The organism is Paracoccus sp. SSJ (genome assembly GCF_030234105.1).
Classification (GTDB): domain Bacteria; phylum Pseudomonadota; class Alphaproteobacteria; order Rhodobacterales; family Rhodobacteraceae; genus Paracoccus; species Paracoccus denitrificans.
Genome location: NZ_JASSPE010000022.1, coordinates 1 through 56000, shown reverse-complemented (window position 1 = coordinate 56000; position 56000 = coordinate 1). Strand labels below are relative to the sequence as shown.

The window sequence follows — 56000 nt, the reverse complement described above, 5'->3', positions numbered from 1 at the left end:
CCTGCCGCGCCACCGCCAGAACGGGATCTGTCATGAAAGGGGTCAGGTCGCGTCCAGGCAAATCGCCCATGTCGCCGATCAAATCCCGATGCAGTCGCTTGCGATCATAGCGTTTGATCGGGACGAAGCGCTCAATCATCGGGAAGGAACGGCGGAACAGAGTTTCCAGCCGCGCATCAACCGAAACGACCGGATGGCGCAACCGAGCTGCCAGTTCAGGATAAAGTGCGGAATATCGGATCTCGTCACCGACCCCGCCCTCAGAAAGCAGCAGGACATCGCCGGCACGGGGGGCCTCATCCAGCGACAGGATCAACTGGAAATCCTGCTGGTAGCGGCGCAGCACCTGCGTGCGAGCCAACAGCCGCATCGCCGCATAGACGTCCCGGTAATCCCCCAGCGCCAGGCCGGCATTGTAACGCGGCACCGCCATGCGTTCGGGTGCGCCCTCGCACATGGCATGCCGATACCGTCGGACCAAACGCTGCAGGCTGGTCACGTCTCCGGTCTGGGCGAAGCTGCGCATCGCATCCAACAGCGCGAAAGTATTATCATCGGCTTCGCGCACGAGAACGCATTCGTATTCCGCGGCAATAGCGGCAATCTCCTGCGCAGTCTTTTCACCGGGAGTCCAGGCCCTGGCATGGGCCAGCCACAGCCGCACAGGCACATAATCGGGCTTAGAGGCCAGAATGGCTTCGCAATCCTTTCGGAAACCGGCAAAATCGTTGTTCTGCAGCCGGATATGCGCGCGCGCCAGCCGGGTTTCAGCCGTCATCGGATCCAGGTCGTCCAGGAATGCCTCGAAGGCCGAGCTCCAGCGTCCTGCATCAGGCACGCCTGCTTCAGCCATCTCGGCCTCTAGATCGCACAAAGCGAGATACGCCCCGCGGTTCCCGGGAGACAGGCGCAGCACCCGCGCCAAACAATCGCAAGCCATCGGCAGATCATTCTCGAAGGAATGGGCATCAGCCAGCATCCGCCAAGCCACCGCATCGGAGGGCGTCAACTGCAGTTGCGCCTCCAGCAACCCACGAGCCCGCGAAGTCTCCATCCGGTCGAGGTAGAGCTGTGCCAGCATCCGAAGCGCTGCCACGGATACCACTGCCGTGCGGATCAGCGGTAACAGGATCTGCTCGGCCTCGGACCGCCGGCCGCAGGCGATCAACTGCTCGGCCATGGCCAGCCTACTGTCGTAATCCTGCGGCGCCTCGGCGACACGGGCCTCAAGCAGGCGCAGACTCTCTTCCGACTTGCCGCCAAGTGCGGCCGCCAGCCGGCGCACCACGGCAACCTTCTGGCGGTGGACGGGTTGGCTGTCCAACTGGGCCAGCAGCCCCTCCGCTTCAGCCTGCTGACCCAGCCGGATATGACATTCGGCCTCCAACAGGTGACGTTCGGCCGTGGGTAAACAACTGCCCAGAAAGGTCAGCGCCGCCCGGAAACGTCGTGCCTGTACGAAGCTCTGGCCCAGTTCCAGCAGGTTCTGCGATGGCAGCCCCCTGAACACAGCCAGAACAAAGGTCGGGAAGCGATTGGCCTCGTCCCAGTTGGACAAGCCCTTGCGAAGGTTCAGCAACAGAGTGAAAACCTTCGGCAACGCCTCTGCGCCATGCCGCTTCCAAATCCAGTGCGCCCGCGTCACCGCCGCCTGCCACCCCTCGGCCCGGGCCAGCAGCATCGCCACGAAACAGTCCAGCCCGACATGCTGCCCTGCAAGATCGGCCTGCTGCAACGGACCGGCCAGCGGCAGCAGGGCCTTTTCCTGCCCGGCGGCGGATAGCAGCGACAACAAGCCGTATCGCACCGCAGGAAGGTTGGACGGATCAAGCGCCCGACTGGTCAGCCCTGTCACGACCGGCCCGGAGAGATCCCCGCCCGATGGCAACCAGGTTTCAGCATAGTCCCGCACGGACGTTCCCTGTTCCGTCAGCGGGTCGAAGGCTAGCAGGCAGGTTGTGCAAAACCAGCCAATCCAGATATCCCGATGCAGTGTATCACCGAACGACTCGGTCTCTCCGTCCCAAACAGCAGGACCATGCTGATACAGGGGCAGGTCGAACAGCGGCGCCCAGATCCCCAGCGGATGTCCCAGCACATGAATCTCGTCGACCACCAGCGCCAGTTCGCCCAGATGCAATGGCTCGCGCAGCACCCGGACCCGGGCGCCGAAGGGTTTAAGCCAGTCGGTCTTTTCCCCCTCGGCCGGCAGATAAAGTATCTCGTCCGCCTGTTTCAGCAGACCCACCATCAGGGCGGTATCGTCCTGTAGAGCCTCCGGCGGTCGGCCCAGCACCAGTAGACGACGCGGTCCAGGCGTGCCGAAACGACGTGCCATCTCGACCCGGCTGAAACGGTTGGAGCGTTTCACCATTGGCAGACGGCGCAGGGCCGGGCGCAGAGCTTCCCCCTCGATCGCAAGCTTGCGGCGCTCGTGCGCAGTCAGGGCTGCAAAGCTTCTGGCCAATGCAAGTTGCACCTTTCCCTCGTCATCCAATACGATGGGCATCAGAGCGAGCAACGGCTGGAAGGTCTTGTTGAGACAGGCGCCAAAGGGGTTGTGTGCCGGAACGTCCCGCAGTTCGATTCCCTGGCCATCGCCGCACCAAGCCAGCCACTCCGCCACCTCGGAGGCAGGAATTTGCCCGCCCACATTGACGATCAGCGGCACAACCCCGCTCCAATCCGCACGCAAGGCCGACAAATCCTCGCGGGTCAGATCTGCAGGCTTGACCCAGAGCGCAGGTCCGAAACGCTGCGACAATGCTTCCAGAAGATGCGGCGCAGGTGCCCCGATCACCAGATGGCTGATTTCCCTCGGCAGCGACGATAGCGACAGACTCTGGAAGGCGGTCTCCTCGGAGATTGCCCGCTTCCAGGCTGCGACAAAAGTTGCCGTCGAAACGCTTTCGCGGCGCGGGCGACCTAGCGCGAAGCCGTAGACTCCTTGTGGATCGAACACCCCGTCCACCTCGGGCAGCGCCAGCGCCGCCGACGCAGCCTCGCCCGCCGCAGTGACCGCAAGCCCGGCCTGCCGTGCCGCCAAGGCTATATCGAACCTGTCCGTCACGATTTCGGCGGCATTGCGTAAGACCGCGCCCAGAACGATGCTCGGCGGGATGGTGACACCAGCGCCAACCAAAGCCCACTGTTCCTCATGGTTCGGCGCTTCGGCCGGGACAAGATAAATCGGCAGGTCCCCGCAGCGGTCCCGCGTGGCCAAGGCCAAGGCAGTGCTTCCCACCACCAGGACGAAAGGCGCCTGCGCCGGGTCGATCTGTGCCCCTTGCATCAAGACAGGGCAGCCCGGGGTCATATCAGCCCCCTCTGGCAAGATCCCATCCAGTGGCCGCAGCACCATCGACAGGCAACCATTCACCCGGCCCGGTTTCTGGACCGGGAATTTGGCGAAGGGGCCCAGTTCCAGCAACAGCCGAGGCCCGGAGTCGGCCGGCAGCAGGTCGGGGTCCGCTTCGTGCCAAAGCACATGCCAAGAGATATCAGAAATCGCCGTCTGGCGTGTCGCCGGAACAGAGGTGGGCGGCGGCGAAGGTTCGGACCGGCGCGAAAACAGGCCGAACAAACCGGCTCTCGACGCCCGACGGGCCGCTGCATCCATGGGCGGAGCGGGAACTTCCGCCACCATTTGCGATGGCTCCAGCCAGCGAAACTGGGGAAAACACCGCCGCACTCGCTGTATTACAGAGGGATCGGCACCATACAGGCAGGCATTAGGCCGTCCAACTGAAGATTTTTCAGAATCTGTTACCTGCTGCTCCACATTATCCGTCATCTGTTCATCCCATATTGCGATCCGGCATCCTACCCACGCCGATAAAATCCTTACCCAAAACAAACTTGTTGAAATAAAAGACCGTTGAGACATTGGCAGCGCAGCCCCACCACAGGGCTGCGCCACAATCGGTTTATAGAAGATCCCAATCCATCGGGGTGCCGCGCTTGACGTCTTTCTTGACGCGAGTACCCAGCAGGACCTTGCGGTATTTCACCGGCAAACCCAAACCGGGCCGGATCGAACGCAAATTGTCCTCATCCAGCATGTCGCCGGTCTTGAGATCCTTCACCACGTAAAGTGAACGACGGTGCGACCGCGAGGTCTTTTCGGACGAGCCTCCGCCGAAAGTGGGCTTGCCGATGGCTAACTGCGCATCGCGGGTCTCGCTGACCAGGCGCGCCAGTTCGTCGGGTTCCAGCGAGAAGGCGGAATCCACGCCGCCATCGGCCCGGGCCAAGGTGAAATGCTTCTCGAAGACTACCGCCCCCAAGGGAACCGCAGCGACCGACACCGCCGTGCCCATGGTGTGGTCCGATAGACCGACCTCGCAGCCGAACATTTGCCGCAGCGCCGGGATCGAGGCCAGGTTGGCATCGGCCGCCGTCGCCGGATAGGCCGAGGTGCATTTCAGCAGCACCAGATCCTTGCAGCCGTTGTCCCGCGCGCAATCGACGGTTTCGGCAATCTCTGCCACATTGGCCATGCCGGTCGAGATTATGACCGGCTTTCCGGTGCGAGCAACCTTGGCCACCAACTCCAAATCGGTCATCTCGAAAGAGGCGATCTTGTAGACCGGCACATCCAGCGTTTCGAGAAAATCGACCGAAGTCGGATCGAAGGCCGAACTGAAGCCCACCATCCCCAGTTCGCGGCAGCGGTCGAAGATTGGCTTGTGCCATTCCCAGGGGGTATAGGCTTCCTGATAGAGCTTGTGCAGGCTCTTGCCGGCCCAGAGGCTCGTCTCGTCCGAAATGTGGAACTCGCCTTCGGTGACATCGATTGTCATGGTGTCGGCGGTATAGGTTTGCAGCTTTAGGGCATGGACCCCCGTCTTGGCGGCAGCCTCGACGATGGCCAGCGCACGGTCAAGGCTCTGGTTATGATTGCCCGACATCTCGGCGATGATGAAGGGCTGGTGGCCAAGGCCGATCGGGTGGCCGGCGATGTTGAAGGGTCGGGTCATCTCGTATCTCCTGTAACGGCGTGCGGCCGGATGGTCCCGGTCAAGCCAGTATTTTTTCGACATGGGCAGCGAAGGCCGCAAAGCTGGTGAGATTCCCCATCTCGCGCGTGGGAATGCGGATGCCGAGACGACGCTCGACCTCCATCACCAGCTGCAGATGGGCCAGCGAATCCCAGCCGGGCGCATCGCCGAACCGTGCTTCGGTCACTTCCTCGGTGGACAGTTTGCGCAGGACGGTGCGGAAGGCCGCTACCAGTTCGGGCTGTGCCTCGGCCGACGATGGCGCCGCAGGCGCAGTCGGTACCGGGGACGCCTTGGCAGGGGCTGCGGCGGGCGCAGCCATGGTTGGCCAGGCTGCAACCAACTCGACCAGGCCATGTGCCGGATGAATCAGAAAGGCGACCGGCCGGCCGTCATGTGCCGGATCGGGCTTCGGTGGCACCACCACGCGCGCGCCCGCCGCTTGCGCCCGCTCCAGCGAGGCGTCGATATCGGCCACGGCATAGCACAGGTGATAGGCCCCGCCACCGCGCTCCACATGAGCCATGATCGGGCTGTCGCCTGTTTCGGGCAGGCCGAGGATCTCCACCCGGAAACCATCGGCCAGTTGCACGAAGGCAAAGCGCACCTTCTGCTGATCGTTGAAGCCCGGGCCACGGCTTATACGCGCACCCGGCATCGCCAGATAATCGCGCAGACAGGGCTCGAACTCGGCGGTGGTGACCGCGAGGTGATCAACATAGAGCGGGCTGATCCCGCTCACGAAATCGGACATGGGCTTCCCCTCGTTATTCATTGGTCTCGACCGTAAGCCAAGCCGGGCGCGGCAGCGGGCTTGCCCCCAGCGGATGTTCAAACCAGCCATCCTCCAGCGGGACAAAACCGTTGTCGCTGTAAAGCTTGCGGCAGGGTTCGTTACGCTCAGTCGGGATGATCTGGCCGCGCAGCGCCGTGCAGCCGCGCCGCAGCGCGCGCTCCGACAGCACGGCCAGTCCGCCCGCCTCAACGCCCCGGTTCAGCACCCGGCAGGACATGATAAAGTTATCGACCACGGTCGTCCCCTCCTCAGGCCGGTAGTCCGCGACAACGACTCCGATCAACTCGTCCGATCCGTATTTGTCCTTCAAACGCAGGGTCAGCAATTCACCGCCCCGCGCAGCCAGATCGGCCAGATCGGATTGGGAATATCGCCGCGCAGTGGTATTGAACTGGTTGGTCTTGGCGATCAGTTGGCTGACACGCTGCTGCGTCGCCTCGGTAACGGGCAGCACCTCCAGCGTCATTCCCAACTCAGCCAGGAAAGCCTCGCGCGAGATGGCATTCTGTTCGGCGTTGATAATCTGGCGACGGATCTCGTAAGATTTCACTCGCCCCAGATCCTCGGCCGACAATGAGATCGCAGCCAGCGCCGGATGATCCAAGATGAACTCGGGCCAGAGTGAGACATCCTCGGGCATTTCCGGAACGATCACACCGGGGGCATTGCGGCGCACCTCGGCACGCTCCACCGGATTGTCGTCGATGAACATGAACGATCCCAGCCCCAGCGACAGTTCTGCCGCCATTTCACGGATATTCTGGGACTTGACGTTCCAGTTGATGCGATGAGTGACAAAGTCGCCCTCACGCAGCACCATCTCGGGATGATTGCGAATCGCGTCCAACGCGACATGTTCGGTATTCTTGCTGGAGATGGTCAGCGGCAGGCCCCGCGCCTTGAGCGCCGCGCCCACACCTTGCACCGCCTTGAAGTCATTGCCCGGGTAATCCGAACTGAGCTGGATGCCGGAAATCCCGTCATCGCCGATCACCCCGCCCCAGAGCGTATTGTCTAGATCGAAGACTACCGCGCGAGCGGTCTGGCCGCGCAGTGCCAACAGGAAGCCGGCAACCATCCGGCTCCAGGCCTCGTAGAAAGCCCCACCATAGGCGATGCGGCCCAGAAGCCAGTATTTGCCCGGATCGGCATTGCGCCGTCCTACCTCATCAATCACCGAGGACACCGGCAGCAGATGGCAATCGGGCAGATCGCGGCACAGCGCCGCGAGTTCGGCATTCATTGCTGCACAGCTGTGACCGACTGGGCCAGAGCCGTCGACTCGTTCAGTCAAGCTTTGCGGCCAAGCCTTCGTCGGGGCGATGTCATGGATAAGAAAGACCCCCTTCAACTCGGTCCGCATCTGGCGGATCAAGCTCAGATAGCGAGAAAAACGCGCCTGGACTATCTCATTGGCGGTCATGCCGGGCACGGCGAAGGGATCGCAAAAATCTTCGTAGCGGTCGGCGAATATCCACAGATCCTGCTGCGATCGACGGAGATCAGACCCGGAATCGAGCAGTTGCAGCATGGCCTGACCAAAGGGCGGAGTATGAACGTGCACGCTCTGACCCGTCCATATCTTGAACCTGTCAGCCAGGGTGCGCGCGCCCAGATCCCAGTTGGCGCTGCCCAGCACCGCAATGCGATTCTGTGGCTCGGGCGGCAGGTCGAAGACATGCGGTTCGACCTTCAGCATCGAGGCATCGGGCAGATCGCCCGCCTTGCGCAGGGCAGAAAATTGCACCCTGTCCATCTCCTTGACGATCAGCTTATGCGCCAGCGCATTGGGAAAATCGTCGGGCGCCAGCGTACGGAATCCCACCCGGTCGTGCAGACTCAGTACACCCGCATTGTCATGCCGAGTCTCACACAGCAGGCGGTCGAGCTTCAGGACATCGAAGGCGTAGACCAGCGCCGCCTGTTCCATCGCCAGCCAACTGGCCAGATCGGCCCGGGTGCGGCCTTCGGCATCTGTCGAAGGGTAAAAGCCCCACCAGGCACTACCTCCCTCGATACCAAAGAAGGTGATGACACCCAGAACGCTGGCCTCATCCGCCAGCATCAGCAACCGCTTGCTGCGATCCTCGGCCACCCGGTCCCACCAGGTGAAATGGTTTTCCTCACTGATTGGGTCCTGAGTGATCATGCTGCAGCGCACTGCCTCGGCATTGCGCCAGGCAAGAACCTCGCGTTTCAGATCAGCCGGAATCTGGCTGAGAACAAACATCTTCCAAATCCTTCCAGTTCGGTCGGACCAGGCACCCCCGGTCACATCCGCTCATCGGTATTGATCGCCCAGAGATCGGGTCGATCAGCGATAAAGCGAAACAGATCTTCCCAGCCCGCGGTCTCGAAACAGCCGGGGAAATCCTCGGCCAGCCTAGCGAAGAAGTCGCGATCCTCCGGCGTATCGAGCGTCATCCGCCAGTGCGCCACCCCCTCCATCGGACAGGGGAAGCTGAACAGCCGATAACGCGCCGGGCGGCGGCGGATAAAGGTCGTCACATGTTCGCGCTCGGATTTGGCGGTGGCCTCGCGGCCCGCCTCCTCCAGCGCCGCCATGGTGACGACCTCGGCATCCATGCCGTTGGGCCAACTCGGCGGGATATTGGTGGTCACGAGGTCATGCGCGCCCTCGCGGAACTTTGCCACCACCATCGAGGCCACGGCTGGGTCGATCAGCGGGCAATCGGAGGTGATGCGCATCACCGCATCAGCCCCCACCTCGCACGCAGCCCCCAGATAACGTGACAACACATCCTCTTGCGAGCCGCGAAACACCCTGTAGCCACGGGCCTGGGCCAGGTCGGCGATCCCGTCGCAATCCGGCCGGTCCGTGGTGGCGACGATCACCTCGCTGATGCCTTCGATCCGCGTGCAGCGGTCTATGCAATGCTCAAGGAAGGTTTTGCCTCGCAAGGTCTGCATGACCTTGCCTGGCAGACGAGTCGAACTCATCCGCGCTTGGACAATCACCGGGATAACAGTCATATCCCCTCCTCAACAGAGCAGCCGGTGCAGCGTGGCGATGACCTGCGCCTGGTCGGCCTCGCTCAGCGTGGCATAGAGCGGGATCGAGAGCGCGCGGGCATAGTAGTCCTCGGCCACCGGGCACTCGTCCTGCGGGAAGCCGTGCTCGACGTACCAGGGCTGACGGTAGACCGGCAGGTAGTGCATGTTCACCCCGATCCCGGCTGCGCGCAGCGCGTCGAACAACGCGCGGCGGTCGAGCGGTGCGTCCTGCGTCACCAGCACGGGATAGAGATGCAGCGCCGAGCGCTGGCCCTCCGCCTGATGCGGCAGTTGCAGCGGCAGGCCACGCAGCTGCTCGTCATAGACCGCGCGGCGGGCGTGGCGGGCCTCGATGAAGCCCGCAAGCCGGGCCATCTGGCTGGCGCCGAGCGCAGCCTGCAGGTCGGTCATCCGGTAGTTGTAGCCAAGCGCCACCTGCTCGTAATACCAGCCGCCATGCGGCTCGTTGCGCATCAGGGCAGGGTCGCGCGTCACGCCATGGCTGCGCAGCAGTTCCATCTTCTGCGCCAGTTCGGGATCGCGGGTGGTCGCGGCCCCGCCCTCGGCGGTGGTGATGATCTTCACCGGATGGAAGGAAAAGACGCAGATGTCGGAAAAGCGGCAGTCGCCGACCGGAGCATTGCCGAAGAAGGCGCCGATCGAATGGCTGGCATCCTCGACCACGCGAAAGCCGTAGCGGCGGGCAAGCTCCGCCAGCCGCGCCATGTCGCAGGACTGTCCCGCCAGATGCACCGGCGCCACGATCTTCGGCAGCCGTCCCTCGGCCTCCGCCACGACCAGCATCGCCTCCAGCCGGTCGAGATCGAGCGTGTAGGTCACCGGGTCGATGTCGACGAAGCGCACCTCCGCCCCGCAATAAAGCGCGGCATTGGCAGTGGCGACGAAGGTGACCGGCGCCGTCCAGAACTCGTCGCCGGGTCCGAGGCCGAGCGCCAGGTAGGCGACATGCAGCGCCGAGGTGGCGCTGTTCATCGCCACCGCATGCGGCACGCCGCACCAGTCGCTCAGCGCCGCCTCGAAACGCGGCACCGCCGGGCCCTGGGTGATGAAATCACTTTTCAGGACTTCGACCACCGCCGTGATATCGGCGTCGTCGATGTCCTGGCGGCCATAAGGGATCATGCCATGGCCTTCGCGTTGAACTCCACGATCTCGTCCACGCTCAGGAAGTGGGTGTTGGTGCCCGAATTGTATTCGAAGCCACGCCCCACGGCCTTGCCGGACTCGCCGATGCCGTTCGAGAAATAGTCCACGTCGTGATCGTAGAAGCGGATCGAGGGCGAGAGCACGAAATGGTCATCGTATTCGACGGCCAGGTGGCTGTCATCGGCCGGGCACATGATTTCGTGCAGCTTTTCGCCGGGGCGGATGCCGATCACATGCTGTTCAAGCCCCGGCGCCATGGCGCGGGCCAGGTCGACGATGCGCACCGAGGGGATCTTCGGCACGAAGATCTCGCCGCCATGCATGCGGGTGAAGTTCTTCAGCACGAAATCCACCCCTTGCTGGAGCGAGATCCAGAAGCGGGTCATGTCGGTATCGGTGATCGGCAGGCTTTTCGCGCCCTGGTCGATCAGCCCCTGGAAGAACGGCACGACCGAACCGCGCGAGCCCACGACATTGCCGTAGCGCACCACGGCGAAACGGGTCCGGCGTTCGCCCACCATGTTGTTCGCGGCGACGAAGAGCTTGTCCGAGGCAAGCTTGGTCGCGCCATAGAGGTTGATCGGGTTCGCCGCCTTGTCGGTCGAAAGCGCGATCACCTTCTCGACATTGTTGGTGATGGCGCCATGGATGACGTTTTGCGCCCCGTCGATATTGGTCTTGATGCATTCGACGGGGTTGTATTCCGCCGCCGGCACCTGTTTCAATGCAGCGGCATGGATGATGTAATCCACCCCGCGCGTCGCCTGCAGCACCCGCTCGCGGTCGCGCACGTCGCCGATGAAGTAGCGGATGCAGGGATCGTTGAACTTCTGCTGCATCTCGAACTGCTTCAGTTCGTCGCGCGAGAAGACAATGATCTTTCGGGGCTTGAACCGCGACAGCAGCGTCTGGACATACTTCTTGCCAAAGCTGCCGGTCCCGCCTGTAATCAGGATGGATTTATTGTCGAACATGTTGGTCGTCCTGTCAAAACTTCATACGTTAGAGAACGCGATGGCCGTGTAAAAACTCGGATACATGCAAATACTCAAAACAGTAGATGGGGCAGATGCCCCGGACCGGCCAATGCACACACGGCGATCCCTCGGCGGAACATAACCGCCGCCCCGCTCATGGCACAATGCGTCAACGAATGCCATAGGCGGGATCGCGCGCGCGGGGCCAAGTGTTGCCGAACAGCTTCCGTGGGGTCCCGCCGAGCGCACCCGATCAGGCGAATCGCCCTCTCCACCGGGATCTTGTCGATGGTTTCACCGGCGTCTTCGGCAAACATCCTCCGGGCGATCGTCATCATCACGCGAAATTGTGCGGGGATGATGTCGAATCGCTCCGTTCTGCTCTCGCCCACCCTCCGCATCGCGTAGCAACCGCAAGGGCACTCCCTTCTCGATCATCAAGCCCGAGCAACCGGACTTCGCCACCTTCTGCGAGCTCATGGACGGGAAGCGGAAACCGGGCCGCGCGGTTTGATGCCCGATATGCGGTTCGCCTGCGGGCTGCAGGCAAAATAAGAGGCATCAATGCGCTGGACATGATTCGGTGACGGAATGTGGGTATTCGGAATCGGCTGGTAGCCGGTTGTTGTCGAGGTGTGCATTGGCACCTACCTCTCGGCGGCTGCCGGTCAATGCGGTGAAGGTAGATCGCTCGACCAGATGGAGGGATTGGCGAGCGGGGTATCGGTGATCCATTGGACCCGCTCTGCGCGTTCGGGGCATAGCCGAATGGGATGCCAAGCGGGTGGTAGCTGAAGAAAACCGCGTGACAACAACACTCCCATGTGGACGTGTTGCTGCACTATGCCAACGAGGATCTGTTGTTTCTACTGCCGTTCTCACCTGCACCATATTCGGACCTGCCCGAATATGTGATGAAATTCGCCAGTACGGGCAAGGCTGCGCCGCAGCAATCGCAGCGGGTGGGACCATGAGGCCGCAAGAAACCCGCGGGCCGCAGCGAACAGGATCGCAGCGAGCATATTCTCAATCCACAGAGGCGATTATCGTGCTTCCGGTTACGGTGGCTCCCTCTTTCGAGATCGCGGACCGCCGGATGCGCGCTGGCCAAGGCTGACTGCTCACCAGCCATGCGGTAAATGCTGTTTCAGGGAGAGGTGTGCGGGCGATGCGGCGTCATCGACACGCATCTTGCCGCTCGATTCTCTCGGCCATCCTTGAGCGGGCTCGCGCAGTTGCCCAGCCAACACCGCCAGGCACATGACCGGCTGAACGACTGGCCTCTCGACTAACATCAGGTACAGTCGGCGAAGAGGTATCACGGATCAGGCGAGAAGTGCATTGATCTCATCAACAATGATCTCTTTGGGCAATGCGCTGTGACCACCCTCTCCAAGGGCCCCATCGAAAACATGGACGTCCGTTCTGTTGCTAAAGGCATCTTTGAGCGGTTTAACATGAAAATCGACAGCATGCGTATCTGTCTGCTTGACGAGTATCCTGTTTCTTGGGGCGAAACCTATACTTTTGTAGAGGGCCATGAGACTCAGACGATTATCGAATGTCTTTGGCACAGCAGAAATACTATCCACCCCGTAACAAAATTTGGCAGCTCTGCTGGTGTCCGTTTTAAGGTTGAACAGCCGGACATCTGATTGGGGGCACTCCGCCAAGACTTTGGCAGCTGTCAGATAAGTGCCCAATGCAAGAGCGGCAAAACCACCTTGGGACGATCCGTATAGCACCGTCCGAGCTTCGGAAAAGTTGAAGTCGGATGACATCGCACGGATATCGTTCGCCAATTGCTCGACGGCAAATACTTCCTCGCAGCCTTGAAACCATGACCCTCTAAGTTCTGGTCTCGAATTGTCCAAACACGGATCAGATACATATAGGCAAGAAGCTGAGAAAAGTGGGCTCCAAGTAATTCGACTATAGTAATTCACTCGCGTAGATCCGACTCTCCGCAAGCCCGGCAGGAACACCAATAAATCTTGGCCGGGGCGCTTGTGCAGTTCATAGCGGAGGGCCTGCTTACAAAAATCAGTTCTAGTTGAATATATAAGCATCTATTTCCTCAACATTCCCAAGCTACCTAACATGGCAGAGTTGCATGTTTTTGTCCACCGATCATATGCTCACAATCGAGTAGGATATCACTTACTGAGAACGCTCAAATTGGGGGTGATCAGGCATCAAAACTGTGTCAACAATAGAACATTTGGTGCCGGCAAGGAATCTTCAGGCTCATCTCACATCGCTAGGGTCAGGACCCATTGATTTTGCTGTTTCATCATGATTCAGGCTCTGCGAGGAGACTGACCGATGAGCAACCTGTTCTGGCTGACTGACGCGCAGATGGCGCGTCTGGCACCGTTCTTCCCCAAGAGCCATGGAAAGCCACGCGTCGATGATCGGCGCGTGCTGAGTGGCATAATATTCGTCAATCGCAACGGCTTGCGTTGGCGCGATGCGCCAAGGGAGTATGGCCCACCGAAGACCCTCTACAACCGTTGGAAGCGGTGGAGCGACAAGGGGGTCTTCGCCCGGATGATGGATGGCTTGGCCGCCGAGGCCGCTGTTCCGAAGACGGTGATGATTGACGCGACCTATCTGAAGGCGCACCGCACGGCGACCAGCCTGCGGTGGAAAAAAGGGGCTCTGGCGACCGAAGGGGGCGTCTGATCGGCCGAACCAAGGGCGGCATGAACACCAAGCTGCATGCCGTGGCGGACGCCGATGGCCGCCCGATCCGGTTCTTCATGACTGCTGGCCAAGTCAGCGACTACACGGGCGCAGCCGCCCTGTTGGGCAGTTTGCCGAGGGCCGAATGGTTGCTGGCGGACCGCGGCTACGACGCTGACTGGTTCAGAGATGCGTTGAAAGACAAGGGGATAAAGCCCTGCATCCCGGCCAGGAAATCGCGCAGCAGGCCCGTCAAGCATGACAAGCGCCGCTACAAACGCCGAAACAGGATCGAGATCATGTTCGGCCGCCTAAAGGATTGGCGCAGGGTGGCCACCCGCTATGACCGGTCCCCGAAGGCCTTTCTCTCCGCCATAGCCCTCGCGGCTACCGTCATCTTCTGGCTATGACACGAGAACGAGTCCTGACCCTAGGGTCCAGACTCATTGAGTTTCACAGCCAGAACAAGACGGTTGCGGCCAGCATGATCGCAGAGAGGAAGGTTTCCGGGCACCGGTCGTATCGGGTCGCGACACGCCGCCAATCCTTCGGGCGGCCGAACATGATCTCGATGCGGTTGCGCCGTTTGTAGCGCCTCGATAGGATGAAGCGCTCATGGATCGCCCATTCCCCGTCCGACATCAGGTCTCGTGCCAAGCTGGTCTCCGTCGCAGATACCAGCTTGAATCATGTTCAGCCCGCCCGGTGAACCCCGTTTGTCAACACGGCCTAGAGCCAGCCCGAATAATAGTTGATGCAGTGATACGAGGTGAACAGTGCCGCATCGACTCCGTTCCCGGCCATCCAGCGGCGCATGTCGTCCTGGCGTCGCTGCATCTCGGCATCCGAGAAAGGGGAAAAGTCCTTCTCGCCATTATGCCATTCCATGACATGAAGCATGTCGTCGGTCATGAGATCCGTCCTCCGTCGGTTTCCTGACGACGAGGCTATCCGCCGCTGCAGCGGGACAAAAATTTGTTTTGATAATCTTAGGATTTGAACAAATGCAGGGTCGTGTCGAACTCCCGCAGCTGGCCAGCACCACTGACCTGCCCCTGAATTTTCCTCCAGCGGCAACTGGAGCCCGGTTGCTGTTTACGCCAATCGGCGCGGGTTGAGCAATCTCCCGACGCGCGGAGCTTTCATCTCGCGTAGCGGGGCGGGCGATTGCGGTGGTCAGGGTGTGCGCATAGTTGACCGGGGTCTGGTAACCCAAGGCCGAATGCGGGCGTTCGGTGTTGTAGTCGGTCACCCAAGCCGCAATTGCGACGCGAGCGTGAGCCAGATTGCGGAACATGGTCTCATTGAGCAACTCGTCCCGCATCCGTCCGTTGAAACTCTCCACGAAGCCATTTTGCATGGGTTTTCCTGGCGCGATGTAATGCCATTCGATCCGGTGCTCGGAACACCACCGCAGGATGGCATTCGAGGTCAGCTCCGTGCCGTTGTCGCTGACGATCATTCCCGGCTTTCCGCGGCGTTCGATCAGGGCTGTCAATTCGCGCACCACCCGTCGCCCCGAGATCGAGGTATCCGGGATGGCGGCCAGGCATTCACGGGTGACATCGTCGACCACGTTCAGCACTCGGAAACGCTGGCAGTGGGCAAACTGATCGTGGACGAAATCCAGCGACCAGCGTGCATTGGGCCGCGCCTCGACCAGGATCGGCGCCCGTGTCCCGATCGCCTTGCGCCGAGCCTTCCGTTTGCGCACCGTCAACCCTTCCTCGCGATACAAACGGTAGATCCGATTGATCCCGGAAGGCTCGGCCTCGCGTTGCAACAGGATGAATAGGCGTCGATAGCCGAACCGACGCCGTTCGTTGGCGAGTTCTCGCAGCCGTCCGCGCAATTCCGTGTCGGGCGGGCGTTGTGACCGATAGCGGATCATCTTCCGATCCGCACCGACGATGAGGTAGGCCCGTCGTTCCGACAGGTCGTGTTCGGCCTGCAGATATGCGACGGCTTCGCGCTTCACGGCGGACCCTACCACTTTTTTGAAACCAGATCTTTCATGGCCGCCAGATCGAGCATCTGTTCGGCCAGCAGCTTCTTCAGCTTCGCGTTCTCATCCTCCAGCGCCTTCAGCCGTTTCGCCTCCGAAACCGTCATGCCGCCGAACTTGGCCTTCCAGTTGTAAAAGGTGCCTTCCGACATGCCGTGCTTGCGGCACAGATCGGCGCACTTCGCACCAGCCTCATGCTCGGCCAGGATGCCAATAATCTGCTCTTCGGTTCATATCGTTCGCTTCATTGTCCGTCCTCAACTTGGATCGGACTCTAATCGCATCTGGAGGAAAAATCCCGTGGCAGGTCACGGGGCATGAATGCGAGATTGCAACTTTTCCATCCCCGGCAGCGGGACGGCAGAGCATGCAGGGGGCCAGGATCAGCTTACCCCCTGCCTTGGCGATACGGGGCCGCTTTCGCGCGATCCTCGGATCGCCAGATCCTGACCGCGCCGCGACGGCGCGCCCAGTCGCTGATCGGCGCGCCCCGGATCGCACGGAAGCAACGCCGTCGCGCTTGTCCTAGTTCAACCGCTCTCCGCTCTCGGGCGAGAAGTAGGACACTTTCGAGAGGTCGAAGGCGAGCGGAAACATCGCCCGCGCCCGAACCGCGCTTTCCGCGCGCAGCCGCGCCGTGACCGGCTTGCCGCCCAGATGGGTGACGGCAAAGGTATCCGCGCCCGCAGGCTCGACGATCTCGATCATCACCTCGCCGCCCGCGCCCTGCGCCAGCCCCGGCAGATGGGCGCTGCCGGTCGCTTCGTGGATATCCTCGGGACGGACGCCCAGGACGATCTCGGCCGGAAGCTGGCGCGCCACCGGGTCGGTGATGACCAGCGGCGCCGCACCCTCGCGCGCAATCTCGATGCGGGTCTGGCCGCCTTCGGAGCGCACCTGCGCCGGGATCAGGTTCATCGCCGGGCTGCCCATGAAATCGGCCACGAACATGTTGGCCGGGCGGTTGTAGATTTCCGCCGGGGTGCCGATCTGCTGGATCACGCCGCCCTTCATCACGACGATCTTGGTGGCCAGCGTCATCGCTTCGATCTGGTCATGGGTGACATAGACGATCGAGGCGTTCAGATCCTGGTGCAGCTTCTTGATCTCGGTCCGCATGGACACGCGCAGCTTGGCGTCCAGATTGGACAGCGGCTCGTCGAACAGGAACAGCTTGGGATCGCGCACCAGCGCCCGGCCCATCGCCACCCGCTGGCGCTGCCCTCCCGACAACTGGCCGGGCTTGCGGGCCAAAAGCGGCTCGATCTGCAGTTGCCGGGCGACCTCGGCCAGTTTCGCGGCCTGCGTGGCCTTGTCCACGCCGCGCACCTGCATCCCGAAGGTGATGTTCCTGGCGACGCTCATCGTCGGGTAAAGCGCATAGGACTGGAACACCATGGCGATGTCGCGGTCCTTGGGCGACACGCCGGTCACGTCGCGCCCGCCGATGCGGATGGTGCCGCCGGTAATCGGCTCCAGCCCGGCGATGCAGTTGAGCAAGGTGGACTTGCCGCAGCCCGAGGGACCGACAAGGACCAGGAAATCGCCCGGCTCTATGCTGATGTTGATGTCATGCAGGATATGCGTGTCGCCATAGGCTTTCTGCAGATGGTCGATTTCGAGGATCGGCATGGCTTACCCTTTCACGCTGCCGGCGGTCAGGCCGCGGATGAAGTATTTGCCGGCGATGACATAGACCAGCAACGTGGGCGCTGCCGCGATGATCGCGGCGGCCATGTCCACGTTGTAGGCTTTCACGCCGGTGGTGGAGTTGACGATGTTGTTCAGCGCGACCGTGACCGGCTGGCTGCCCGGCCCGCTGAAGCTGACGCCGAACAGGAAGTCGTTCCAGATCTGCGTGAACTGCCAGATGACCGAAACGGTAATGATCGGCAGCGACAGGGGCAGGAAGATCGCAAAGAAGATCCGAAAGAACCCCGCCCCGTCCACCTTGGCCGCGCGCACCAGTTCCTGCGGGATGGTGACGTAGTAATTGCGGAAGAACAGCGTGGTGAAGCCGATCCCATAGATCACATGGACGAAGATCAGCCCCGGAATCGTCCCCGCGATGCCCATCAGCCCCAGCATCTGCGCCATCGGCAAGAGCACGACCTGAAACGGGATGAAGCAGCCGAACAGGATCGCCGCGAAGAACAGGTTCGCCCCCTTGAACCGCCATTGCGCGAAGACATAGCCGTTCAGCGCCCCCACGATGGTCGAGATCGCGACCGCAGGCACCGCCATCAGAACGCTGTTCCAGAAGAACGGCCGCAGCCCTTGGCATTGCGTGCCCGCGCAGGCGCTGGACCACGCCTCGGCCCAGGGGGCGAAGGTCAGTTCGCGCGGCAGCGACAAGAGGCTGCCGGTGCGGATTTCCTCAAGGCTTTTCAGCGATGTGGTCAGCATCACGAACAGCGGCATCAGGTAGAACAGCGCGAACAGGATCAGGACCGCATAAAGGCCCCAACGCAGCATGGTGTTACTGGTCACGGCCTTACTTGTCATGGCGGGGCCTCAATTCGCTATAGAGATAGGGAACGACGATGGCGAAGATCACCATCATCATGACCATCGCGCTTGCCGCCGCCTGACCCAGATCGCCGCGCGAGAACGCCATCGCGTACATGTAGGTCGCAGGCAGGTCGGTCGCATAGCCGGGGCCGCCATTGGTCAGCGCGATCACCAGGTCGAACGCCTTGATCGCCAGATGCGCCAGCACGATGAAGGCCGACAGGAAGATCGGCGCCATGGTCGGGATGATGATCGCGGAATAGATGCGGTGCGTCGGGATGCCGTCCACCTGCGCGGCCCGGATGATCTCGGTATCGACCGAGCGCAGCCCGGCCAGGAACAGCGCCATCACGAAACCCGAGGCCTGCCAGACGGCGGCCAGCACGATGGTATAGATCGCCATCTCGGGGCGGATCAGCCAGTCGAAGGTGAAGTTCTCGAACCCCCAGCTTCGCACGGTGGCCTGAATGCCCAGACCGGGGTTCAGGATCCATTTCCACGCCGTCCCCGTCACGATCAGCGACAGCGCCATCGGATAAAGGTAGACGGTGCGCAGGACGCCCTCGGCGCGGATCCTCTGGTCCAGAAAGATCGCCAGCATCAGCCCGATCACCATCGAGATCACGATGAACAGCCCGCCGAAGATGAACAGGTTGTCCATCGCCACATCCCAACGCGGCGCGGCGAACAGGCGCTCGTATTGTCCGATACCCTCGAATTCATAGCGCGGCATCAGGCGCGAGCGTGTCAGGCTGATCCAGGCAGTCCAGGCGATGAAGCCATAGACGAACACCAGAATCGCCACGAAAGACGGCGCCAAGACCAGCTTGGGCACGTTGCGTTCAAGCCATTCCATTTCCCGATTTCCCCCAGAAAGGAAACCCCTCACCCGGGCTTGCGGCCGGATGCGGGGCTGTCGGCCTTACATCGCGCTCGCGACGGCGTTGGCCAGTTGCTCCACGGCCTCGTCCGAGGTCATGTCGCTGTTGAAATGCGCCGTCACCACATCGGTGATCGCCCCGGCGGGCGCGCCGCGCAGCGCCATGCCATGCGCATAGGAGGGCAGCAGGGAACCGTTTTCCGCACCCGCATTCATCGCCTCGGCCGATTGCCGGGCGCAATCGTCGAACTCGTCCAGCGCCACGTCGGTGCGCGCGGGGATCGAGCCCTTGTTGAGGTTGAAGGTCTTCTGGAAATCCTCGCCCATGATCAGGCGGGCCAGCAGCGCCTGCCCCTGCTGGCGGTCATCGCCATCGACGTTGAAGAAGGCGAAGCTGTCGACGTTGTAGAGGAACCCGCCGCCGGGCGTCTGGGCACAGACGAAATCCACGCCCGGCTTCTTGTCGGCGGCCAGAAACTCGCCCTTGGCCCAGTCGCCCATGATCTGGAAGGCGGCCTCGCCGTTCATCACCATCGCGGTCGCGAGGTTCCAGTCGCGCCCCGAGAAATTGTCGTCCACATAGCCGCGGATCACCCGCATCTGGTCGAACACCTGGCGCATGGTATCCGAGTTCAGCGCCTGAGGGTCCAGGTCGACCAGCGCCTGCTGGTAGAATTCCGGCCCGCCCAGGCCCAGGACGACGGTCTCGAACACGGTCGCGTCCTGCCAGCTTTGCCCGCCATGGGCCAGAGGCGTCACGCCCGCCGCCTTCAGCGTCTCGGCAGCGGCGTTGAATTCCTCCCATGTGGTCGGCATCGCGATGCCATGCTCGTCCAGGATCTGCTTGTTGCCCCAGATCCAGTTCACGCGATGGACGTTCACCGGCGCGGCGCACCATTGGCCTTCGCATTGCATGTGCTCGGCGATACGCGCCGGCAGGACGGCTTCCCAGCCGTTTTCCTCGGCCACGGGACCGATATCGGCCAGCCCGGTTTCCTCGTACCATTCCTGAATGGCCGGGCCTTTCAACTGCACGGCGGTCGGCGCATTGCCCGACAGCACGCGGGCGCGCAGCGCGGTCATTGCCGCGTCGCCGCCCCCGCCCGCCACGGGCATGTCGGTCCAGCTGCCGCCCTCGGCTGCGAACTGCTCTTGCAGCACCGCGACGGAGCGTGCCTCGCCGCCCGAGGTCCACCAGTGCAGCACTTCGGCCTGCGGCTCGGCCAGCACCGGCCCGGCCAGCATCACGGCGGTCGAAGCCGCCAGAAGGGGTTTCATGGTCATGGATCCTCCCAGATCTTGATCGCACGGACCTTGCAGGGACCGCGCCGTGAAAGGATCATGCCAAAGCCGCGGCCATTCGCGCAACGCAACACAGCCATGCGCAAGGCGGATTTCCCACCGTTATGTTACAAACTGTTACGAAGTGATATGTCGAAGGCCGGGAGGAAGACATGAGCCTGCATCGCCTGCTTCTGGTCGAGGACGACGCCGAGATGGCGGCGATGCTGGCCGCCTATCTGCAACGACAGGGCTTCCATGTCAGCCGCGCCGACAGCCGCGCCGGCGCATTGGAGGCGCTGCGGGCGGGCCGGGTCGACCTGATCCTGCTGGACGTGTCGCTGGGCGAGGATGACGGCGTGCAGATCTGCGCCGAGATCCGCGCGGCGCAGGATGTGCCGATCGTCATGGTCTCGGCGCTGTCGGCGGATCATCAGCGCATGGCGGGCTACGAGGTCGGTGCGGACGATTACATCGCCAAGCCCTTCAACCCCGACCTGCTGCTGGCCCGCATCCGCGCCGTGCTGCGCCGCGCCCGCCGCGCGCCCAGCCTGACCCATCGCCGCCGCGACGCGATCCTGCGCTTTCAGGGCTGGCGCTATGACGCGCGGCGCGACGAGGTGACGGCGCCGGGCGGCTGGCAGGTCTCGCTGTCCTCACGCGAAACCGCATTGCTGCGCGTGTTTCTGGCCAACCCGCTGATCCCGCTGACGCGCGAGGAAATCGCCGCGGCGCTGGACCATGACGAAGCCGCCGGGGGCCGGGCCATCGACATGCTGGTGGGCCGGCTGCGCCAGAAGACCGACCCGGCGCTGATCCGCACCGAGCGCGGCACCGGCTATGTGCTGGCGGCCGAGGTCAGCCGCGACGATGCTTAGCCGCCTCAGCCTGCGCTGGCTGGCCAGCCTGTGGGTGGTGCTGGCGATGGCGGCCGGGGGTGGCGGCGTCTGGCTGTGGATGGCCAGCCAAGCGGCTTGGCAGACGCATCTGGACCGCGCCTATATCGCCGGGCTGGCATTGCACGATTCACTGGAAAATCGCAGCGCCCTGCCGGCGGGCGTGACGATGGTGCAGCAGGGAGCCGCGCCCTCTCTGCCGAATGGATGGCGCGAGACGCTGCTGACGCTGACCGGCGGCGGGCGGCCCGATCTGTCGCGCGGCGCGCGGCTGTCGATCCGGGTCCAATCGCCCGACATTCAATATCCGGTCGCCGAGGTGCAGAGCTTCGGCGGCGGTTCTCAGGCGGCGGGGCTGGCATCGGTCACGCGCACGCTGGCCCGGTTCTGCAGCACGCCCCGGCTGTTCGTGCAGTTCGATACGGGGCCGTGGATGCGCATCGAGGGCGCCGCGATCTGGGGCTGCGACGCCGCGCCGCCGGATCGGCGATTGCTGGCGGCGCTGGTGCTGGCGGGCGCGCTGATCCTGCTGCTGGGCTGGGTGGCCGAGGTCTCGGGCGCCTTCGCCGGCTTCGCCGCCGCGCTGCGCGACCACCGGGCGCGCAACGCCGCCCTGCCGGTGGGAGGCGTCGAGGAGTTGCGCCAGACCGCCGAGGCGGTGAACGCCTATGTCGCGCAGGACCGCGCCGCACTGGAGAACCGCGCGCTGGTGCTGTCGGGGGTCAGCCACGATCTGGGCACCCCCGCCACGCGGCTGCGGCTGCGCAGCACACTGATCGAGGATGATACCCTGCGCAGCAAGCTGGAGCATGATATCGACGAGATGACGACCATGATCGAAGGCGTGCTGACCTATACCCGCGCCGAGATCGGGGCCGAGCCGTTCCGGCAACTCTCTCTGACCTCTCTGGCCGAGGCGGTGGTGGCCGATTATCAGGACGTGGACATGCCCGTGCGGCTTGTCCCCGCGCCGATCCGGGCCGCCCGCGCGGGAACGTTGTTTGCCCGCAGCCGCCGCCAGCCGGTCGAGACCCACGCCATCCTGATGCGCGGCCAGCCCACCTCGCTGCGCCGCGCGCTGTCGAACCTGATCGACAATGCGCTGAAATACGGACGCGAGGCCGAGGTGATGGTGGATGGCGATGCGGATGACGCGTGGATCACCGTCACCGATCGCGGCTCGGTGTTGACGGAAGAAGATCTCGCCCGCCTGACCGGCGCCTTCCAGCGGGGCGGCAACGCGGGCACGGCCCCGGGTGTCGGGCTGGGGCTGGCCATCGTCTCGACCATCGCCGCGCAGCATGGCGGACGGCTGGAATTCTTCCGGGCCGATCAGGGGCTTGCGGCGAAACTGGTGCTGTGCCGCCGGTGGGCCTGACCGGACGTGACGCGAACCTTGCCTGAAACTCGCCCCCAGGTCATGTTGACGAATGGCGGAGCCAGGGGCGGATCGAGGCCATGTCGATGAAGCCCAGGAAGCTTTCGGCGGTCTTGCCATGGCGGGTTGCGACACGGCGGGCGTTCCTCGGCTTGTTGCAGCAGCGCTCGACGATGTTGCGGAGACGGTAGAGGGTGCGATCCACTGCCACGCGCAGCTTGCGGGTCTTGCGCATCGGGATGACGGGCACCACGTTGTGCGCCTCCATGGCTTTGCGAACGTTGTCGGAGACATGGCCGCGATCCGCCAGCGGGACGCTGGGCTCGGGCTGGTTGTAGGCCATGACCGGATCGAAGCCCAGATTGTGAACCGGCATGGAAAACTGGCTCTGATGCAGATTGTGTGATGTCCGTATGCGCCAGCTCTACATTCAGCGTGTTTGTTCAAGGAGGTGGACATCATCCAGGCACGCTACGATACCAAGCTCTTGCCGCAATGCCGAGGTCGACTTCCGGGGACAGAAGCGGACGAACGCCAGCCATGGTGACCTGCCACGGGTCTTTCACCCAGCCTCGACCGGAGCCCGGTGGTGATTTACGCCTTTCGGCGCGGTTTGAGCAATCGCCCGGCACTCGAAGCTTTTGTCTCGCGCAGCGGGTCGGGCGATTGCGGTGGTCAGGTGCAGGGCGAAGCCTGCGGGGGTCTGGTAGCCCAGTGCCGAGTGGGGCCGCGCGGTGTTGTAATCGGCAACCCAAGCCGCCGTCAGTTCGCGGGCATGAACCGCCCCGGGATTGCCGGAGGCATTTTGGTTTGAGTCACACGGCCATGGGTTGGGCTTCCAGCATAGCGTAGTAGCGTTCCTCGGCTTCGGCCGGCGGGATGTTGCCGATGGGTTCGAGCAGCCGGCGATTGTTGAACCAGTCGACCCATTCCAGCGTCGCGAACTCGACAGCCTCGAACGAGCGCCATGGCCCGCGCCGATGGATCACTTCGGCCTTGTACAGGCCGTTGATCGTCTCGGCGAGAGCGTTGTCGTAAGAGTCGCCTACGCTGCCGACGGAGGGCTCGATGCCCGCTTCGGCCAGGCGCTCGGTATACTTGATCGACACATATTGGACGCCTCTATCCGAATGATGCACCAGACCGCCCCCATGGATCGGGCGGCGATCATGCAGCGCCTGTTCGAGCGCATCGAGAACAAAGCCCGCATGCGCCGTTCTGCTCACCCGCCAGCCGACGATCCGGCGGGCATAGGCATCGATGACGAAGGCCACGTAGACAAAGCCTCTCCAGGTCGACACATAGGTAAAGTCGCTTACCCACAGCCGGTTCGGCGCCGGCGCCTGGAATTGCCGGTTGACCTTGTCGAGCGGACAAGGTGCCGCCTTGTCGCTGATGGTGGTCTTCACCGGCTTGCCGCGGATCACGCCCTGCAGGCCCATGCTCTTCATCAGCCGTGCGACAGTACAGCGGGCGATGTCGAAGCCCTCCCGCTTCATCTGCCGCCAGACCTTGCGCACGCCGTAGACGCCGAAGTTCTCGTCGAACACCCGCCGCACCTCCTCCTTCAGCACCTCATCCCGCTTCGCGCGCGCCGGCAATCGGGAAGGATCGGCGCGCCGGGCGGCATGCTCGTGCCAGGTCGACGGGGCGATCGGCAGCACACGGCAGATCGGCTCGACCCCGTACGCATCACGGTGAGCGTCGATAAAGGCGATCATCGCTTCAGTGGGCGGTCGAGCTCCGCCATCGCAAAATAAGCCGACGCCTTGCGCAGGATCTCGTTGGCCTGACGAAGCTCGCGAACCTCCCGTTCAAGCTCCTTGATCCGCGACAGATCCGCGCTCGTCGCCCCAGGGCGCATGCCTGCATCGCGCTCCGCACGCCGCACCCAGCCGCGAAGCGTCTCGCCGGTGCAGCCGATCTTCGAGGCGATCGAATTGATCGCTTCCCATTCCGAAGCATACTCGCCCCGGTGCTCCAGAACCATTCGAACCGCGCGCTCGCGCACTTCAGGTGAATAGGTATTGCCGTTCCGTTTCGTCATGATGGCTCCTTACTCTCAAGAGGGGGAGCCTCCGGCAATCCCGGGGCGGTTCAGGCATGGGCGAGGTTGCGGAACAGGGTCTCGTTCAAAAAGGCGTCCCGCAGCCGTGAAACCTCACTATCGTGGCCTTGCTGCGCATCAGCCTAGGGATTGTCCCTGAACCAGTCGGCGATGGCGGGCATGTCGCGCTCGAACCCGCCGGGGATGAAGACGTTCAGCAGACCGACACGCTCGACGGTGCGGTTCCAGAAGTCATGGGTCACGCCGGCGGGAATACGCAGGAACGTCCCTTGCGGCGCGTCCAGCCAGTCCTCCCCGGCCAGGAAGCTGATGGTGCCGGCGATCACGTAGAAGATCTCGTCATTGCCCTCATGCGAATGCGCGCCCGGGCCGTCGGCGCCGGGCTCCAGCCACCATTCCGAGACGCTGTAGTGCGCAGCCGTCTCGTCCTCGTCGGCCTTGAACACCGCCGTCATCCGGCCAAGGGCGTAGCGCCGTCCCTCGCCGGCCGGCAGATGCAGGACGCCCTTGCCGGTGTGATCGTCGCTCATCGCTGCCTCCCGGTGGCTGGTGGAAAGGACCCCGACAGCATAGCCTGCTGAGGCCCCGCTGTCAGGTCCGCCGCTTGGGCCCGGTCCGCGAAACAATCTCCGAGAGCCTTACGTCGCAGCCGAAGCCGCCTTCCCACGACGGACGACCCTCAGCTTTCCGCTGCCGCCACCGCCGCAGAAGAACCGCTCGCCGCCATCGGATTCCAGTCCCGAGACGCCGGTGCCCGGCGGCATCTCCAGCCGTTCCAGCACCGCGCCGGTTGCGGGGTCAATGCGGCGGATGTCGCTTTCCTCGCCCTGCCAGGTGCCGTGCCAGAGCGCGCCGTCGGCCCAGGTCACGCCGGTGACGAAGCGGTCGGAGTCGATGCTGCGCAGCACCTCGCCGGTCTCGGGATCGACCTGATGGATGCGGCACCCGCGATGCTGGCCCACCCAGAGCGTGCCCTCGGCCCAGGCAAGCCCGGAATTGCCGCCCTCGGGCGCGGGAATGGTCGCCAGAACCGCGCCGCTCTCGGGGTCGATCTTGCGGATGACCGGCCCGGCGATCTGGAACAGATGCCGGCCGTCGAAGGCCGTGCCGGCATCGGCGGGGATCTTTAGCGCGCCCAGTAGCTCGCCGCTGTCGGGGTCGAGCGCGTTCAGCCGTTCGCCGCTGGCGAACCAGACCTGCCTTCCGTCGAAACTGACGCCATGCACCTCCTCGATCCCCGGAAAGGGGCCATATTCGCGGATGATTTCAGCCATGCGTTTCATGGCTCCACCCTAGCGCATCGGCACGGGTGCCGGGAGTAACAAGCTTGTCGGGAAACCCGGCACGCTCCGCGCGATCCAGCGCCGGGCGCGGCCGTGGCCGAACCACTCCACCCTGCCCGCTTCGTCCAGCACCGCCAGCGCGCGCTGCACGCTGCGCGGGCTGACAGCCAGCGCCAGGGCCAGCGCCGAGCTCGACCAGGCCTCGCCATCGGCCAGCAGGGCCAGCAGCCCGGCATGATCACCCTCGACCGGCGGGGCCAGCACGGCGATCCTGCGCCCGCGGCAAGGCTCCAGCATGAAGCCCCGGCGGGTCGCCCTGATCCCGGCCAGCGGGGCGAGCTGCCCACGCAGCCGCCCGATCTCGACCCGCAGCCTGGCGCGATGCGACTCGTCGGCCTGGCGAGCGCGAAAGGCGCGCACAAGCAGGGTTTCGCGCGGCACGTCGCCGGGCCAGGCCTCGGCCAGCGCGCGCAGCAGCGCCATCAGCACCGGCCGCCCGGCCAGCGGCACCAGCGTCGCGCCGCCGCGCAGAAGGTTGCGGCAGGCATCGACCAGCAGCATGTCCGAGCCGAGCAGCGCCTCGACCCCGGACAGGTCCAGCAGGGTCTCGCGCCCGCTTTCGATCAGCCGCCCGGCCGGGGCGTCGAAGGCGGCGCGCGCCTGTGCGACCTCGGCCGCCAATGCGGCGATGCCTGTCTGATGCGCGGCACGGGCGGCCCGGTCCAGCGCGGCCCGCGCATCGCCGGCCCGGATGCGCCGCATGGCGATGCCCGCGGCGACCAACCAGCAGCCGGGACGCGACGCCGGGGGCAGCGCGGCGGCATCCAGCGTCCCCAGCACCGCCTCGGCCTGATCGAGACGCCCGGTCAGCAGCAGCAGCCGGGCCTGCAGGTAGCCGGCATGGGCGGCGTTCGCCCGGTCGTCCTGCGCCGCAAGCGCGCCTCGCGCCGTGCCAAGCGCCTGCTCCAGAGCGCCCAGGTCGCGCGTGACCAGCGCGATTTCCGCCGCGGCCAGCCGGCAGCGGGCGCGGGCCGCAGGATCGGCGCTGAACCCCCGCGCGGCGCGGCGCAGCAGGTCCCGCGCCCGGTCGAGATCGCCCAGCTGCGCCATGGCGATGCCGCGCAGCGCCAGAGCCGGCGGATCGTCGCGCAAGGCGACCCGCTTCAGCGCCGTCAGCGCATCCCCCGCCGCCAGCGCCTGCGCAGCCGCCGCAATCCCGTCATGCTTGTTACTCACGCCCGGATGCCGCCCCGTCCTAGTGTCGTTGCTGCAAAGCATCGGACGGGAGGCCCGGAATGACAACGCCCACGGGAAAGCCCGGCGCGGCAGGCTGGCTGGCCCTTGCGGCAGCGCCCTGCTTCGCCGTCATGGCCTGGATCACGGCGGCCTCGCCCGCGCTCTGCCTGTCCGGGCCCGGTCCGCTGCCGCTGTACGGCATGACCATGATGTATCTGCTGATGAGCCTGTTCCACCTGCCGCCCTGGTTGCGGCTGATGGCAGGCCAAGACCCAACCCGGAAAGGAGACTGACCATGACCCAAGCCATCGTTTCCCGCGATGCATGGCTGGAGGCCCGCAAGGCGCTGCTGGCCCGCGAACGCGACATGACCCACCAGCTCGACGCCCTGCGCGCCGAGCGGCGGCGGATGCCCTGGGTCCGCATCGACAAGCCCTATCGCTTCATGGGGCCCGACGGCGAGGTGACGCTGGGCGACCTGTTCGGGACCCGCAGCCAGCTTGCCATCTATCACTTCATGCTGACGCCGGGTTCGGATCATCTCTGCTCGGGCTGCGCCTTCGTCGCCGATCATGTGGATGCCGCCCGCCAGCATTTTGAGCAGGCCGACCTGGCCTTCGCCGCCGTCTCGCGCGCGCCGATCCGACGGATCGAGGAGGTCCGACGGCGCATGGGCTGGCGCTTTCCCTGGCTGTCCTCGGGAGACGGCGATTTCAACTACGATTTCGGCGTCTCGTTCACCAAGGAGGATCGCGCGGCCGGCCGGGCGATCTACAACTACGGGACGGTGATCGAGAGGAGCCCGGACATGTTCGGGGTCAGCATCTTCGTGCGGCAGGACGGCGTCCTCTTCCACAGCTATTCCACCTATCACCGCGGCGTGGAACTGCTGATGGGCGCGTTCAACTGGCTGGACCTCACCCCCAAGGGCCGCAATGAAAACGGCGCCATGAGCTGGCTCAGGCTGCATGACCAATACTGAGCCGGGCGCAGAGGATCAGGGCGGGCGATCACTCCCCGGCGCTCTGGACGATATCAGGGCATCTGTCCTGACGATGGCTGGGGTGCCTGCTGGCCGGGCAATGAATGCCCCTCGATAACCGCGAGCAGGGGAAACAGGTCGCAAGCGGCCAGGGGACACGGCTTGCAGCCCCCGGCTGCCCGCCCTAAATTCCGACCATGATGTTCATGTCCACATTCTTCCCGCTGATCTGACCGGCCCTGCCGCCGGCGCTTTCGCGCCATCAGATCGACACGGCGCCCGCGATTGGGGCGCCAAGCGGAGAATGCGTGATGACCAATCCCGAACCCACCGGCCTGACCAAGCATCAGGTTCAAAGCTTCATCGAGGATGGCTTCGTCAGGATCGACGGCGCCTTCCCCACCGACCTCGCCCAGCAATGCCGGGACGAGTTGTGGGCGGCGACGGGCCTCTCGCCCGACCGGCCCGAGGGCTGGACGCGACCCGTCATCCGGATCGCATCGATGCCCACGCCCGCCTTCGTCCAGGCCGCCAACACCCCGCTGCTGCATCGGGCCTATGGCCAGCTTGCCGGGCCGGCGCGCTGGCTTGCGCCGCAAGGGCTGGGCAGTTTCCCGATCCGCTTCCCCTCGCCCATCGCCCCCGGCGACGATGGCTGGCATGTGGACATGAGCTTCGGCGACAGCCCGGATTTCATGGAGTGGCGGGTCAATGTCAAAAGCAGTGGCCGCGCGTTGCTGATGCTGTTCCTGTTCTCGGATGTCGGGCCCGGCGATGCACCGACCCGGATCAGGCAGGGCTCGCATATGGCCATTGCCCGCGAGTTGCTGCCCCATGGGGCGGCAGGCGCGACGCTACGGCAATTGTCGGCGAACGGCTATGCCTCGACCGAGACCTGCCCCGAGGTGCTGGCGACCGGCGCGGCGGGCACGGTCTATCTGTGCCATCCGTTCCTGGTCCATGCCGCACAGCCGCACCGGGGGACAAGACCCCGCTTCATGGCCCAGCCGCCCTTGCTGCCCAAGGGCGAGTTCGACCCGGCCTTGCCGCCCTCGCCCGTCCAGATCGCCATCCGCAGGGCCTGCGGGCTGGCATTCTGAAACCGGCAGGGTCCGGGGCTGCGTCAGATGAGCGACGCCCAGGCATCGGTGACAACACCCTGCGTCTTCCTGGCCCTCTCCATGCCGCCGCCGTCGTTCACCTTGCGACGATGAAAAGACGGCTGCCGTCGCGGATCAGTTCCAGCGCCGCGACGGCTCGGCGGCCGGCAAGCATGCCACGCAAATCCGCGACCGAGGAAACCGGCGTCCGGTTGACGGCGACGATCATGTCGCCGCGGCGCAGGCCGATCCAGGCCGCAAGGCTGTCCGGCTCGACGCTGTCGACCATGATCCCGGCACCCCCCGCCCGGCGCGCCTCCTCCGCCGAGGCGTTGCGCAGCCGGGCGCCATCCAGCGGCGTGCCGGCGAAATCACCGGAGGAGGTCGCATCGGCGGTGATGGTCAGGGCGACCTCCCGCGCATCCCCCTCGCGCCTGACCGTCAGGCGGATGGTGCTGCCGACGGGCGTCAGGCCCAGCCGGTTGCGCAGATGCGTGGCGCCCTGCACCGGGGCGCCGTCGACAGCGGTCACCACGTCCCCCGCCTTCAACCCCGCCTTCTCGGCGGGCGAGCCGGGCTCGACATTCGCGATCACCGCGCCGTGGATGCCGCCCAGCTCCAGCGCCTCGGCCAGGTCGGGCGTCAGATCGTGCATGCCGATGCCCAGCCTGCCGCGCCGCACCTCGCCGTGCTCGATCAGCTGCCGCATCACGGCGACGGCCATGTTGCTGGGCACCGCGAAGCCGATGCCGATATTGCCCCCTGCCGGGGTCAGGATGGCGGTGTTGATGCCGACCAGCCGGCCGTCCAGCGTCACCAGAGCGCCGCCCGAATTGCCCGGATTGATCGAGGCGTCGGTCTGGATGAAATCCTCATAGCCCTCGCGGCTGATGCCGCTGCGCCCCAGCGCGCTGACGATGCCCGAGGTCACCGTCTGGCCCAGGCCGAAGGGGTTGCCGATGGCGGCGACGAAATCGCCGACCTGAAGGCGGTCGGAATCGCCGATCTCCAGCGCGACCAGATCCTCGGCCTCGATCCGCAGCAGGGCGATTTCCGTGGCCTGGTCGGCGCCGACGAGCTCGGCCCGGAACTGGCGCCCGTCCTTCAGGGTGACGCTGATCGCGCTGGCCTCGGCGACGACGTGATGGTTGGTCAGCACATAGCCGTTTTCGGCATCGACGATCACGCCGGAGCCGGCGCTCATCTGCCGCCGCATCGGCGGGTCGCGAAGATCGAAGAAGCGGCGGAAATAGGGATCGTTGTAAAGCGGGTTCGATACTGCCGGGGTTTCCGAGACCACCGCGATATTGACCACCGCCGGGGTCACGCGCGACAGCATCGGGGCGATGGTGGGAATACCGCCCCCAGCCTCGGGCATGGGCTGCCCGACAGCCGCTTGGGGCGGCGCGACCAGCGCCAGGATCGTGCACAGCGTGATGACGGCCGCGCGCAGTCGGGGGATTTTCATCGACATCGGCAATCTCCGTTTGATCGGTGGTGATTTCCCTTCTCGCCCGAGACCAGACGGAGAACAAGAAAACGGCCCGGCGGGTTGCCGGGCCGTTCGGGACGTCACGCTGTCGAATAGGGCCGGTCGTCGCCCGACCACAGGCTGACGCCCGCCAAGATCGCGACGACCAGACCGGCGATCACATGCACCCACATCGCCGCCGCGAGGGTCGCGAAGCCCAGGACCCAGGGCGCGATCACCGCCCAGAGGCCAAGGGCGACATTGGCCCATTCCTCAAGCCTGTGGAACGCGAAGAGCGCGGCCAGCGCGATCAGCGTCATCGCGGCCCCGACGAGCCAGGCGTTCCACGCCGCGGCGGTCTCGGCCGCGAAGCCGAGATACCAGGGCGACAGCAGAAGACCGAGACCGGCAACGACATTGGCGATGTCGAATGCCGTCCGGCGATCAAGAGACAGGGATTTCAGCATCGTTCACTCCTCCTTGTCGGTTGCTTGGTGATCCCGTCAATGGACCTTCCCCTGCGGGGGAAGGCTGGATGCGGCGGCGGCGGTTGTCGCCGCCGCGATGGCTCAGCCCTTGATGGCGATGCGCTTGACCTGCGACTGCGCCTTTTCCGTCTTGGGCAGGGTCACGGTCAGCACGCCGTTCCTGAAATGCGCATCGACCTCGTCCTCGCGGATCTCGGCGCCCAGCGGGATACGGCGCTCGAAACGGCCGTAAAAGCGTTCCGAGAATTGCCGGTCCTTATCCTCGACCTCCGAGCGTTTCTCGCCCTTCAGCGTCAGCACGCCGTCATCCAGCAGGACTTCGATGTCCTTCTCCTCAAGGCCCGGCACCTCGGCCGTCACCCTGATCTCCTTCTCGTTGTCGGAGATCTCGACGCTCGGCCAGCCGCCGCCAAAGGCAGGGACCGTGCCGACCGCGGGCAGGCCGAAGCCGCGGAAGACGTCGTCGAACAGCCGGTTCACCTCGCGATGCAGCGACAGGAAGGGATCGCGGTCGCCGTCGCGGAAGGCGGTGGGAAGCTGGTTGCCGCCATTGCGGTTCCAGGGGATCAGATCTCGGACATTCATGATTTTCCTCCTTCATGGCAACAGGTTGCCGGAGACGCCGGGCGCTGCCCGGCGGCCGGCAGGGATCGTGCGGTGACAGGGCCTCAGGCGGCCTGCTTGCCGGTCTCGACCTGCTGCGGCTGGGATTTGGGCAGGGCCTTGGCCGGGGCGATCTCGATCCGGCGCGGCTTCATCTCTTCGGGGATCTCGTGCCGCAGGTCGATCGTCAGCAGCCCGTTCAGCAGCTCGGCGCCGGTCACCTTCACATGATCGGCGAGTTGGAAGCGCCGGCGGAAGCTCCGCTCGGCAATGCCGCGATGCAGATACTCGCCCTTGTCCTCGCCAGCCTTGCGGCCGGTCACCGTCAGAACGGTCCGTTCCTGCGTGATGGCCAGCTCGTCGGGCGAGAAGCCCGCCACCGCCATGGTGATGCGATAATCGTCCTCGCCGGTCCTGGCGATGTCATAGGGCGGCCAGTTGTCGACCGTCCCGACCCGGCTTGCCGCTTCCAGCGCGTTCAGCATCCGGTCGAAACCGATGCTCGACCGGTAGAGAGGGGAAAAGTCGAAAGTGGTTCTCATAGCCACATCCTCCGTTGAGCAACATGGATACAAGTCTTTCACCGTGCGGTGCCATCGCATCCGCCCCGGCATGCCGGACCCGTTCAAGGCTTCCGGCGATTCACGATTTAGGGCGAGGAAATGGCGGTTCAAGGGGGTGAAAGCACCGCGAATGCGGTCTCTTTCGTGCGCTCGGAAAGCCCCTGTCTGGCTGATAAAAGGCACAGGAAAAGCGCGGGAGACTGTCCGCCGTCAAGCCGGCTAGCGCTGGCCTAAAAAAAGATGAATATCCCCTGCATCCCGTCCAATCGGAATCATGGGAAATGGATCGAGACATCTTCGCGCAGCGTTTCGGCGGTAGTGAGAGTCGGCGTTACAGCGAAGAAAGCAGGTGCCCCCGCGCATCCGCTATTTCTTGCGTTTTTTCGCAGGCACGCCGGTGGCGGCGTCTGCCGCCTCTTTCGCCAACCGTGCAGCCTTGAGGGATGCCGTCAACTCGCTCCTCTTGCGGGCCTGTTCATCGACGATGAGCTTCGCCTCGGAAGTGGTGCGATCCATCGCCGTCAGGGGCGCAGGGTCGCGGAAAAGGTTTCTCGCCTTGGCCAACATACGGGTCTCCCGAAGGGGTTCAGCCCGGCCAGATGGCCAGGCTGTTCGACAGGATCAGGCGAGCGCCAGCCTGCTGGCCGATTCGCGACCATCGCGGCCCGACTCGATTTCGAAGGTCACGGCCTGACCATCCGCAACGCTGTTAAGCCCGGCCCGCTCGAGGGCCGAGATGTGCAGAAACACGTCCTTGCCGCCATGCTCGGGCGCGATGAAGCCGAAGCCCTTGGCGGCGTTGAACCATTTCACGGTGCCATTGGCCATCGTGATATCTCCTTGTGGATTTGTCGCTCGCGGAATGCAGCAACCCGGCCCGGTCAGTTCAGTTCAGTTCAAAAGCAGACCGAAGCCGAAAGGAGACAGGATGCAGAGAGAATCAACGTAGCGCCCCCTGTATGCGCCTTCGCGCCGGATAAAGCAAAACATTCTTGCATCGCATTTGTCCGATGCCTGAATCAATGGAGCCAAACCTGGCTATTTTCCACTTGGCCAGACAAAAATTCCCGGAATCGCTCGAAAACCGATTGATCTGAGAATTTTCGACTGGAACCCGACCATGAGAATGGTGGGACATTATCTTCTGCCCCCATCTTCGGACGCACCTATAGCGTATACCTACTAAGCGCAGGGTTGCGCTTGTACGCCAAGGGCATCGGAATATCCGAGGCACTCGAAAGTCCCGGTAGCTTATCTTTCTTGCGATAGCTCTTGGCCGAGGCCCCACAGCCTGTTCAGGATCGACCAGCTGGCTTTCGGCTGGTCACTCTGCGGAGCATTTCCATTCCCGCACAGGCACCGCCATAGCAGGACCAACCCCGGTCTCAGATCGTCGCCATGCAAGCGGACAAGGGACGTGCGGATTGTGCGATCGAGGTTTCGGGCACGAAACCGGCAGCTTTTGCAGCAGCGATGAAAGCCCGTCGCGCCGATCCCACCGATACAAGGCAGTGCAGGGCGGCATCCAGCTGCTCCAGCGCATGGTGCTGGGCCGTATTGGAAACCGGCCACCTCCTGCGGAGCCAGTATCTCGCCTGCTCGATCGTGCTGAACTTCTGCACTTCGCCGGCAGACGAAATGACGAATGAAAGGGGCGTACCCCAGTGAATTTCCATAATGAAACTTTTCTGTCGGAACGGTCGGAATGGCGGGCAACGCATGCCCACCCTCCTCAAGGAAAAGCGGAGACGGCATGAAGCCGACCCCGCCTGTATTACCCTTCGGCGCTGCTCTCAGGAGAGAACGAGATTCGTTGCCGATTCCCGGCCATTGCGGTCACGCTCGATATCATAGGCGATCGCCTGGCCATCGTTCAAATGATGGATGCCGGCGCGCTCGAGCGCGGAAATATGGATGAAGACATCCTTCGAGCCCGTTTTCGGGGCAATGAAGCCGAAGCCTTTATTGGAGTTGAACCATTTCACGGTGCCATTGGCCATCGTGCTGTTCCTTTCAAAAATGCCGCTCACACAGTGCAGCGGCCCGGCAAAGCTGAAGATCGAAGCTGAGCCGCAAGGAACAGGGTCCGAAAACAAGAGATGCAGATCCTATATAGGTCATGCCGGCTGAGTTTACGAGGAAATTCCGGGAATCACGCGATCCCGGCCCATTACCCGTTGTTCGGCAAGGAAAGAATTGGCGACCCGCATCGACGGAAAATCCGGAGAAACGCCGTTTTTACCGCAAACTGCAAGTCTCAGCTTTCGTGCTGTTCCTTGCCGCCCAGTTCCCTGGCGTTCGTTTCCGCTATCGTCTCATGCAGCCGCGAATGGGCGGATTGCCATGCATCGAGCGCGCCCACGGCCTGGTCGAGCGCCTTTCTGTCCGGCCCATCGAATTGGGGAGCCGCCTCCTTGATCGCCCAGTAGAGCCGGCGCACCACCGGGGTCATCCGCTCCAGCCAGGCCAGGACATCCCTCAGGCTCTGCTCCTTGCCGCCGGGGTTGGAATAGACCCCGCCCTGGAGGCCCTGCAGTTCCAGCTCGCTCAAGCGGAGCTCGATATCGCTCAGCCGTTCCCTGATATCTCTGTCGCTGTTCTCGACCAATGAGACCATTTTCGCCCCTTCCCTTTATGCGGTCGCTCCTCTTGGGCCTGCCGGCCCATCGATCACGCCTGATCGGTCGTCGGATCGTCCATGCCGCTCGCGGCACGAATCAGCATGCCGCGCTCGTTCCCGTCCCTTTTCCGACGCCGGCGCGCTCCTGCATCATGCTGCGGCTCGGGTCGTTTCTCGGGGGTGCTGGCGATGTCTGCGGAATCCACGGTCTGGGTCTCCCTGTTGCCGGACGAAAAAATTCGAACAGGCATGGCTGATATGGGGTGTCAGGGGGCTGCAGGCCATAGGAGACATTCGCCTATCGACCAACCTCCGGAAAGCCCGAGAAAGAAATCTCGGTGACGACGAGGCGGTTCTGCAACGGCAGGATGAGGTCAGCGCAGTCGATGGCCGTTACGACGAGTTTTGCGTCGGTCGGCTTTTGCGATTCCTATTCAGGCGCGGGATCGGTTCTTTCCGCTGCCGCGTCGATCCGGTCGGCCCATTCGATCAGCAATCGCGCTGCGCCGAAATCTCCGTGCCTGTCGCGCTTCTGGGCGGCGAGAGCGAGGTGTTCCCGCAGATCCGTCGTCATGAGCAGGCCGGGCCGCTCGGTGGCCAGAAAGAGCATTTGCAGCAGGTGCTCTATGGCGGCTTCGTATTGTTCCGGGCTTTCGATTGCCACCTTCCTGCCTTCCATCGGTTGCTGCCTGGCGACTCGTGTCAGGCGATTGCTGGTTGCCCCAAAGGACGAAGACCGGATACCCGTTTTGCAGCGGTATCGGCCGGCTTGACCGTCAGCATGGCTGGCGCGTGTCGCGTCACCAGTCCCGGAACCGCTCGAACAGCCCGGACGTGCAGGATCTGATCGGAATGAGCCGGGTTGTTCCGTCGTCATGGACGAGCTTCACCAGATCCCCATTCTGGAAATGGCGGATCCCCTCAAGATGCCACGGCGGCTGAGCAAAGATTTCGGTAGCTCCGGTGAGCGCGTCGGTCAGGGCAACACGTTTGGTCATGGAAACCTCGCTATCTGGACGAGCGAAAACGGCGGACCTGGATCCGCCGCTTCACCTTCCAGCTTTTGAATGCCGCATACCAGCGCAGATTTGGACCACGCCTTGGTGCGGCAATTTACCGGAAGATCGGGGGTCCGCAGGTTTCCGCCCGCTTCGCCTTTCGAATGGCAGCCGGCCGTCATCTGTGGTCAGCAGGCTTCCGCATGGGGTCGTCTTTCGGATCGTTGTCGCCCTGCTGCGGGGCTTCCGGCAGCTCGCCCTGCTGGCCCTGACGGGTGTCCCTCGGGTCCAGAGTGTCGTTCTTTGGGCCGGTGCCCACAATGGGGTCCTCCATGGCACCGCCCGGAGATCCCGCTCGGATGAACAAGACATGGGGTCGAAGGGGTGGAATTGCGCCCTCCGGATCGAAACTATCGTGCAAGCTGGTCATATGGCTGGAAAGAATGTTGCGCCGGTCTGGTGGCACCTAAAGCGCCGCCAGCGTCGTTACCGACCGTCGGGGTCCGCGCCCTCGAGATACGATGATGTCACGTCAGCTATTTCCTCCGCGCGTCCAGGACATGGGTAACGAGACTTTACAGATGCTGAACTGCGTCCGCTTCAAGGTTGACCTTCCGCGGATTCCCCGAGCAGCCGTCGTCGAAACGCACCTGCTGGCTTGACAACATCAGGTCTCACCTTCATTGTCTCAACATATCTTGAGGGGTTGATTCGATGGAAGAGCACCATGCCCTTGCCGGCTTCGCGGCGCTGTCGCAGGAAACCCGGCTGCGCATCGTCCGGCTGTTGGTCAAGGCCGGGCCAGATGGCATGGCGGCCGGGACCATCGGCGAGGCTCTGGGCGGCGCCAGCACCTCGCGGCTGTCGTTTCACCTGGCACATCTCGAACATGCCGGGCTGATCCGGTCCCGGCGCGAGGGGCGCTTCATCATCTACAGCGCCGTCTTTGCGACACTGGCAGGGCTGATCGCATTCCTGATGCGCGATTGCTGCGACGGCCACCCCGAGATCTGCGCGCCGGTCGCGGCCGCGCTGTCCTGCTCCTGTGAACCCGGCAAGGATGCCCTGTATGGCTAACGCCTCGCCTCGTGTCTTCAACGTGCTGTTTCTCTGCACCGGCAACTCCGCCCGCTCGCTCATCGCCGAAAGCGTGCTGCGCAAGGAGGGCGGCGCGCGGTTCCGCGCCTTCTCGGCCGGCAGCCAGCCGAAGGGAGAGGTGCATCCGCGGACCCTGAAGATCCTGCAGAACTACCATTACCCGACCGAAGGGCTGCGCTCGAAAAGCTGGGACGAATTCGCCGCGCCCGATGCGCCGGTGATGGATTTCGTCTTCACCGTTTGCGACGACGCGGCGGGCGAGGCCTGTCCCTATTGGCCGGGCCAGCCGATGACGGCGCATTGGGGCCTTCCAGACCCGGCAGCCGCGACCGGCAGCGAGTTGCAGCGCGACATGGCCTTCATCGAGACGCTGCGCTACATGAAGGCGCGCATCCAGGCCTTTGCCGCCCTGCCGATCGGCACCCTCGATCGCGCCAGCCTCGTCTCCAGGCTGCACGAGATCGGACGCTCCGAAGGCGCGGCCGGGGCGGGGGCCGACATGGATGTCGTGATCTATCACAACCCGGACTGCGGCACCTCGCGCAACGTGCTGGCGCTGATCCGCAATGCCGGGATCGAGCCGCATGTGGTGGAATATCTCAAGACGCCGCCCTCGCGCGCGATGTTGAAACAGCTTATCGCCCGCATGGGCATCGCCCCGCGCGATCTGCTGCGCCAGAAAGGCACGCCCTATGCCGAGCTTGGCCTGGACGACCCGGCGCTGACCGACGCCGCGCTGATCGAGGCGATGCTGGCGCATCCGGTGCTGATCAACCGGCCCATCGTGGTCAGCCCCAGGGGCGTGCGGCTTTGCCGGCCCTCGGAACAGGTGCTGGACCTGCTGCCGCCGCAGCGCGCCGCCTTCAGCAAAGAAGATGGTGAGCAGATCGTGGATGCCCAGGGCAACCGTATCCGCCCGGCCTGAAAGGAACAGATGATGACCCCCGACAGCCCGGCCCGCCGGCTTTCCTTTCTCGACCGCTACCTGACCTTGTGGATCTTCGCGGCCATGGCGCTCGGCATCCTGCTGGGCACGCTGTTCTCCGGCCTGCCGGATGCGCTGAACGCCATGGCGGTGGGCTCGACCAATATCCCCATCGCCATCGGCCTGATCCTGATGATGTATCCGCCGCTGGCGAAGGTCCGCTACGAGGACCTGCCCCGGGTCTTTGCCGACAAGCGCGTGCTGGTGCTGTCGCTGGTGCAGAACTGGCTGATCGGGCCGGTGCTGATGTTCGCCTTAGCGGTGATCTTCCTGCGCGACCAGCCGGAATACATGACCGGGCTGATCCTGATCGGCCTGGCGCGCTGCATCGCCATGGTGCTGGTCTGGAACCAGCTGGCGCGCGGCGACGGGCAATATGTCGCCGGGCTGGTAGCGTTCAACTCGATCTTCCAGATCCTGTTCTTCTCGACCTATGCCTGGCTGTTCCTGACCGTGCTGCCGCCCCTGTTCGGACTGGAGGGCAGCGTGATCGAGGTGGGCTTCCGGACGGTGACGGAGGCGGTGCTGATCTATCTGGGCATCCCCTTCGCCGCCGGTTTCCTGACCCGGCATGTGCTGATCCGGCGCAGGGGAGAGGAGTGGTATCGGGACGTCTTCCTGCCGAAGATCAGCCCGATCACGCTGGCCGCGCTGCTCTTCACCATCGTGGCGATGTTCAGCCTGAAGGGCGGCGATGTCGTGCGCCTGCCGCTCGACACGATCAGGATCGCCTTGCCGCTGGTGCTGTATTTCGCCATCCAGTTCGCCGTCAGCTTCGCCATGGGCCGCCTGATCGCCCGGGACTATCCGCGCAGCACCGCCATCGCCTTCACGGCGGCGGGCAACAATTTCGAGCTGGCCATCGCCGTCGCCATCGCCGCCTATGGGCTGGCCTCGCCCGTGGCCTTCGCCGCGGTCATCGGCCCGCTGGTCGAGGTGCCGGTGCTGATCCTTCTGGTCAACGCCGCCCTGTGGCTGGGCCGCCGCTGGTTCCCCGCAGCAACCCCGCAAGAGGCCCGCGCATGATCCCCGACCTGCCGAACCTGTCGCCCGACTGCCTGCGCGCGCCCGCGATCCCGGACATTCCCCGCGCGACGCATCCGCCGCGCATCCTGCTGCTCTACGGCTCGCTGCGCGAACGCTCCTACAGCCGCTTCGCCACGCTGGAGGCCGAGCGCCTGCTGCGCCATTTCGGCTGCGAGACGCGGGTGTTCCACGCCAACGGCCTGCCGCTGCCCGAGGATGCCGACCCGTCGCATCCGAAGGTGCAGGAGCTGCGCGACCTGTGCCTGTGGTCCGAGGGCCAGGTCTGGACCAGCCCGGAACGCCACGGCGCGATGACCGGGGTAATGAAATCGCAGATCGACTGGATCCCGCTGTCGATGGGCGCGATCCGGCCGACGCAGGGCCGCACGCTGGCGGTGATGCAGGTCTCGGGCGGCTCGCAGAGCTTCAACGCGGTGAACCAGATGCGGGTGCTGGGCCGCTGGATGCGGATGCTGACGATCCCCAACCAGTCCTCGGTCGCCAGGGCGTATCAGGAATTCGACGAGGCCGGCCGCATGCGGCCGTCGAGCTATTACGACCGCATCGTCGACGTGATGGAGGAACTGGTGAAGTTCACCCTGCTGACCCGCGACCTCTCGGCCTTCCTGACCGACCGCTACAGCGAGCGCAAGGAAGCGGCCGCAAAGCTCGAGGAACGGGTAAACCTCAAGGCTGCGACATGAGGCCGGAGAGGCCCGATATCGGGTGGGAGCGATCGCGAGACGCACCCGGATCGCACCGTAAAGGGCGACCGAACCGGGTCTGAACCGGGTAACCGTCTTGACATTCCATCGTCGTCGTCGGAATTTTCCGGCATGGGGTCTTGCGACGCCCCACGAGGCGCCAGCCGAAGTTCGCGTTCCATTCCGACGACTCACTCAATGGAGGGAACGCAGATGCCTGCGCCTGACGCCATAACCTGCGACAAGCTCGCCAAGCTGATCGGCACCGCACGATGCCCCGTCGTCCTCGACCTGCGCCGGGCGGATGCGAGAGACACCGAACCTCGTCTCATCCCCTCTGCCCGATGGCTGGCTGAGAATGAAATCGCCCCTGCAGCGCTTTCGGAGCTGGCCCGCAGCCTGGACGGTCCGGTGGTGGTCCTTTGCGCCGAGGGATACGGGCGCAGTCAGGGCGTCGCCGCCTGGCTGCGCCATGAAGGGGTCGCAGCCGAGTATCTGGAGGGAGGCATGGCGGCATGGCTCGCCGCCGGCCTGCCACTCGTCACGACCACGAAGATCACCGGCCATGATCCGCAGGGCCGCAGCCTGTGGGTGACACGGGCGCGGCCCAAGATCGATCGCATCGCCTGCCCCTGGCTGATCCGGCGCTTCATCGATCCACGGGCGGTGTTTCTGTTCGTCGCCCCGGCCGAGGTGCCCGCAGTGGCCGAGCGGTTCGGCGCCATGCCCTTCGATGTCGAAGGCGTGTTCTGGAGCCATCGCGGCGAGGACTGCACCTTCGACACGCTGCTGAAGGAAACCCGGTTGAGCATCCCGGCGCTCGACCGGCTGGCTTTGATCGTGCGCGGCGCAGATACCGCCCGCCTGGACCTCGCCCCCGAAGCGGCGGGCCTGCTTGCGGCGTCCCTGGGCCTGTCGCGGATGTATTCCGACGATCTGGAGCAACTCGATGCCGGATTGCAGCTCTATGACGCTTTCTACCGTTGGGCGCGCGATGCCACGGACGAGATCCACAACTGGCCCACCAACGCCAGGGGTACGGGCCGGAGCGCGACATGAAACGGCGTGATGGATTTCCAACGCTGGGTCAGGCCACCGGGGTCTGGGCCAGGATCGCCGCGCAGAGCTTCGGCGGGCCGGCCGGCCAGATCGCGGTGATGCACCGGATACTGGTCGAGGAGCGGAAATGGCTCGGGGATGCGCGATTCCTCCATGCCCTGAACTTCTGCATGTTGTTGCCCGGTCCCGAGGCGCAGCAGATGGCGACCTATATCGGCTGGCTGATGCACGGCGTGCGCGGCGCGCTGATCGCGGGGATGCTGTTCATCCTGCCGGGTTTCATCGCCATGATGGTGCTGAGCTGGGTCTACGCGCTCTATGGCGACGTGCCGGTTGTGACCGCACTGTTCTTCGGGCTGAAGGCTGCGGTGCTGGCGATCGTGCTGCAAGCGGTGTTCCGCATCGGCAAACGCGCGCTGAAGAACAAGGTCATGCTCGGCCTGGCCGCCGCGTCCTTCCTGGCCATCTTCCTGTTCGATGCACCCTTCCCGCTGATCGTGGCGCTGGCGGCGGCCATCGGCTGGATCGGGGCAAAGGCCGGGATTGCGGCCTTCCGGGGCGGCGGCGGACATGGCTCGACAGATGGCGCACATGTCAGCGACGCCGACACGATCCTTGGCGAAGACCTCGATCTTCCGCCCTCGGCGCGCAGAAACGCCTTCCGCGCGGGATGGGCGGCGGTCGCGCTCTGGCTGTTGCCGGTGCTGCTGCTGGTCGCCCTGGTGCCCGGCAGCGTCTTCACCGACATCGCGCTCTATTTCTCGAAACTCGCGGTGCTGACCTTCGGCGGGGCCTATGCCGTGCTGGCCTGGGTCGCGCAGGAGGCGGTCGGAACCTATGGCTGGTTGGAACCGGGTGAGATGCTCGACGGTCTCGGCATGGCCGAAACCATGCCGGGGCCGCTGATCAAGGTGCTGCAATTCGTCGGCTTCATGGGTGCAATGCGCGAGGCCGGATGGGCCATGCCGCTGCTGGCGGCAACGCTCGGGGGCATCCTGACGACATGGGTGACCTTCGCGCCCTGCTTCGCCTGGATTCTGCTCGGGGCACCGTTCATGGAAGGGCTGCGGGAAAACCGGGCGCTCGCGGCGGCGCTGGCTTCGGTCACCGCGGCGGTCGTGGGGGTGATCCTCAATCTCGCGATATGGTTCGCGATCCATGTGGCCTGGCGCGAAGTCGAGCCTTTCAATTGGGGGCCGGTCTCGACCAGCATTCCGGTGCTGGAAACACTGGATGGGTGGGCGATGGCCCTTTCGGCGCTGGCGATCCTCGCGGTGTTCCGTCTGAAGCTCGGCATCGGCCTCGTGCTTGGTGGTGCGGCACTGGCGGGCCTCGGCCTGCACCTGGCCGGGGCGATCTGACGGCGGATGGCGAGGCCGCTGCCCGAACCCCGAAGAAACCCGGCTATCCGCGATGCCAGGGCGGATGCGGGTCGCCCACGATCAGTTGATGGTGGTGCCTGCCCTGGCCCGCATCACATGGGGATGGTCGGGCGGCATGGTAACGGGCAACGTGACGCTCACCTTGCAGCTCGGTGGCGAGTACAGCCGGTTGACCACACCTGGGAATAGTGAACGGAACATCCGGGGCCGATCACTTGCGCCGGATCAGTTCCAACGGCAGCAATGGACTCTCGAGCAACATGCTGCGGGACAGCAAGTGGCAGGTTTGGCTGAGCCGGGCGATCTGCCCCCGGACAGGCAAGGTCGGCCCATTGCTGCCTTTCACACCCGAGCTGGTCGCTGCGGTGCGGCTTCCCCAGAACGGTCATTTGTGATTGCGGCGACCCTTCTCGCATGGCAAGCCCGGAAAGCGGAAAAGAGCTGATTTTCGCGCTGTGGCTCGCTATATCGAGGAGTAGTGAAGGGTGTTCACAAAATTTGGTAGGATCGCAGGCGTTGGGGCCGTTGCTATTGGCATCGTAGCGATCATCGGATCGTTCGTTGTTGCCCCCGATGTGCTGGCCCCCGACTTTGATCGGACCTCTATGGCACAGTCGGCGCTCTGGCTTTCGCAAGGTTCAGCGTTGGTGTTCTTCGGCTTGGTCCTCGGGGTCCTTTGTGAAATTAGCATCAAGTTAGGCAAATAACACCCGCTGGGAACACGGTGAACAAGAGCGAGTTCTTAGGCACTCACGGCACTTTGCAGACGTTGGCGCGACGATCTGATGCTACGTCGCGGCTTCACCACTGCGGACATTCGGGGTGCCTGCAGCAATCTTCCTGTCCGAGCTTGAAGCAGGCTTCGCGCGGATTGCGGGTTGGCGTCGCGCAGAGTAAAAAATTCCGAGCAACACCGGGAGGTATTTATGGACCAGTCCGATCAGGAACTCGAGCGTCTCAGCGCGCTGTTGCATGCGCTGCCCATCGAGAACATGCCCATGACGCTCAGTGAACTTGATGGCTACGTAGTCGGTGTTCTTGCCTGCCCGGATATGATCCCGCCCTCGGAATGGATGTCCCATGTCTGGGGAGAGACAGGTGAGGCAAATTTTCCCGATCAGAAAACCGCCGAAGCCACGGTCGGTGCGGTCATGGCTCACTACAACTCGGTTGCGGAGGCGATGACCCGCTCACCTTGGATCGAACCCATCTACGAGGTTGACCCCAACAGTGATGAGGTGATGTGGGAGCCTTGGATCGATGGCTTCACTCGCGCTATGGGGCTAAGACCGGATGCTTGGGATCGACTGCTCGCTCAGGCCGACGAAGAGACGCGGACGACGATGATCTTCTTGATGGCGCTTCAGGAAATATACACTGGCCACAGCAAGTTCACGGATGAGGAGATCGACGAAATCGACCTTGAAGCACCCAATCTGATCCCGAACTGCGTTGCGACGATACTCTATCAGTCTCGTCCCGAGCTTTCCCGCATGGAGCCCGCAAATCGTTCCGAGATGCCGTTCAACGCCGGTCCCCGGCCCGGGCGGAACGACCCATGCTCCTGTGGGGCGGGCCGCAAATACAAGCAATGTTGCGGTCGGAACTGACCGATCGCCCAAGTCTCTCACGGCCCTTTGCGCTCACTCATGATTGTCGCAGCGGATGGTCGCTCCCAGCTCGATTGCTGCCCATCGCCCTATGCGAAGCGAGCGACCACATCCAGCCTTGAATGGCGCACTACTGCCAGCTTTCAGTCGGCGACCGGTTTCTTCACAATCCGCAGCATTGCATCGTAGTGCTTTCTGTCACGCTCCCGAATATATTTCATTGCGCCATTTGCTGCGCGATGGCTCTCTTCGACGGTAAGTGCCGGAAGCGAATTCACAGCTTCAATGTCACCATGCGACTCAATTTGACAAACTCGCTCAAGTTGGTTCATTTCCGCCTGATCTAACCCGTTGATCTTCCCAGAGTCGTCAAATAGCGCTTCGGCGAAACTGGATTTGTCTGGTGCGGCGAATGCTGTGAATATCTCTAGAAGTTTCCGGATCGCGTTGGGCAACAAATACAGATAGTCGGTGCTCTGCTGGTCTGAAGCCCCGAACACAACAGAGAAAAGGTATTGGTATTCTGAGTCGTACTTCGCCAAGTGCGACGGCATCTTCACCAGCGCAGATTTGCGACTGCCTTTTCCGTCGTCGCGGCAATCCACGAAAAGTAATCCTTGAGGAATCGTATCGCCGAAGTTGACCCCCCGGAAGAAGGCCCGCTTCGCCATGTGCATGAGCTTAAGGTTATGGGTTAACAGGATGACTTGCGCGACACGTTTGGTGTGCTTCTTGATCAGGCCGAACGCGTAGGTCTGGGCATTGCTGTCGAGGCTCGACACCGGGTCGTCGATTACAACAACGAGCTTCTTCTTGTCCCGACCTTCGGCGCCAAATTGAGTTAGGAAGAAGCAGAAGGTAAGCGCGGTTTTCTCGCCTTCGCTGAGGTTCTGCGCGATCGAGCCATCCGCGCGAACCAATTGATACCCTTCGTCCTTTGCCTCTAACCGGATAGAGTTGTGCCCGAGGTACTCGTGAAGTAATTTATTGAGCTCATTGGCCGCAATTCCATGTTTGCGAATTGCATTGCGCAACGTTTCGGCCTTCTCTTTCAGGTCTTTCGCCGTGCTTTGTGCCTTTTGAGCAACCTTTTCAGCCTCCTCCGCTTTTCTTTTCAACTGGCGGTATGAATTTTGCTCGGCGAAAAGCACATGGCCCTTCAACGCGTTGGCGGCGTCGTCTTTGCGCTGCCTAAACTGATCATTAATGGAATTGTGCTCACTGATAACGGTGAGCAAACGGTTCTTGGAATCGTTGAATCCATTTAACCAGTCAGCTTCCAAGAGCTTGGTCACGTTGTCGGGAACCGCTTGACTTTCCATAGGGTTCCGTTGGCGTTCCGCAAGCGCTTCTTGCAGCTGCTTTATCGCCGTGCCGGTGGAAATAAGCTCAGCGCGAAACGCCTTTTCGACCTCGCTGAAGCCTTTGGCTAGAGTGGGTTGAATGGCTGACAGCGATGGAAATCCCTCTAGCCATCCTCTGAGCAGCGAACGTGACCGCCCGCACCATTCAATAGCTACTGTGACCGCGTTTGTTTGCTCTTGCCAGCTCTCGCTGAACAGGGCCGCCAGGGTCTTTCTTCGTTGGTCTGATATCTGATTGCCACAATGAAGGCATGACCCGAGCTGGTTTTCTTTATGGTATTGGTGGCCTTCTGCTACCCACGCCAACATGTTGGGGTGGGCAGTGAGGTCAGACGAAAGCTGCGCGGAGAAGTCCCGCCGCACCAGCTCACAAGCAGTTTGCAACTCGTTCTGAAAACTCTCCGGCAGTTCGAGTGCTAGGTTGATTTTCGGGAGAGGCTCGGACTGACGAATGATTGCGCGGCACTCGTCAATCCTGTCTTCCGCGAGGTTGTCTTGTTCCGTGAACTCTTTTTCAGAGTACTCGCGATCGACATTTCCTCTATTGAATTGCTGAGTGTAGCCAGTGCCCCTGGCTTCGCGAACGCGTCCGCCGATCTCGGTGCCTTTGTCTTTGTATTCTCTTTCTGCGGTGTCCTGCCTTGTCTTGGCTGCGCGAGCCTCGGGTGAGGCAGTTTCCAGATCGGCTTCCAGCTGGCGAAGCTCGTTCACCTTTTCGATGTTCTCTTCGTCGATATGGAAGATCGGCAACGCCGAACCTTCGTCCCACCGGAAGTTTCGGGAAATGAAGTCCGAGTTGAAGACTAAGAGGTGGTTTCCGAGCGGATGCATGAAATCGGCTTCTGTCGCGGTAGTGCCGTCGGAAAACTTGACCTGGAACGACGCACCCTTGCCGAGGCCATCGACCGGAGCGTTTGCTTCGAGTGAGGAGAAGACGCGGGACAGGCTGGTCTTCCCTGTTCCGTTAAACCCATAGACAATGGTCTTGCTTGCGAAATCGGCATCAGGGCTCTCAGGTTTGTGGCCATGCCAAATACCAACGCCCGTGATGTAAGCCAGCTTCTCTAAAATCGTGCTTTCTGGCATTACTCTTCCGCCATAATTTCTTGCGATCATAATACATTAACATGCTAGCACATATTACGATGGGTTGCCAACAATTCCCGACGTCGGCAAATGCTGGCCGCACTGTGCGTACCCGGGTCTGACACCACAAACGCCATGCCTGCACACTGCAGTATAGCTGCCGTTCGTCCAAGGCGCGGCGAACTTCCGCTTCCCGCCCAGTGCGGCGATCCACCTTCACAACAGCGGAGCACTTACCTTCCTTCGCCTGGGTCCGTATCCTGCACGGGGACGATGAGCCTGGATGGACGACAATGGATGATCACGGATATCGCCCCGGCCTCGCGGGCACTGCGCCCCGCACAGCTGCATCCTGACCTTTGTCCGGGAGGATTCCGATGACCTGGCTTGCCCCTGTTGACGCCTATTGCGAACGGACCCGTCCCGAATACTGGTCCGAGCCGATCAATGCGGTGACAAACCTGGCCTTCCTGATCGCCGCCCTGGTCCTGTGGCCGCGGCTGAGGGGGCCGGAGATGGCGATGGGCCGGGTGCTGGCGGCGGCGCTGTTCGTGATCGGCATCGGCTCCTGGCTGTTCCACACCCACGCGAACCGGTTGACCGGGCTGATGGATGTGCTGCCCATCGTCGCCTTCATCCTGCTCTATGTCTTCGCCGCCACCCGCGACTATTTCGGAGCGCGCCCGTGCCTCGCCGCCCTGGTGACGGCGGGCTTCATCCCCTATGCCGCCGCGACGGTGCCTCTGTTCTCGACGATCCCCGGCCTCCGCTCCTCGGCAAGCTATGCGCCGGTGCCGCTTCTGATCCTGATCTATGCGGCTCTGCTGCGCAAACGCCTGCCCGAGACGGCGCGCGGCCTCGCCATCGGCGCCGGGATCCTGATCGTCTCGCTGATCTTCCGCACGCTGGATCAGCCTCTCTGCGATGCCCTGCCCTTCGGCACGCATTTCCTGTGGCATGTCCTCAATGCGCTGATGCTGGGCTGGATGATCGAGGTCTGGCGCCGGCATCGGTCGCGCTGATCCCGGATTCCGGCAAGTCATTGCGCGACGCCGGAGCGCGCCGCTCTACGCCACCCTGCCCTGCCGCACCCCGGCCCATGCCATTCACCGCCGATTATTCCACAGTGATTTCCATTGCTTATGCGGATTTCGGCGCCGATGCTGGCGATTATGACCTTGCCAGCTTCCCGAACCCAGGCCACGATGACGCGCAGCGAACGCGAGGCGCTGCTCGACGCCTTGCTGCTCGGCGAGCCGGAACTCGGCTTCACGCCCCGCGGCAATCCCGACCCGCGCCTCGTCAGACTGGTGCGCCTGCTGGGCAGGCAAGCCGCCAGAGACAATTTCGAGGCGCAGAACAAGACCAGAGAACCCGGCGCCTCCTGATCCGACAGGGAGAGCCGCCATGAAGGTTGCCGTCTACGCCCGCTATTCCTCGGACCAGCAGCGCGATGCGTCCATCGCCGACCAGTTCCGCATGTGTCGGCTGCGGGCCGAGAAGGAGGGCTGGCAGGTGGTCGAGGAATATTCCGACCATTCCATCTCCGGCGCCAGCATGATCCAGCGTCCCGGCATCCAGGCACTGGTCATGGATTCGACGCGCGGCCGCTTCGACATGGTGCTGGCCGAAGCGCTGGACCGGATCAGCCGCGACCAGGAGGACATCGCCGGCATCTACAAGCGCATGCGCTACGCCGACGTGAAGATGTTCACCCTGTCCGAGGGCGAGATCAGCGAGCTGCATGTCGGGCTGAAGGGCACCATGAACGCGCTGTTCCTCAAGGACCTGGCCGACAAGACCCGGCGCGGCCAGCGCGGCCGCGTCGAGGCCGGTAAATCCGGCGGCGGCAATTCCTACGGCTACGACGTGGTCAAGAAGTTCGACGGTGATGGCGAGCCGATCCGCGGCGACCGGATGATCAACGCGGTGCAGGCCGAGGTGGTGCGCCGGATCTTCCGCGACTACGCGGCCGGCAAATCGGCCAAGGCCATCGCCGTCGCCCTGAACAGGGACGGCATCCCCGCCCCCTCGGGCGGCGACTGGGGCTTCAGCACCATCAACGGCAACCCGAAGCGCGGCAACGGCATCCTCAACAACGAGATGTATGTCGGCAGGATCGTCTGGAACCGGCAACGCTTCGTCAAGGATCCCGATACCGGCAAGCGCCAGGCCCGGCTCAACCCGGAAGAGGACTGGGTAATCCAGGAGGTGCCGGAACTGCGCATCCTCGACGACGATCTCTGGAACGCCGTGAAGGCGCGGCAGAAGACCAATACCGTTGCACGGGACGCGCGCGGCATCGCCGACGTGCGCAAGGTGAACTACCGGCGGCGGCCCAAATACCTGTTTTCGGGGCTGACGAAGTGCGCCTGCTGCGGCGGCGGTTACTCGGCGATCTCGAAGGAGCTGATCGGCTGCTCGACGGCGCGCAACAAGGGCACCTGCGACAACCGGATGAACATCCGCCGCGACGAGCTGGAATCTCGGGTGCTGAACGCGCTGCGCACCCGCCTCGTCGACCCGGAGCTCTTCGCGGAATTCTGCGACGCCTACACGAGGGAGACCAATCGGTTGCGCATGGAAAGCGGCGCCGGCATCGACAAGGCCGAGGCCGAGCTGAAGCGGATCGCCCGCGAGGAGGAGAAGCTGATGGATCTCTACATGCGGGACGCCATCTCGATCGAGGCGGTGAAGGAGCGCGGCGACAAGCTGCGCGCCCGCAAGGCGGAGCTGCAGGATTTCCTGGCCAGTACCGACGAGCCCCCGCCCCTGCTGCATCCGTCGATGGCGCTGCAATACCGGGCACGGGTGCAGCAGCTCTACGAGACGTTGCAGGGCGACGACGAGACGCAGCGCATCGAGGCGGCGGAGATCATCCGCTCGCTGATCGACCGGATCGTGCTGACGCCGGGGGCGGACCGGATCGAGATCGACGTTCAGGGCGATCTTGCCGGAATCCTTACACTTTCCGCGCAAAGCAAAAACCCCGCGGCGGATGCAGCGGGGTCGCAAGTAAAGATGGTTGCGGGGGCAGGATCAAATCTTTACTTGCGCCCCGAGCAAGTAAAGATGGTTGCGGGGACCGGCGTCGATCATAACTTGCAATCGACGCCGGTAAAGATGGTTGCGGGAGCACGCAGCCTACGAGACCGACATTCGCTGACTGTCCCCATCTGAAAGCTAACGCAAGGCAAAACTGGTTCCCGTTTAGGGCTGGCGATGTCGGGATAAAACCTACAGAAAAACGCGATCAGTTTCGCCCGGATCAGGCGGGCGGTGACTGTCGCTTTGCCTTGGCGAAGCCGCGATCGGTGGCGATGAAGCGTTCGAGCATCGGCACGATCAGCTTGGCCGGCTCAACCGGCGTGCCGCCTGCGGCGAGCAGACGGCCGTATTCGGTGAGATCGCGATAGAGTGCGGCGGGCAGCTCCAGCGAGATTTTGAGGGGTTTGTCGTCGGCGATGGGGCCGAGCTTCAGTTTGGCCATGGTCAGCTCCTGTAGGGTTCGAGCACCAAATCCTTGGTGACGATGACGCGGACCGGGAAGCCGGGCCGGATGGTCAGGGTCGGCGGGACCTGCAACTGACGCTGGACAATCTGCTGACCCGCCTGGTTGACCGTATCCTGCGCACCGTCCCGGATGGCGCGGATCAGGCGGTCATTGTCGTCGGTGGCGAGTTCCGCGCCGACGCCGAGGAGCGTCGAGAGCGCGGCGGCCTTGGCGAGATCCCACCAGTGGTAATCGACGCCATCCTCCAGACCGGCATAGCCCTGCGTGTCCGCGCCCGGCTGGCGTTCGAGAACGATCGAGCGGCCGTTCGGCATGATGAGGCGGTTCCAGATGAGCAGCACGCGGCGCTGGCCGAACTGCACGGCATTGTCGTACTGGCCGATGAGCCGCGTTCCCTGCGGTACGAGCAGGATACTGCCGGTCGGGCTGTCATAGATATGTTCTGTGACTTGTGCGGTGATCTGGCCGGGAAGATCGGAGCGGATGCCGGTGATGAGCGCCGCCGAGATGACGGCCCCGGCTTGCAGCACGAAGGGCGAGGCCGGCGGCGTAACGCGGTCGGGCGTGACGGTGCGCCGGTCGGCCGCCGCGTTGAGGAACGCAAGTTGCCTGTCCTGAGCGGTTGGTTGCTCTGCCGCGGCGCTACCGGGGTCAACCCCCGCGAGGCCGGGCATGACTCCTGGCGTCGCGGCTGCCGTCGAGCCCTGCCGCGATTGGAAGAAGACGGTGCTGAGCCGTGCGGCTTCCTCCTCGGCGCGGCGGCGCTGCTCACCGATGCGTTTTTCTTGCGCAGCGTCTTCAGCCATTCGCGGAGCTGGCCGGCGAAGCCTTCATCGTCCAGCGCCAGCCAGCCTTCGTCGATGATGAGCAGTGTCGGCCGTCCGTCCAACCTGTCGCCGATGCGGTGGAAGAGATAGGACAGGACGGCGGGCGCGGCCCCGGTCCCGATCAAGCCTTCGACCTCAAATGCCTGCACCGCGGCCGAGCCGAGATGTTCGACCTCGGCGTCGAGCAGCCGGCCATAAGCGCCGCCGACACAATATGGGCGGAGCGCTTGCTTGATGTCGTTGGACTGGAGCAGCACCGCGAAGCCGGTGATGGTGCGTTCCTCGACCGGCGCTGACGCCAGCGAGGTCAGCGCCGTCCAGATATGCTCCTTGACCTCCGGCGTGATCGTGATGCCTTCGCGCATGAGGATCGCGACGATCCAGTCGGCCGCCCAGGCGCGCTCATAGGTGTCGTGGATGCGCGCGAGCGGCTGGAGCGAGACCGAGGCGTCCGAGCCCTCGGTCAGTCCGCCGCCGAGATCGTGCCAGTCGCCGCCCATGGCAAGCGCCGCCACCCGGATCGAGCCGCCGAAGTCGAAGGCGAACACCTGGGACCGCTCGTAGCGCCGGAACTGGAGCGCCATCAGCGCGAGCAGCACGGATTTGCCCGCGCCGGTCGGGCCGACGACCAGCGTGTGGCCGACATCGCCGACGTGGATGCTTAGCCGAAACGGGGTCGAGCCTTCGGTCTTGCCATACAGCAAGGGGGGCGCACCGAAATGCTCATCCCGTTCCGGCCCCGCCCACACGGCAGAGAGGGGGATCATGTGGGCGAGATTGAGCGTCGAGATGGGCGGCTGGCGGACGTTGGCGTAGGCATGTCCGGGGAGCGAGCCGAGCCAGGCATCGACCGCATTGACGGTTTCGATCATGGCCGTGAAATCGCGGCCCTGAATGACCTTCTCGACTAGGCGCAGCTTCTCGTCGGCGAGACGCGGATCGGCGTCCCATACCGCGATCGTCGCGGTGACATAGGCCAGGCCGGCGACGTCCTGACCAAGTTCCTGCAAGGCGAGATCGGCATCGGCCGCCTTGTTCGCGGCGTCGGTGTCGACCAGCGCCGATGCCTCGTTGGTCATCACCTCTTTGAGGATCGCGGCAATGCTCTTCCGCTTCGCGAACCACTGGCGGCGGATTTTGGTCAGCAGCTTTGTCGCGTCGGTTTTGTCGAGCAGGATCGCCCGCGTGCTCCATCGATACGGAAAGGCCAGACGGTTGAGGTCGTCCAGCAGACCGGGAGTCGTCGCGGTCGGAAAGCCGATCACGGTGAGGATGCGCAGATGCTCGGAGCCGAGGCGCGGTTCCAGCCCGCCGGTCAGCGGCTGGTCGGCGAGCAGCGCATCGAGATAGATCGGGGTCTCGGGCACTCGCACGCGATGCCGGTTGGTCGAGACGGTCGAATGAAGGTAGGTCAGCGTCTCGCTGTCATTGAGCCAGGCGCATTCCGGCATGAAGCCGTCGAGCAGCGCCAGTACGCGATCGGTGCGGTCCATGAAGGTGCGCAGGATCTCATGCGGATCGACGCCGGAGCGCTCGCGGCCTTCGTATAGCCAGGTCTCGGCGCGGGCGGCTTCCTCGGCCGGCGGCAGATAGAGAAAGGTCAGGTAGTAGCCGGAGACGAAGTGAACGCCTTCTTCCTCGAAATCGGCCTTGCGCTCGGCATCGACCAGGCCGGAAGCGGCATCGGGGAATTGGTCCGCCGGATAGGTTGCGGCCTCGTGGCGCTGGGCTTCGACGAAGATGCTCCAGCCGGAGCCGAGACGGCGGAAAGCGTTGTTGATACGGCCAGCGACCGCGACCAGCTCGGCGGCGACGGCGCTGTCGAGATCGGGACCGCGAAACGTCGCGGTGCGCTGGAAAGAGCCGTCCTTGTTCAAGACGACGCCGGGGCCGACCAGCGCGGCCCATGGCAGGAAATCGGCAAGGCGGCTGGCGCTGCGGCGATACTCGGCGAGGTTCATCATGTGCGCCTCCTTCAGACCGACAGGTTGGCGGGGATGCGCAGATGCCGGCGGCCGGCTTCCACGAAGAGCGGATCGCGTTTCGCGGCCCAGACGGCTGCGAAGTGGCCGATGGCCCAGATGGCGAGGCCGACCAGCCAGAGGCGCAAGCCGAGGCCCACAGCCCCGGCCAGCGTCCCGTTAAGGATCGCGATGCTCCTTGGCGCACCGCCGAGCAGGATGTGCTCGGTCAGCGCGCGGTGAACCGGGACGGTGAATCCCGGCACATCCAGTTGTTCGAAAGCGACCGCCATCAGACGAGCGCCCCGCCGCCGAAGCTGAAGAAGCTGAGGAAGAACGAGCTGGCCGCAAATGCGATCGACAGGCCGAACACGATCTGGATCAGCTTGCGGAAGCCGCCGGACGTATCGCCGAAGGCGAGCGCCAAGCCCGTTGCGATGATGATAATGACGGCGACGATCTTGGCCACGGGGCCTTCAATCGACTGAAGGATTTTCTGAAGTGGCGCTTCCCACGGCATCGAGGAGCCGGAGGCGTGCGCAGCAGGAACGAGGACGAGATTGACATAGGTGACGGCAGCAGCGGTCGCGACGGTGCGACGGACGCGCATGGGAATGCGGATCATGAAGGGTCTCCAATATGGTCAGGGGTTGCGGGGCTGATGCGGTAATCCCCGTCCGGGCCGAGCCCATCGACACGGGCGAGTTCGGCGAGCCGGCGCGCGGAGCCGCGGCCGGAGAGGACGGCCACGAGGTCGATCGTCTCGGCGATCAGCGCGCGCGGGACGGTGACGACGGCCTCTTGAATGAGCTGTTCGAGCCGGCGCAGCGCGCCGATGCCGGTGCCGGCGTGGATCGTTCCGACGCCGCCGGGATGGCCGGTGCCCCAGGCTTTGAGGAGGTCCAGCGCCTCGGAGCCGCGCACCTCGCCGATGGGGATGCGGTCGGGACGCAGGCGCAGCGAGGACCGCACGAGATCGGAGAGCGTGGCGACGCCTTCCTTGGTCCGCATGGAGACGAGGTTCGGCGCGGCGCATTGCAGTTCGCGTGTGTCCTCGATGATGACGACGCGATCGGCCGTCTTCGCCACCTCGGCGAGCAGCGCATTGGTCAGCGTGGTCTTGCCGGTCGAGGTGCCGCCCGCGACGAGGATGTTGGCGCGCGCCGTGACCGCTTCGCGCAGGGTCACGGCCTGATCGGCGCGCATGATGCCGGCGCGCACATAATCGTCGAGCGTGAAGACGGCGACGGCGGGCTTGCGGATGGCGAAGGCGGGTGCGGCGACGACAGGCGGCAACAGGCCCTCGAACCGCTCGCCGGTTTCCGGCAGCTCGGCCGAGACGCGCGGGGACCGGGCATGAACCTCCGCGCCGACATGATGGGCGACCAGGCGCACGATGCGCTCGCCATCGGCGGGCGAGAGGGTTTCGCCGGTGTCGGAAAGTCCTTCGGAGAGGCGGTCGATCCAGATGCGCCCATCAGGATTGAGCATGACTTCGACGATGCTGGCGTCGTCGAGATAGCGCGCGATGGCCGGGCCGAGCGCGGTGCGCAACATGCGCGCGCCGCGTGCAATGGCTTCCGGTTTTTGATGGCTGGCAATCATATCGGCCCCGTTTCCTCACGAGGCGCGACAAACGGTCCCCGGATCGGGGTCGATTAAAAGAGCCTGAAATCAGGCCGGTTCAACAAGTATCTAAAGCCGTGCGGGGATCGGCGGCCATCGGCGGCGAATAGGATGGGTCGGTTATTCTGCTGGGTCGCTGTTGGTCTGCGGCGCGAGATCTTCGCGACCTAGCCGAACCGAATCGAGATCGCGCGAAAGCTCTTTCAGGAACCTGTCGCCGGTCGCAAGGCGCTTGCCGAGCGTCTGCATGAAGCCCTCGAACCGCTCCAGGCCCTTGGCGCGGCCCGACGCCTGCGCGGCGTCGGGCAGAACCGGGGTAAAGGTCAGCCAATAGCGGACGAACAGCGAGACGGCCTCGCCGAGCACGGCGAGATCTTCATCGAGCGTGTCGATCTGGCGGCCGAGCTTGTCGAGGCGGCGCGACATCGCCGCCTCCAGCTTCTCGGTCGTATCGCCGGAGAGGAAGGACGCCACAGCGGCTTCGACGATGGCGGATTTGGAGATGTTCCGGCGCAGCGCCAGCGCCTCGACCTGCTTGAGCAAGGCCGGGTCGAAATAGACGTTCATGCGGGTGCGGGGCGTCATGGGCGGCTCCTCAAAGCTCTATGCCGTCGCCGGGGTCGAGCGAGGCTTGCCGCGCGACCATCCGCATCCGCGCCCGCATGGCGTTGGCCTTGGCGGCGTCGACATCGGGTTCGTCGTCCAGAAGCTCGAACTCCTGGGCGGGCGATGGCGGCGGCGGCAGGATTTCTTCATGCTCGGGCAATTCCGGCTCGCGGCGGATGGCGGTATGAGCAGCGGCAGGCATTGAAACGATAGAGAAAGGAAAGGCGCGCTCATCGGTCTCTTCACGGCCCCTGATGATCGAGCGCCAACTTGACGGCTAGCGCAGCCAAAACACCTGCCATCATTCGTCGCTGGAATTTCAACCAGGTCGGACGTGTCGAGAACCAACTCGCCACAGACCCTGCCGTACAAACGATTGCGAGATTGACGGAAAAGCTCACCGCAATCTGCGTCAGGCCCAATGTGAAACTCTGAAGCAGAAGATGCCCTTTCGTCGGATCGATAAATTGAGGAAGCAACGAAAGATAAAGCAGTGCGATCTTCGGATTCAGTAGGTTGGTGACAAATCCCATGAGGAACAGTTTTCGGGGGCCATCAATGCCCAAATCAGTTCTTGGAGAGAGGACAGACGTTGCGCCAGGTCTGATGGCGTTCCACGCCAGATAGAGGAGATACGCCGCGCCGGCCCACTGAAGAGTTTCGTATGCGTAAGGTACGGCCAGCAGGATCGCTGTTAGCCCGAATGCTGCGCTCACCATGTAGAAGACGAAGCCGAGTATTACCCCGAGCAACGAAATAAACCCCGCCTTCCGCCCCTGAAGAATAGAACGCGTTAGCAAATAGATCATGTTGGGGCCTGGGGTGAGCACCATCCCAAGCGAAACCAATGCAAAAGCTGACAAACTAACCAGGGACACCATTAAAAAAACGCTCCAGACAGGTTCCCTAGTAATATTGCCCCGACTACGATATCGGTGCAAAATAAATATTGCACTCGGAGCAATTGAATGAGTGACTTCCGCGAGATTGCCGATGCGATCGCATGCGACATTGCCTCTGGACAGCGTTGTTGCAGAACTCATGAGCTTCCGGGATTCACGGCGTGAATCCGGTGGGTTAAGAGCCTGCCATGAGCAAGCCCGAACCTGCCCGCTACCGTACGACCAACTGGAAATCCTATAACGACGC

The 56000-nt window shown here is 63.6% G+C and carries 52 protein-coding genes, 7 pseudogenes and 1 other annotated feature (1 of these 60 running past the window's edge); of the genes and pseudogenes, 16 read left to right on the top strand and 43 right to left on the bottom strand.

The annotated features are described in order from the left end of the window. The 9 genes and pseudogenes from QPR87_RS19705 to QPR87_RS19665 form a co-directional block, all read right to left on the bottom strand. Window positions 1–3646 carry the 5' portion of a hypothetical protein gene (locus QPR87_RS19705; protein WP_285050980.1) on the bottom strand. The gene continues 647 nt to the left of window position 1, outside the view, so the window shows 3646 of its 4293 coding nt (coding positions 1–3646); the start codon lies at window positions 3644–3646; its stop codon lies beyond the left edge, outside the window. Window positions 3647–3926: 280 nt separating this feature from the next. Further along, window positions 3927–4979: a pseudaminic acid synthase gene (gene pseI / locus QPR87_RS19700; protein WP_285050979.1), complete on the bottom strand. Its 1053-nt coding sequence runs from the start codon at window positions 4977–4979 to the stop codon at window positions 3927–3929. Window positions 4980–5019: 40 nt separating this feature from the next. Further along, entirely contained in the window at window positions 5020–5754 is a 735-nt protein-coding gene (locus QPR87_RS19695; RefSeq protein ID WP_285050978.1) for a VOC family protein, read from the bottom strand. A 13-nt stretch (window positions 5755–5767) separates the two neighbouring features. After that, complete coding sequence (locus QPR87_RS19690; protein ID WP_285050976.1) at window positions 5768–8026, bottom strand: HAD-IIIC family phosphatase; 2259 nt, start codon at window positions 8024–8026, stop codon at window positions 5768–5770. A gap of 41 nt (window positions 8027–8067) precedes the next feature. Next, the gene (locus tag QPR87_RS19685; RefSeq protein WP_285050974.1) at window positions 8068–8790 is read right to left on the bottom strand and encodes a cytidylyltransferase domain-containing protein; all 723 of its coding nucleotides are present in this window, start codon (window positions 8788–8790) and stop codon (window positions 8068–8070) included. 9 nt (window positions 8791–8799) lie between these two features. Beyond that, on the bottom strand, window positions 8800–9954 hold the full coding sequence (gene pseC, locus QPR87_RS19680; RefSeq protein WP_285050973.1) for a UDP-4-amino-4,6-dideoxy-N-acetyl-beta-L-altrosamine transaminase: 1155 nt from the start codon (window positions 9952–9954) through the stop codon (window positions 8800–8802). Beyond that, window positions 9951–10952: a UDP-N-acetylglucosamine 4,6-dehydratase (inverting) gene (gene pseB, locus QPR87_RS19675; protein WP_011746443.1), complete on the bottom strand. Its 1002-nt coding sequence runs from the start codon at window positions 10950–10952 to the stop codon at window positions 9951–9953. Before pseB ends, pseC begins: the two co-directional genes overlap by 4 nt. 328 nt (window positions 10953–11280) lie before the next feature. Next, window positions 11281–11377 (bottom strand): annotated as a pseudogene (locus QPR87_RS19670) (IS66 family transposase zinc-finger binding domain-containing protein); the annotation flags it as partial. A 903-nt stretch (window positions 11378–12280) separates the two neighbouring features. Beyond that, window positions 12281–12736, bottom strand: coding sequence for a hypothetical protein (locus tag QPR87_RS19665; protein ID WP_285050971.1), 456 nt, complete (start codon window positions 12734–12736; stop codon window positions 12281–12283). A gap of 544 nt (window positions 12737–13280) precedes the next feature. Here QPR87_RS19665 and QPR87_RS19660 point away from each other — a divergent pair. After that, window positions 13281–14050 (top strand): IS5 family transposase gene (locus QPR87_RS19660; RefSeq protein ID WP_502921628.1). Its coding sequence is split into 2 segments (ribosomal slippage): window positions 13281–13601 and window positions 13604–14050, totalling 768 coding nucleotides; the frame shifts between segments, so codons are not numbered across the junction. 43 nt (window positions 14051–14093) lie between these two features. Here the strand turns inward: QPR87_RS19660 and QPR87_RS19655 are convergent. The 7 genes and pseudogenes from QPR87_RS19655 to QPR87_RS19625 all read right to left on the bottom strand — a co-directional run. Then, a pseudogene (locus QPR87_RS19655) lies at window positions 14094–14237 on the bottom strand (transposase); the annotation flags it as partial. A 135-nt stretch (window positions 14238–14372) separates the two neighbouring features. After that, window positions 14373–14552, bottom strand: a pseudogene (locus QPR87_RS19650) (creatininase); the annotation flags it as partial. A gap of 154 nt (window positions 14553–14706) precedes the next feature. Beyond that, window positions 14707–15863 (bottom strand): annotated as a pseudogene (locus QPR87_RS19645) (IS3 family transposase); the annotation flags it as partial. Window positions 15864–16170: 307 nt separating this feature from the next. Beyond that, the gene (locus tag QPR87_RS19640) at window positions 16171–17277 is read right to left on the bottom strand and encodes an ABC transporter ATP-binding protein (protein WP_104494012.1); all 1107 of its coding nucleotides are present in this window, start codon (window positions 17275–17277) and stop codon (window positions 16171–16173) included. Between the two features lie 3 nt (window positions 17278–17280). After that, window positions 17281–18150 (bottom strand): carbohydrate ABC transporter permease, encoded by an 870-nt coding sequence (locus tag QPR87_RS19635; RefSeq protein ID WP_285050969.1) that lies wholly within the window; start codon window positions 18148–18150, stop codon window positions 17281–17283. Continuing rightward, entirely contained in the window at window positions 18140–19012 is an 873-nt protein-coding gene (locus QPR87_RS19630) for a carbohydrate ABC transporter permease (protein ID WP_011749654.1), read from the bottom strand. The genes QPR87_RS19635 and QPR87_RS19630 overlap by 11 nt, the downstream gene beginning before the upstream one ends. A 66-nt stretch (window positions 19013–19078) precedes the next feature. Next, window positions 19079–20320 carry an ABC transporter substrate-binding protein gene (locus QPR87_RS19625; RefSeq protein WP_285050966.1) on the bottom strand — a complete coding sequence of 414 codons (1242 nt, stop codon included), beginning with the start codon at window positions 20318–20320 and terminating at the stop codon, window positions 19079–19081. 170 nt (window positions 20321–20490) lie between these two features. Between QPR87_RS19625 and QPR87_RS19620 the strand changes: the two genes are divergently transcribed. Then, window positions 20491–21195 (top strand): response regulator transcription factor, encoded by a 705-nt coding sequence (locus QPR87_RS19620; RefSeq protein WP_011749652.1) that lies wholly within the window; start codon window positions 20491–20493, stop codon window positions 21193–21195. Further along, entirely contained in the window at window positions 21188–22591 is a 1404-nt protein-coding gene (locus tag QPR87_RS19615; protein ID WP_011749651.1) for a sensor histidine kinase, read from the top strand. Before QPR87_RS19620 ends, QPR87_RS19615 begins: the two co-directional genes overlap by 8 nt. Window positions 22592–22631: 40 nt before the next feature. Here QPR87_RS19615 and QPR87_RS19610 read toward each other — a convergent pair. The 6 genes and pseudogenes from QPR87_RS19610 to QPR87_RS19585 all read right to left on the bottom strand — a co-directional run. Next, window positions 22632–22952 (bottom strand): annotated as a pseudogene (locus tag QPR87_RS19610) (transposase family protein); the annotation flags it as partial. Window positions 22953–23153: 201 nt separating this feature from the next. Further along, window positions 23154–23378, bottom strand: a pseudogene (locus QPR87_RS23780) (integrase core domain-containing protein); the annotation flags it as partial. Between the two features lie 28 nt (window positions 23379–23406). After that, window positions 23407–24638 (bottom strand): IS3 family transposase gene (locus QPR87_RS19600; protein ID WP_285050963.1). Its coding sequence is split into 2 segments (ribosomal slippage): window positions 23407–24347 and window positions 24347–24638, totalling 1233 coding nucleotides; the frame shifts between segments, so codons are not numbered across the junction. Beyond that, window positions 24238–24354, bottom strand: a sequence feature (AL1L pseudoknot). (Overlaps the previous gene by 117 nt.) A gap of 143 nt (window positions 24639–24781) precedes the next feature. Then, window positions 24782–25189: a cupin domain-containing protein gene (locus QPR87_RS19595; protein WP_285050962.1), complete on the bottom strand. Its 408-nt coding sequence runs from the start codon at window positions 25187–25189 to the stop codon at window positions 24782–24784. A gap of 108 nt (window positions 25190–25297) precedes the next feature. Further along, on the bottom strand, window positions 25298–25942 hold the full coding sequence (locus QPR87_RS19590) for a Vgb family protein (RefSeq protein WP_285050960.1): 645 nt from the start codon (window positions 25940–25942) through the stop codon (window positions 25298–25300). 9 nt (window positions 25943–25951) lie between these two features. Then, window positions 25952–27178 (bottom strand): helix-turn-helix domain-containing protein, encoded by a 1227-nt coding sequence (locus QPR87_RS19585; RefSeq protein ID WP_285050957.1) that lies wholly within the window; start codon window positions 27176–27178, stop codon window positions 25952–25954. Between the two features lie 59 nt (window positions 27179–27237). Between QPR87_RS19585 and QPR87_RS19580 the strand changes: the two genes are divergently transcribed. The 3 genes from QPR87_RS19580 (at window position 27238) to QPR87_RS19570 (ending at window position 29260) form a co-directional block, all read left to right on the top strand. Then, the gene (locus QPR87_RS19580; protein WP_214273065.1) at window positions 27238–27471 is read left to right on the top strand and encodes a hypothetical protein; all 234 of its coding nucleotides are present in this window, start codon (window positions 27238–27240) and stop codon (window positions 27469–27471) included. A 2-nt stretch (window positions 27472–27473) separates the two neighbouring features. After that, the gene (locus QPR87_RS19575) at window positions 27474–28160 is read left to right on the top strand and encodes a DUF899 domain-containing protein (RefSeq protein WP_285050955.1); all 687 of its coding nucleotides are present in this window, start codon (window positions 27474–27476) and stop codon (window positions 28158–28160) included. Window positions 28161–28471: 311 nt separating this feature from the next. After that, entirely contained in the window at window positions 28472–29260 is a 789-nt protein-coding gene (locus tag QPR87_RS19570; protein WP_285050954.1) for a phytanoyl-CoA dioxygenase family protein, read from the top strand. A 97-nt stretch (window positions 29261–29357) separates the two neighbouring features. On the opposite strand, the gene QPR87_RS19565 is transcribed toward QPR87_RS19570, so the two are convergent. The 11 genes from QPR87_RS19565 to QPR87_RS19515 all read right to left on the bottom strand — a co-directional run bounded on the left by QPR87_RS19565 (window position 29358) and on the right by QPR87_RS19515 (window position 36003). Next, window positions 29358–30734: a DegQ family serine endoprotease gene (locus tag QPR87_RS19565; protein WP_285050953.1), complete on the bottom strand. Its 1377-nt coding sequence runs from the start codon at window positions 30732–30734 to the stop codon at window positions 29358–29360. Window positions 30735–30832: 98 nt separating this feature from the next. Further along, window positions 30833–31198 carry an SPW repeat protein gene (locus QPR87_RS19560; RefSeq protein ID WP_017998447.1) on the bottom strand — a complete coding sequence of 122 codons (366 nt, stop codon included), beginning with the start codon at window positions 31196–31198 and terminating at the stop codon, window positions 30833–30835. 102 nt (window positions 31199–31300) lie between these two features. After that, window positions 31301–31804, bottom strand: a complete 504-nt coding sequence (locus tag QPR87_RS19555; RefSeq protein WP_104494144.1) for an Hsp20/alpha crystallin family protein — start codon at window positions 31802–31804, stop codon at window positions 31301–31303. A gap of 83 nt (window positions 31805–31887) precedes the next feature. Next, entirely contained in the window at window positions 31888–32364 is a 477-nt protein-coding gene (locus QPR87_RS19550) for an Hsp20 family protein (RefSeq protein WP_114669486.1), read from the bottom strand. Between the two features lie 387 nt (window positions 32365–32751). Next, window positions 32752–32952 carry a hypothetical protein gene (locus QPR87_RS19545; RefSeq protein ID WP_011749412.1) on the bottom strand — a complete coding sequence of 67 codons (201 nt, stop codon included), beginning with the start codon at window positions 32950–32952 and terminating at the stop codon, window positions 32752–32754. A 54-nt stretch (window positions 32953–33006) separates the two neighbouring features. Further along, complete coding sequence (locus QPR87_RS19540; protein ID WP_011749411.1) at window positions 33007–33213, bottom strand: cold-shock protein; 207 nt, start codon at window positions 33211–33213, stop codon at window positions 33007–33009. Window positions 33214–33770: 557 nt separating this feature from the next. Next, window positions 33771–34061 (bottom strand): DUF982 domain-containing protein, encoded by a 291-nt coding sequence (locus QPR87_RS19535; RefSeq protein ID WP_010400435.1) that lies wholly within the window; start codon window positions 34059–34061, stop codon window positions 33771–33773. Window positions 34062–34178: 117 nt separating this feature from the next. Beyond that, window positions 34179–34385: a cold-shock protein gene (locus QPR87_RS19530; RefSeq protein ID WP_017998450.1), complete on the bottom strand. Its 207-nt coding sequence runs from the start codon at window positions 34383–34385 to the stop codon at window positions 34179–34181. A gap of 257 nt (window positions 34386–34642) precedes the next feature. Next, complete coding sequence (locus QPR87_RS19525; protein ID WP_011749407.1) at window positions 34643–35002, bottom strand: hypothetical protein; 360 nt, start codon at window positions 35000–35002, stop codon at window positions 34643–34645. 433 nt (window positions 35003–35435) lie between these two features. Next, window positions 35436–35684, bottom strand: a complete 249-nt coding sequence (locus tag QPR87_RS19520) for a hypothetical protein (RefSeq protein WP_285050947.1) — start codon at window positions 35682–35684, stop codon at window positions 35436–35438. A gap of 121 nt (window positions 35685–35805) precedes the next feature. Beyond that, complete coding sequence (locus QPR87_RS19515; protein ID WP_010400443.1) at window positions 35806–36003, bottom strand: hypothetical protein; 198 nt, start codon at window positions 36001–36003, stop codon at window positions 35806–35808. Window positions 36004–36717: 714 nt separating this feature from the next. On the opposite strand from QPR87_RS19515, the gene QPR87_RS19510 reads away from it, so the two are divergent. The 7 genes from QPR87_RS19510 (at window position 36718) to QPR87_RS19475 (ending at window position 43867) form a co-directional block, all read left to right on the top strand. After that, window positions 36718–37080 (top strand): ArsR/SmtB family transcription factor, encoded by a 363-nt coding sequence (locus QPR87_RS19510; protein WP_285050943.1) that lies wholly within the window; start codon window positions 36718–36720, stop codon window positions 37078–37080. Further along, the gene (gene arsC, locus QPR87_RS23775) at window positions 37073–38026 is read left to right on the top strand and encodes an arsenate reductase (glutaredoxin) (protein ID WP_502921627.1); all 954 of its coding nucleotides are present in this window, start codon (window positions 37073–37075) and stop codon (window positions 38024–38026) included. Before QPR87_RS19510 ends, arsC begins: the two co-directional genes overlap by 8 nt. 12 nt (window positions 38027–38038) lie before the next feature. Beyond that, window positions 38039–39112 carry an ACR3 family arsenite efflux transporter gene (arsB, locus tag QPR87_RS19495; RefSeq protein WP_285050942.1) on the top strand — a complete coding sequence of 358 codons (1074 nt, stop codon included), beginning with the start codon at window positions 38039–38041 and terminating at the stop codon, window positions 39110–39112. Then, window positions 39109–39816 carry an arsenical resistance protein ArsH gene (gene arsH, locus QPR87_RS19490; protein WP_285050941.1) on the top strand — a complete coding sequence of 236 codons (708 nt, stop codon included), beginning with the start codon at window positions 39109–39111 and terminating at the stop codon, window positions 39814–39816. The genes arsB and arsH overlap by 4 nt, the downstream gene beginning before the upstream one ends. Window positions 39817–40029: 213 nt before the next feature. Beyond that, complete coding sequence (locus QPR87_RS19485; protein WP_285050940.1) at window positions 40030–40875, top strand: chromate resistance protein ChrB domain-containing protein; 846 nt, start codon at window positions 40030–40032, stop codon at window positions 40873–40875. Beyond that, a complete protein-coding gene (gene chrA / locus QPR87_RS19480) occupies window positions 40872–42236 on the top strand; it encodes a chromate efflux transporter (protein ID WP_285050939.1) in 1365 nt (454 codons plus the stop codon). The genes QPR87_RS19485 and chrA overlap by 4 nt, the downstream gene beginning before the upstream one ends. Window positions 42237–43183: 947 nt before the next feature. Then, entirely contained in the window at window positions 43184–43867 is a 684-nt protein-coding gene (locus tag QPR87_RS19475) for a UPF0149 family protein (protein ID WP_074991450.1), read from the top strand. A 143-nt stretch (window positions 43868–44010) separates the two neighbouring features. Here the strand turns inward: QPR87_RS19475 and QPR87_RS19470 are convergent, their stop codons facing one another. Then, window positions 44011–46317 carry an AAA family ATPase gene (locus QPR87_RS19470; RefSeq protein ID WP_285050936.1) on the bottom strand — a complete coding sequence of 769 codons (2307 nt, stop codon included), beginning with the start codon at window positions 46315–46317 and terminating at the stop codon, window positions 44011–44013. A 377-nt stretch (window positions 46318–46694) separates the two neighbouring features. On the opposite strand from QPR87_RS19470, the gene QPR87_RS19465 reads away from it, so the two are divergent. From QPR87_RS19465 to QPR87_RS19455, 3 genes are all read left to right on the top strand, one after another. Continuing rightward, window positions 46695–47339 (top strand): ceramidase domain-containing protein, encoded by a 645-nt coding sequence (locus QPR87_RS19465; protein WP_104494149.1) that lies wholly within the window; start codon window positions 46695–46697, stop codon window positions 47337–47339. 138 nt (window positions 47340–47477) lie between these two features. Then, complete coding sequence (locus QPR87_RS19460) at window positions 47478–47705, top strand: hypothetical protein (RefSeq protein WP_243786355.1); 228 nt, start codon at window positions 47478–47480, stop codon at window positions 47703–47705. 19 nt (window positions 47706–47724) lie between these two features. After that, on the top strand, window positions 47725–49497 hold the full coding sequence (locus QPR87_RS19455) for a recombinase family protein (RefSeq protein ID WP_285050932.1): 1773 nt from the start codon (window positions 47725–47727) through the stop codon (window positions 49495–49497). Window positions 49498–49585: 88 nt separating this feature from the next. Here QPR87_RS19455 and QPR87_RS19450 read toward each other — a convergent pair whose 3' ends face one another. From QPR87_RS19450 to QPR87_RS19410, 9 genes and pseudogenes are all read right to left on the bottom strand, one after another. Further along, window positions 49586–49807: a DUF2274 domain-containing protein gene (locus tag QPR87_RS19450; RefSeq protein WP_285050929.1), complete on the bottom strand. Its 222-nt coding sequence runs from the start codon at window positions 49805–49807 to the stop codon at window positions 49586–49588. Between the two features lie 2 nt (window positions 49808–49809). Continuing rightward, entirely contained in the window at window positions 49810–50505 is a 696-nt protein-coding gene (locus QPR87_RS19445) for a TraB/TrbI/VirB10 family type IV secretion system protein (RefSeq protein ID WP_285050982.1), read from the bottom strand. Beyond that, a pseudogene (gene trbE, locus QPR87_RS19440) lies at window positions 50499–52622 on the bottom strand (conjugal transfer protein TrbE); the annotation flags it as partial. The pseudogene trbE and the gene QPR87_RS19445, both read right to left, overlap by 7 nt. Window positions 52623–52633: 11 nt before the next feature. Further along, window positions 52634–52912 (bottom strand): VirB3 family type IV secretion system protein, encoded by a 279-nt coding sequence (locus tag QPR87_RS19435; RefSeq protein WP_285050927.1) that lies wholly within the window; start codon window positions 52910–52912, stop codon window positions 52634–52636. Beyond that, a complete protein-coding gene (locus QPR87_RS19430; protein ID WP_285050925.1) occupies window positions 52912–53244 on the bottom strand; it encodes a TrbC/VirB2 family type IV secretion system protein in 333 nt (110 codons plus the stop codon). Before QPR87_RS19430 ends, QPR87_RS19435 begins: the two co-directional genes overlap by 1 nt. Then, window positions 53241–54176 (bottom strand): P-type conjugative transfer ATPase TrbB, encoded by a 936-nt coding sequence (trbB, locus tag QPR87_RS19425; protein WP_502921629.1) that lies wholly within the window; start codon window positions 54174–54176, stop codon window positions 53241–53243. Before trbB ends, QPR87_RS19430 begins: the two co-directional genes overlap by 4 nt. Before the next feature lie 189 nt (window positions 54177–54365). Then, on the bottom strand, window positions 54366–54830 hold the full coding sequence (locus tag QPR87_RS19420; protein WP_285050922.1) for a ribbon-helix-helix domain-containing protein: 465 nt from the start codon (window positions 54828–54830) through the stop codon (window positions 54366–54368). Between the two features lie 10 nt (window positions 54831–54840). Continuing rightward, window positions 54841–55053, bottom strand: coding sequence for a hypothetical protein (locus QPR87_RS19415; protein ID WP_285050920.1), 213 nt, complete (start codon window positions 55051–55053; stop codon window positions 54841–54843). Window positions 55054–55093: 40 nt separating this feature from the next. Next, a complete protein-coding gene (locus tag QPR87_RS19410; RefSeq protein WP_285050918.1) occupies window positions 55094–55894 on the bottom strand; it encodes a LysE family translocator in 801 nt (266 codons plus the stop codon). Window positions 55895–56000 lie beyond the last annotated feature (106 nt).

Excerpts from the sequence above, each read along its gene's own strand:
- pseI (WP_285050979.1), bottom strand. The coding sequence starts at position 4,979 with ATGACCCGACCCTTCAACATCGCCGGCCACCCGATCGGCCTTGGCCAC.
- QPR87_RS19695 (WP_285050978.1), bottom strand. The coding sequence starts at position 5,754 with ATGTCCGATTTCGTGAGCGGGATCAGCCCGCTCTATGTTGATCACCTC.
- QPR87_RS19690 (WP_285050976.1), bottom strand. The coding sequence starts at position 8,026 with ATGTTTGTTCTCAGCCAGATTCCGGCTGATCTGAAACGCGAGGTTCTT.
- QPR87_RS19685 (WP_285050974.1), bottom strand. The coding sequence starts at position 8,790 with ATGACTGTTATCCCGGTGATTGTCCAAGCGCGGATGAGTTCGACTCGT.
- pseC (WP_285050973.1), bottom strand. The coding sequence starts at position 9,954 with ATGATCCCTTATGGCCGCCAGGACATCGACGACGCCGATATCACGGCG.
- pseB (WP_011746443.1), bottom strand. The coding sequence starts at position 10,952 with ATGTTCGACAATAAATCCATCCTGATTACAGGCGGGACCGGCAGCTTT.
- QPR87_RS19665 (WP_285050971.1), bottom strand. The coding sequence starts at position 12,736 with ATGTCATCCGACTTCAACTTTTCCGAAGCTCGGACGGTGCTATACGGA.
- QPR87_RS19640 (WP_104494012.1), bottom strand. The coding sequence starts at position 17,277 with ATGCCGATCCTCGAAATCGACCATCTGCAGAAAGCCTATGGCGACACG.
- QPR87_RS19635 (WP_285050969.1), bottom strand. The coding sequence starts at position 18,150 with ATGACAAGTAAGGCCGTGACCAGTAACACCATGCTGCGTTGGGGCCTT.
- QPR87_RS19630 (WP_011749654.1), bottom strand. The coding sequence starts at position 19,012 with ATGGAATGGCTTGAACGCAACGTGCCCAAGCTGGTCTTGGCGCCGTCT.
- QPR87_RS19625 (WP_285050966.1), bottom strand. The coding sequence starts at position 20,320 with ATGACCATGAAACCCCTTCTGGCGGCTTCGACCGCCGTGATGCTGGCC.
- QPR87_RS19620 (WP_011749652.1), top strand. The coding sequence starts at position 20,491 with ATGAGCCTGCATCGCCTGCTTCTGGTCGAGGACGACGCCGAGATGGCG.
- QPR87_RS19615 (WP_011749651.1), top strand. The coding sequence starts at position 21,188 with ATGCTTAGCCGCCTCAGCCTGCGCTGGCTGGCCAGCCTGTGGGTGGTG.
- QPR87_RS19595 (WP_285050962.1), bottom strand. The coding sequence starts at position 25,189 with ATGAGCGACGATCACACCGGCAAGGGCGTCCTGCATCTGCCGGCCGGC.
- QPR87_RS19590 (WP_285050960.1), bottom strand. The coding sequence starts at position 25,942 with ATGAAACGCATGGCTGAAATCATCCGCGAATATGGCCCCTTTCCGGGG.
- QPR87_RS19580 (WP_214273065.1), top strand. The coding sequence starts at position 27,238 with ATGACAACGCCCACGGGAAAGCCCGGCGCGGCAGGCTGGCTGGCCCTT.
- QPR87_RS19575 (WP_285050955.1), top strand. The coding sequence starts at position 27,474 with ATGACCCAAGCCATCGTTTCCCGCGATGCATGGCTGGAGGCCCGCAAG.
- QPR87_RS19570 (WP_285050954.1), top strand. The coding sequence starts at position 28,472 with ATGACCAATCCCGAACCCACCGGCCTGACCAAGCATCAGGTTCAAAGC.
- QPR87_RS19565 (WP_285050953.1), bottom strand. The coding sequence starts at position 30,734 with ATGTCGATGAAAATCCCCCGACTGCGCGCGGCCGTCATCACGCTGTGC.
- QPR87_RS19560 (WP_017998447.1), bottom strand. The coding sequence starts at position 31,198 with ATGCTGAAATCCCTGTCTCTTGATCGCCGGACGGCATTCGACATCGCC.
- QPR87_RS19555 (WP_104494144.1), bottom strand. The coding sequence starts at position 31,804 with ATGAATGTCCGAGATCTGATCCCCTGGAACCGCAATGGCGGCAACCAG.
- QPR87_RS19550 (WP_114669486.1), bottom strand. The coding sequence starts at position 32,364 with ATGAGAACCACTTTCGACTTTTCCCCTCTCTACCGGTCGAGCATCGGT.
- QPR87_RS19545 (WP_011749412.1), bottom strand. The coding sequence starts at position 32,952 with ATGTTGGCCAAGGCGAGAAACCTTTTCCGCGACCCTGCGCCCCTGACG.
- QPR87_RS19540 (WP_011749411.1), bottom strand. The coding sequence starts at position 33,213 with ATGGCCAATGGCACCGTGAAATGGTTCAACGCCGCCAAGGGCTTCGGC.
- QPR87_RS19535 (WP_010400435.1), bottom strand. The coding sequence starts at position 34,061 with ATGGAAATTCACTGGGGTACGCCCCTTTCATTCGTCATTTCGTCTGCC.
- QPR87_RS19530 (WP_017998450.1), bottom strand. The coding sequence starts at position 34,385 with ATGGCCAATGGCACCGTGAAATGGTTCAACTCCAATAAAGGCTTCGGC.
- QPR87_RS19525 (WP_011749407.1), bottom strand. The coding sequence starts at position 35,002 with ATGGTCTCATTGGTCGAGAACAGCGACAGAGATATCAGGGAACGGCTG.
- QPR87_RS19520 (WP_285050947.1), bottom strand. The coding sequence starts at position 35,684 with ATGGAAGGCAGGAAGGTGGCAATCGAAAGCCCGGAACAATACGAAGCC.
- QPR87_RS19515 (WP_010400443.1), bottom strand. The coding sequence starts at position 36,003 with ATGACCAAACGTGTTGCCCTGACCGACGCGCTCACCGGAGCTACCGAA.
- QPR87_RS19510 (WP_285050943.1), top strand. The coding sequence starts at position 36,718 with ATGGAAGAGCACCATGCCCTTGCCGGCTTCGCGGCGCTGTCGCAGGAA.
- arsC (WP_502921627.1), top strand. The coding sequence starts at position 37,073 with ATGGCTAACGCCTCGCCTCGTGTCTTCAACGTGCTGTTTCTCTGCACC.
- arsB (WP_285050942.1), top strand. The coding sequence starts at position 38,039 with ATGACCCCCGACAGCCCGGCCCGCCGGCTTTCCTTTCTCGACCGCTAC.
- arsH (WP_285050941.1), top strand. The coding sequence starts at position 39,109 with ATGATCCCCGACCTGCCGAACCTGTCGCCCGACTGCCTGCGCGCGCCC.
- QPR87_RS19485 (WP_285050940.1), top strand. The coding sequence starts at position 40,030 with ATGCCTGCGCCTGACGCCATAACCTGCGACAAGCTCGCCAAGCTGATC.
- chrA (WP_285050939.1), top strand. The coding sequence starts at position 40,872 with ATGAAACGGCGTGATGGATTTCCAACGCTGGGTCAGGCCACCGGGGTC.
- QPR87_RS19475 (WP_074991450.1), top strand. The coding sequence starts at position 43,184 with ATGGACCAGTCCGATCAGGAACTCGAGCGTCTCAGCGCGCTGTTGCAT.
- QPR87_RS19470 (WP_285050936.1), bottom strand. The coding sequence starts at position 46,317 with ATGCCAGAAAGCACGATTTTAGAGAAGCTGGCTTACATCACGGGCGTT.
- QPR87_RS19465 (WP_104494149.1), top strand. The coding sequence starts at position 46,695 with ATGACCTGGCTTGCCCCTGTTGACGCCTATTGCGAACGGACCCGTCCC.
- QPR87_RS19460 (WP_243786355.1), top strand. The coding sequence starts at position 47,478 with ATGCTGGCGATTATGACCTTGCCAGCTTCCCGAACCCAGGCCACGATG.
- QPR87_RS19455 (WP_285050932.1), top strand. The coding sequence starts at position 47,725 with ATGAAGGTTGCCGTCTACGCCCGCTATTCCTCGGACCAGCAGCGCGAT.
- QPR87_RS19450 (WP_285050929.1), bottom strand. The coding sequence starts at position 49,807 with ATGGCCAAACTGAAGCTCGGCCCCATCGCCGACGACAAACCCCTCAAA.
- QPR87_RS19445 (WP_285050982.1), bottom strand. The coding sequence starts at position 50,505 with ATGCCCGGCCTCGCGGGGGTTGACCCCGGTAGCGCCGCGGCAGAGCAA.
- QPR87_RS19435 (WP_285050927.1), bottom strand. The coding sequence starts at position 52,912 with ATGGCGGTCGCTTTCGAACAACTGGATGTGCCGGGATTCACCGTCCCG.
- QPR87_RS19430 (WP_285050925.1), bottom strand. The coding sequence starts at position 53,244 with ATGATCCGCATTCCCATGCGCGTCCGTCGCACCGTCGCGACCGCTGCT.
- trbB (WP_502921629.1), bottom strand. The coding sequence starts at position 54,176 with ATGTTGCGCACCGCGCTCGGCCCGGCCATCGCGCGCTATCTCGACGAC.
- QPR87_RS19420 (WP_285050922.1), bottom strand. The coding sequence starts at position 54,830 with ATGACGCCCCGCACCCGCATGAACGTCTATTTCGACCCGGCCTTGCTC.
- QPR87_RS19415 (WP_285050920.1), bottom strand. The coding sequence starts at position 55,053 with ATGCCTGCCGCTGCTCATACCGCCATCCGCCGCGAGCCGGAATTGCCC.
- QPR87_RS19410 (WP_285050918.1), bottom strand. The coding sequence starts at position 55,894 with ATGAGTTCTGCAACAACGCTGTCCAGAGGCAATGTCGCATGCGATCGC.